Below are 55,677 nucleotides of genomic sequence, written 5' to 3' on the forward strand. Positions count from 1 at the left end.
CCCATGTCGCTCGGCCCCGCCCTCCCCTCCCCCCTCACGGAGATCCAGGACAACCGTTTCTCCCGGCACGGCGTACGCCTTCTGCTCAAGCGCGACGACCTGATCCACCCGGAGCTGATCGGCAACAAGTGGCGCAAGCTGATGCCGAACGTGGCGGCGGCGCGCGGCCGGGAGCTGGTCACCTTCGGCGGGGCCTACTCCAACCATCTGCGGGCCACCGCGGCGGCGGGCCGGCTGCTCGGCTTCGCCACGACCGGGGTGGTGCGCGGCCAGGAGCTGGCGGACCGCCCGCTCAATCCCTCGCTGGCGCGCTGCGCGGCCGACGGGATGCGGCTGCACTTCGTGGAGAGGTCGGCGTACCGGCGCAAGGACGAACCGGAGACCCTGGCGGCGATCCTGCGCGCGGCGGGCGCCGAGGGGGCGTACGTCGTGCCGGAGGGCGGCAGCAACGCCGAGGCGGTACGCGGCTGCGAGGCGCTCGGCGCGGAGCTGCGCGGCCGGGCCGAGGTCGTCGCGGTCGCCTGCGGTACGGGCGGCACGCTGGCCGGTCTCGCGGCGGGGCTCGCTCCCGGTCAGCGCGCGCTCGGCGTTCCGGTGCTCAAGGGCGGCTTCCTGGAGGAGGGGATACGTGCCCTCCAGGAGCGCGCGTTCGGCGGCCGTACGGGCTCCTGGTCGCTGGACGACCGCTTCCACTGCGGGGGGTACGCGCGGACCACGCCGGAGCTGGAGGCGTTCGCCGAGGAGTTCGAGAAGCTCCACGGACTGCCCGTGGAGCGGCTGTATGTCGCCAAGTTGCTGTTCGCCCTCACCACGCTCGCGGAGGAGGGCGCCTTCCCGCGCGGGACGCGCGTCGCGGCGGTGGTCACCGGGCGCCCCTTCGAGAGCTAGCGGGCGTCTTCCCCGGGCACAGGTTCTACTCCGCCTCGCGGTAGACCGCCGCCTCCTCCAGGTCCAGCCTGCGCAGCAGCGCGCGCAGCATCTCGTCGTCGATGTAGCGGTGGTCGCGCAGCCGGACGAAGACCTCGCGTTCGGCGCTGATCATCTCGCGGGAGAGCCTGCGGTAGGTGTCGTCCACGGATTCACCGGTGACCGGGTTGACCTGGCCGAGCCGTTCCCAGACGGCGTTGCGGCGGCGCTCCAGGACGACGCGGAGCCGTTCGGCGAGCGGGGCGGGCAGGGCGTTGCGCTCGTCGGACAGGAGGGCGTCGAGCCGGTTCTCGGCGGCCAGCGACGCCTGCGCCTGGGCGTTGGCCTCGGCCAGGGTCGCGGCCTGCTGGTCGCGCCCGGGGAACTTCAGGAGGCGGATCAGCGGGGGCAGCGACAGCCCCTGGACGACGAGGGTGCCGATGACGGTCGTGAAGGTGAGGAAGAGGATCAGGTTGCGCTGCGGGAAGGGCTCGCCGCCGTGCACGGTGGCCGGGATGGAGAAGGCGATGGCGAGCGAGACCACGCCGCGCATCCCGGCCCAGCCGGTGACCAGGGCGCCCCGCCAGGTGGGGTTCTCCTCGCGGGTCCGTACCCGCTCCGAGAGGATGCGGGGCAGGAAGGCCGCCGGATAGACCCAGACGAACCGGGACAGGACGACGACCACGAAGAGGGCGACGGCGTACCAGGCGGCGGCCGTGGCCTCGTACGCGCCGAGCCCCTTGAGGACGCCGTGCAGCTGGAGTCCGATCAGGGCGAAGACGGCGGACTCCAGGATGAAGGCGACCATCTTCCACACCGCCTCCTCCTGGAGGCGGGTGGCGAAGTCGACCTCCCACGCGCGATGGCCGAGGTAGAGCGCGACGACCACGACCGCGAGCACCCCGGAGGCGTGCAGCTGCTCGGCGATGCCGTAGGCGACGAAGGGGATGAGCAGGGAGAGGGTGTTCTGGAGGAGGGGTTCCTTCAGATGGGTGCGCAGCCAGTGCAGCGGGGCCATGAGCACGAGACCGACGCCCACCCCGCCGACGGCGGCGAGCAGGAACTCCTCCACCCCGCCGGCCCAGGTGGCCCCCTCCCCGATGGCGGCGGCGAGGGCGACCTTGTAGGCGGTGATGGCGGTGGCGTCGTTCAGCAGGGACTCGCCCTGGAGGATCGTCGTGATCCGGGAGGGCAGCCCGACCCGGCGCGCCACGGCGGTGGCCGCGACCGCGTCGGGGGGTGCCACGACCGCGCCGAGCACCAGGGCGGCGGTCAGCGGGAGCCCGGGGACGAGCAGATGCGCGGCCCATCCGACGGCCACGGTCGCGAAGAGCACGTAGCCGACCGAGAGCAGGGCCACGGGGCGCGCCTGGGCGCGCAGGTCGAGGTAGGAGCTGTCGGTCGCGGAGGTGTACAGCAGCGGAGGCAGCAGCAGCGGCAGGACGACGTCGGGTTCGAGGGTGTAGTCCGGCACTCCGGGGATGTACGAGGCGGCGAGGCCCACGGCGACCAGCAGCAGGGGTGCCGGCACGGGGGTGCGCCGGGCCGCTCCGGCGACGGCGGCGCTGCCCGCCACCAGCAAAAGCAGTGGCATCACGTCCATGGTCCTCGCCCGCCCTCGTTTTTCCGCGCGGCCACCCGCGCACCCGACGTAATCTGGCAATCATGAAACAGTGCACGCACGTCGGCGCGCTGCCGCTCCCGGAACCCGGACCGCTCAGCGAGACGTGCCTGGAGTGCCTGGCGGACGGGACGGAACCGGTGCAGTTGAGGATCTGTCTGACCTGTGGCCACATCGGCTGCTGCGACTCCTCGCCGAACCGGCACGCGACCAAGCACCACGCGGACTCGGGTCACCCTGTGATGCGGACCTACGAACCCGGCGAGGACTGGCGGTGGTGCTTCGTCGACCATGTACTCGTATGACGACGCGCGCGGACGGCCTCGCACTCGTAGGATCGTGTGCCCGCACGGGCAAGTGCTCGCGGCGATGCCCGTGTGACCATGCGTTTCGCGATGCGGACGAGCGTGTGACAGGCGCCCCCGCCGCGGACGGTTCGACCGCCTGACGCCTGGGTACGTCAACCCGGCGCGCGCTCTTCCCATTTGGACCCGCAAACCCCCTAGACACGGAGCGTATTCAGAGCTTTACTGTGAGTGACGCCAGGGGGTCGGGGTCATGGGGACAGGAACGTTCCGGGCGCGATAGCGTCACCGCGGAACCACCGAACGCGTTACGCCGGGGGGCGACCCTCGGCCCCGTAAAGCTTGTACCACCATGGAGGTGAGGGTGTCCCAGATCGCAGGCGAGCCCACGGCGAACCAGGACTTCGTGGAAGTCCGTCTGCCGGCCGCGGGTGCCTACCTGTCGGTGCTGCGGACGGCCACGGCCGGTCTGGCGGCCCGTTTGGACTTCACCCTGGACGAGATCGAGGACCTGCGCATCGCGGTCGACGAGGCCTGCGCGATCCTCCTCCAGCAGGCCGTGCCGGGGTCCGTGCTGAGCTGTGTCTTCCGGCTCGTCGACGATTCGCTGGAGGTCACGGTGTCCGCACCGACGACCGACGGCCATGCCCCGTCGCGGGACACGTTCGCCTGGACCGTTCTCTCGGCCCTCGCGGGCAAGGTCTCGTCCGCCGTGGACGAGGACCGGACCGTGTCGATCAGCCTGTACAAACAACGCGGCGCGGGCCCCGGCCCGGCGTGAGGAACGGGGACGGTCCGGTGCGGGACGAAGAGCGCGGCACAAGGCGGCTGCCGACCGGGGAGACGGGTGCTCCCCGCTCGGGCGAGGCCGAGAACCCGAGGCAGAGCCCGGCGGACGTACCCCGGCACATGGCCGACGGCATCGACGGCATTCCCGAGCAGGCCAGACCCCATCCGGAGGACGACTCCGCGCGGGTCGGCGGCGAGGGGACCGTGCGGAGCACGCCCCTGGGGCAGCGCGGCGGCGGTGCCGCCCGCGCCGGGGCGGGGGCTCGGGGAAGGGCGACGGGCGGGACGATGAGCGAGCACGAGCGATACGCCGGGGACGCGGCGCCGGGCACGACGGAGGCCGTACGCGCGGCACCGCACGACCCGCACGACCGCAGCGGCGCCCGTGCGCTGTTCATCGAGCTGCGCGGTCTTCAGGACGGCACCCCGGAGTACGCGGAGCTGCGCAACCGGCTGGTCCGGATGCATCTGCCGCTCGTCGAGCACCTGGCGCGCCGCTTCCGCAACCGCGGCGAGCCGCTGGACGACCTCACCCAGGTCGCCACCATCGGTCTGATCAAGTCCGTGGACCGGTTCGACCCGGAGCGCGGCGTCGAGTTCTCGACGTACGCCACCCCGACGGTCGTCGGCGAGATCAAGCGGCACTTCCGGGACAAGGGCTGGGCGGTGCGGGTACCGCGCCGCCTCCAGGAGCTGCGGCTGGCGCTGACCACCGCGACGGCGGAGCTGTCCCAGCTGCACGGCCGTTCCCCCACGGTGCACGAGCTGGCCGAGAAGCTGGCCATCTCCGAGGAGGAGGTCCTGGAGGGCCTGGAGTCGGCCAACGCCTACTCCACGCTGTCCCTGGACGTCCCCGACACCGACGACGAGTCCCCGGCGGTCGCCGACACCCTCGGCGCCGAGGACGAGGCACTGGAGGGCGTGGAGTACCGGGAGTCGCTCAAGCCGCTCCTGGAGGACCTGCCGCCCCGGGAGAAGCGCATCCTGCTGCTCCGCTTCTTCGGGAACATGACCCAGTCGCAGATCGCGCAGGAGGTCGGCATCTCGCAGATGCACGTCTCGCGGCTGCTGGCCCGCACGCTGGCGCAGCTGCGGGAGAAGCTGCTGGTGGAGGAGTAGCCCTCGGGAGACGCCCCCGGGAAACACGAAGCCCCCGCCGAGGCGGGGGCTTCGCGCGTCCGGCGGCCGGGGCGGGTCTCAGCCCGCCCGGCCCGGTCCCTTGATGCCGAGGGCCTGGGCCGTGGCCGGGTTGACCAGCAGGACCAGGGAGGCCACGGCCACCGCCGCGAGGGCGATGCCGGCCGGGATGGCCACGCTGTCGGCCTTGAGCAGGTTGTAGGCGACCGGCAGCGCCAGGATCTGGGTGATGACGGCGGGACCCCGGCTCCAGCGGCGCATGAGGAAGAGTCCGCGCGCGGCCAGCAGCGGCAGCAGCGCGAGCACCGCCAGCGTGATCCCGCCGGTGACGGCCTGCCGGCGGTCGTCCGGGGCGCCGGTGAGGCCGAGCACCAGGATCCAGACGGCGGCGATCACCAGTCCGGCACCCTCCACGGCGGCCAGGGCGGCCGCCCAGGTCAGCCGGCGCGGGCGGGACAAGGGGGCCGCCGGATTCGCGGCGGTGTCCGGGGCGGAAGTCTGCTCACTGCTCACCCGAGAAGGGTAGCCCCGTGCCGGACGGGCGCCGGGCGGTGCGTGGCGAGGCTCACGCCCCCATCTCTTACCCGATCCTCAACTCGCCCTGGGCCGGATACCCCCCAGTAGGTACGCTGCCAGTCATGCGTGCACTTCTCGTGGTCAATCCGGCGGCAACCACCACCAGCGCACGCAGACGCGATGTGCTGATCCACGCGCTGGCGAGCGAGATGAAGCTGGAGGCGGTCACCACCGAGTACCGCGGCCACGCGCGCGATCTGGCCCGGTCGGCTGCGGAGAGTGACGACGTCGACATGGTCGTGGCCCTCGGCGGCGACGGCACGGTGAACGAGGTGGTCAACGGCCTGCTGCATGCCGGTCCCGACCTGGAGCGGCTGCCCGGTCTCGCCGTGGTGCCCGGCGGTTCCACCAATGTCTTCGCCCGCGCGCTCGGGCTGCCCAACGATCCGGTCGAGGCGACCGGCGCCCTCCTCGACGCGCTGCGCGAGGGCCGGGAGCGGGTGGTCGGGCTGGGCCTGACCTCCGGGACGCCGGGCACGGCGGACGAGGCGGTGCCGGACCGCTGGTTCACCTTCAACGCGGGGCTCGGCTTCGACGCCGGCGTGGTCGGCCGGGTCGAGCGGGAGCGGGAGCGCGGCAGGAAGTCGACGCACGCCCTGTACGTGCGCCAGGTGGTACGGCAGTTCCTCGGTGAGCCCAACCGGCGGCACGGCACGATCGAACTGGAGCGGCCGGGCGCGGACCCGGTGACGGACCTGGTTGTCGCCATAGTCTCGAACACGTCCCCCTGGACCTATCTCGGCAATCGCCCGATGTACACGTCGCCTAAGGCGTCGTTCGATAAAGGTCTCGACGTACTCGGTCTAAGTCGCCTGTCCACGGCCGCCGTTGCCCGGTATGCGACCCAGTTGCTCACTTCGTCCCCCGAGCGGGGACCCCACGGAAGACATGCGTTCCCGCTGCACGATCTGGACCGCTTCACCTTGCATTCGAAGGTCCCGCTGCCCCTCCAGATGGACGGCGACCACCTAGGGCTGCGGACGAGCGTGACGTTCACAGGCGTTCGCCGTGCACTGCGTGTGATTGTGTGAGCGGAACGGGCAAAAGTCCTTTCACTCGAACGTTTAGGCCAGGGTCCACCCCATGGAAGTACGGCTGTGACCTAGTCGACACCGAGGAATCAAAAAAAATCTTCGGGAAGGGGTTGTATCCGCCGCCGAGGTTTGCGAGTCTCTACGTGGCGGTCGGGACAGCCCGCAACATCGGCGTCCACTGATCACCGATCTCCCTTCAATCACAGGACCACACCGGGATAACTCGGCAGTCGGCCCTTCACTTGTTGGGGGACTCGTGAAAGCGTTCACATTCACAAGCAACTTGCACGTAATACCTGCACGTACCAAGGAGAGGTAGCAGCCATGGACTGGCGTCACAACGCCGTTTGCCGCGAGGAAGACCCCGAGCTCTTCTTCCCCATCGGCAACACCGGTCCTGCGCTGCTGCAGATCGAGGAAGCCAAGGCCGTCTGCCGTCGCTGCCCGGTTATCGAGCAGTGTCTGCAGTGGGCGCTCGAGTCCGGTCAGGACTCCGGCGTCTGGGGTGGTCTCAGCGAGGACGAGCGCCGCGCCATGAAGCGCCGCGCCGCCCGCAACCGGGCTCGTCAGGCCTCCGCCTGACACTCCCACCCCTGCTGACAGCCTGAGCTTGGCGGCGCGCACACCACGTGCGCTTCTCCCGCCCCCGAGCCGCAGCGCGCAGTTCCCCGATGCTCCTCCAGGTCCCGGCTCCGGCCGGGCGGGGGGTGCCCCCACGAGGGGCCGCAGCAACGAGCACCAGCCTCGGACCACCCAGTGGTCCGGGGCTTTTCGCTGTCCCGCGCCACGTCGAGCCGGGTCGAAGCAGGTCGGCCCGGGCGGGCGGTGCCGGAGCGCCCGGCACCGACTCCCCTACCGCTGCGGCCGCACCGGGATGTCCAGGATCACCCGCGTCCCGCGCTCGGAACCCGGCACCATGTCGAAGGTGCCGCACAACTCGCCCTCCACCAGCGTCCGTACGATCTGGAGGCCGAGGTTGCCCGCGGTGTGCGGGTCGAAGTCCTCGGGCAGGCCCACGCCGTCGTCCTGGACGGTGACGAGCAGGCGGCCCTCCTTGGTGGTGCCGCCACGCACCGCCGAGACCTCGACGGTTCCGGTGTCGCCCTCACGGAAGCCGTGTTCCAGGGCGTTCTGCAGGACTTCGGTGAGGACCATCGACAGCGGGGTGGCCACCTCGGCGTCGAGCACACCGAAGCGTCCGCTGCGCCGGCCGGTCACCTTGCCCGGCGAGATCTCCGCGACCATCGCGAGGACGCGGTCGGCGATGTCGTCGAACTCCACGCGCTCGTCCAGGTTCTGGGAGAGCGTCTCGTGCACGATGGCGATCGAGCCGACCCGGCGCACGGCCTCTTCGAGGGCCTCACGGCCGCTCTCGGACTCGATGCGCCGGGCCTGGAGGCGCAGGAGAGCCGCCACGGTCTGGAGGTTGTTCTTCACCCGGTGGTGGATCTCCCGGATGGTCGCGTCCTTGGTGATCAATTCCCGTTCGCGGCGCCGCAGTTCGGTCACGTCGCGGCAGAGCACGAGTGAACCGATGCGCGTGCCCTTGGGCTTGAGGGGAATCGTCCGGAACTGGATGACCCCGTCGTTGGCCTCGATCTCGAACTCGCGGGGCGCCCAGCCGCTGGCCACCTTGGCCAGTGCCTCGTCCACCGGGCCCCGGGTGGGGGCGAGTTCGGCGGTGGTGGTGCCGAGGTGCTGGCCGACCAGGTCGGCGGCGAGCCCGAGGCGGTGGTAGGCGGAGAGTGCGTTCGGGGAGGCGTACTGCACGATGCCGTCCCCGTCGACCCGGATCAGCCCGTCACCGGCGCGCGGCGAGGCGTCCATGTCGACGTGCTGGTCGGGGAAGGGGAAGGTACCGGCCGCGATCATCTGCGCGAGGTCGGAGGCGCTCTGGAGGTAGGTCAGCTCCAGACGGCTCGGGGTGCGCACGGTCAGCAGGTTGGTGTTGCGGGCGATCACACCGAGGACGCGGCCGTTGCGGCGCACCGGGATGGACTCGACCCGTACCGGGACCTCCTCGCGCCACTCCGGGTCGCCCTCGCGCACGATGCGGCCCTCGTCCAGGGCCGCGTCCAGCATGGGGCGGCGGCCGCGCGGCACGAGATGCCCGACCATGTCGTCCTGGTAGGAGGTGGGGCCGGTGTTGGGGCGCATCTGCGCCACCGAGACGTACCGGGTGCCGTCCCCGGTGGGCACCCACAGGACCAGGTCGGCGAAGGACAGGTCGGAGAGCAGTTGCCACTCCGACACCAGCAGGTGGAGCCACTCGAGGTCGGAGTCGTCGAGGGCGGTGTGCTGGCGGACCAGTTCGTTCATGGAGGGCACGAGTGCGAGCGTACCGGGGCACTCGAAGCGGCCGGAAAACACCCGCGGGCCGCGGCGCCTGGGAAGGACCCTCAACCCTCCCGGCACCGCAGCCCGGAGCATCATCGGCCGTGGGGTGTGCGGTCCCGGTCGGCCGAAGGCCGAGGAGCCGGGGCAGTCAGGGCAGAGAGCACCGGTTCCTCGAATCCGCCTTCCTGTGCGGGGAAGACGGAGGCTTTTCAGCTATGCGCCCAGCGGTGTTCGTAGCCTGCATTGTGGACTAGACCACGCTGGCATGTCCATGCATGGAGCAGCGCGGATCGCAATGCGATGGCGCGAAACGACGGCATGGACGACGGACGACGGGGCCAGGTGGCACCCGATGCCACGCAGCCTAGCCCGGGGGCGCCCCTCAGGGGAGCGGTCGGCCGGGGCGATTTACGCCACGCGGGTGCACGGGGGCGCGCGAAGAGGGCACCCAGTGCCGCCACGCCTCCCCCGCCGAGCCGGTCCGGGAGCCGGTCCGGGAAGCCGGTCCGCGAAGGGCCCGCTCTGCTAGATTGGTCTAAACCACATGCGGCGCGCGGCGCGCTCCCCCATCTCCAGCCCTCTTCAGAACGGCAGGCCCAGCGTGGAAGTTGTCATCGTTCCGGACGCCGCGGCGGGCGGCGAGCTGATAGCCGAGGCCATGGCCCAGTTGCTGCGACGCAAGCCCGACGCCCTGCTCGGCGTCGCCACCGGCTCCACCCCGCTGCCCGTCTACCAGGCGGTGACCGCCAAGGCGGACTCCGGCGCCGTCGACACCTCACGCGCCCGGATCGCCCAGCTCGACGAGTACGTGGGACTGCCCGCCAACCACCCCGAGTCCTACCGCTCGGTGCTGCGCCGCGAGGTCCTGGAGCCGCTCGGCATCCCGATGGACGCGTTCCTGGGTCCCGACGGCACGGCCGAGGACCTCCAGGCAGCGTGCGAGGCGTACGACCGCTCGCTCGCCGAGGCGGGCGGCGTGGACCTCCAGTTGCTCGGGATCGGCACGGACGGGCACATCGGGTTCAACGAGCCGTGCTCCTCGCTCGCCTCGCGCACCCGCATCAAGACGCTGACCGAGCAGACCCGGGTCGACAACGCGCGCTTCTTCGACGGCGACATCGAGCAGGTGCCGCACCACGTCATCACCCAGGGCATCGGCACCATCCTGGAGGCGCGGCACCTGGTGCTGCTCGCGACCGGCGAGGGCAAGGCGGACGCGGTGGCCGCGACCGTCGAGGGCCCGGTGGCGGCGGTGTGCCCCGCCTCCGCGCTCCAGTTGCACCCGCACGCCACGGTGGTCGCCGACGAGGCGGCCGCGTCCAAGCTCAAGCTGGCCGACTACTTCCGGCACACCTACGCGCACAAGCCGGCCTGGCAGGGCATCTGACCTGATCCGCCGGGGGCCGCGCGGCCCCCGGCGCAGGCGCGGGCCCCACACCGGCACCGGGCATCGGCTTCTCTCAGACCGCGCCGGCGACGACCTCCGCCGCCGCCTGCCCGCAGACCCGGGCCGCGCCGTGGGTGGCGAGGTGCAGGGCGCCCCGGGCGGGCGCCTGGGGCACGCCCATCTCCACCACGACCGTGTCGGGGCGGGCCGCGAGCAGGGTGTCCAGGGCGGCCGCCATCCAGGGGTGCCGGTGCTCGTCGCGGACCACGGCGACGATCCGGCTCTCCCCCGCTTCCGCCAGCGCCTCCTCGCCCGCCTTCTCCCCGGTGAAGCCGCCGGTGCGGGTGCCCGGCAGCAGCCGGGCCAGGTCGGCTGCCACGCCCCAGGGCGTCTCGTCCCCGACCGCGATGTTGGCGACAGGCGTGAACGCGGCGACGTACGGCGCCCCGGCGAGCGGGGTGAAGCTCTCGCCGCCGGTCACCCTGAGCGCCCGGCGGGCCGCGCGCAGCCCCACCTCGGTGTCGGGCGCGGTGGCGGTCCCGGCCGACGCGGTGGCCCAGGCGGCCAGTTCGCGCACTCGATGGGCGGCGTCCGCGAGCCGCTCCTCGGCCAGTTCGCCGGAGCGCACCGCCCCGACCAGCGCGTCCCGCAGCCGTCGTACCGTCTCGTCGTCCGCGAGTCCGCCGCCCACGCAGATCGCGTCGGCGCCGGCGGCGATGGCGAGGACGCTGCCGCGCTCGATGCCGTAGGTCGCGGAGATGGCGCGCATCTCCATGCCGTCGGTGACGATCAGGCCCTCGTAGCCGAGTGCGCCGCGCAGCAGGCCGGTGAGGATCGGGCGGGACAGGGTCGCCGGGCGGTCCGGGTCCAGGGCGGGGACGAGGATGTGGGCGCTCATCACCGCGCGCGTGCCCGCCTCGATCGCCGCCCGGAAGGGGGCGAGGTCGCGGCGGTCCAGGGTGTCGGCGTCCACGTCGATGCGGGGCAGCGCGTGGTGGGAGTCGACGGCGGTGTCGCCGTGCCCGGGGAAGTGCTTGGTGCACGCGGCGACCCCGGCCGACTGGAGCCCGGTCACATAGGCGGCGGTGTGCCGGGCGACCAGGTCGGTGTCGGCGCCGAAGGAGCGGACGCCGATGACCGGGTTGGCGGGGTTGGAGTTGACGTCGGCGGAGGGCGCCCAGTTGAGGTGGACCCCGCAGTCGGCCAGGCGGCGGCCCAGTTCCCGGGCGACCGCGCGGGTCAGCTCCACGTCGTCCACCGCGCCGAGGGCGTGGTTGCCGGGGAAGGAGGAGCCGGAGCGGGCCTCCAGGCGGGTGACGTCGCCGCCCTCCTCGTCGATGGCGACCAGGACGTCGGGACGCTCGGTACGCAACTGCGCGGTGAGGGCGGCCAGTTGTTCGGGCGAGGTGATGTTGCGGCCGAACAGGCCGACGGAGGCCAGGCCCTCGCCGAGGCGGCGCAGCAGCCAGTCGGGGGCGGTGGTGCCGGTGAAGCCGGGCTGGAGGACGGTCAGCGCGTCACGGGTGAGGGTGTCGCTGCCGCGGGCGAGTGTCGTCATCGGTGGCGTTATCCCTTCACGGCGCCCGCGGTCAGACCCGCGGCCATCTTGCGCTGGATGATGAGGAACAGGACGACGATCGGCACGGCCATCATGGTGGCGCCGGCCATCATCGGGGCGTACTCGGTGCCGTTCTTGGTGGTGAAGTTGCCGAGCCACACGGTGGCCGTCTGGTGCTCCTGGCTGAGCAGCATCAGGGCGTAGAGGTACTCGTTCCACGCCTGGATGAAGCCGTAGACCGAGGTGGCGACCATGCCGGGGGCCAGCAGCGGGAAGACCACGCGCAGGAAGGCGCCGGTGCGCGAGCAGCCGTCCACCATGGCGGCCTCCTCCAGTTCGCGCGGGATGTTGACGATGAAGCCGCGCAGCGTCCACACCGTGAACGGGAGGATGAAGGTCAGGTACGTGATGATCAGACCGGGGAGCTTGTCGTACTGGCCCAGGTCGTTGAGCAGCAGGAACACCGGGATGATCATGGCGACCAGCGGGACCATCTGCACCGCGAGGATGCCGACGATGACGACCTTGCGGCCGCGGAAGGCGAACCGGGAGATGGCGAGCGCGGCGAGCGTGCCGACGACGAGACCGATCAGCACGACGGACACGGACACCACGAGGCTGCGCCCGACCGGTCCCCAGAAGTCCGCGATGGCCAGCGCACGGCGGAAGTTGGCGAGGGTGAACCCCGTGGGCAGCAGGCTGGGGTCGGGGTCGATGGCGTCCTTGGCCGGCTTGATGGCCGTGTCGAGCATCCAGTAGACGGGGAAGCCCGCGGTCGCGAAGACGAGGAGGCCGAGGACGTTCCAGCCGAACCGGGCCGTGCGGCGGCGGGGGGCGGGGGAAGCCGTTGCGCTCATTCGACCTCTCCGATCTTCAGCATCTGGCGCATGTAGACGGCGACCACGGCGAGCATCAGCAGGATGGTGACGACGGCGATGGCCGAGCCCTGCGCGTAGTCGTTGACCACGAAGGCGCGGTCGAAGGAGTAGGTGGTCAGCAGTTGGAACTCGGGCTCGGGGTGACCGCCGCGCATCACGAAGACCTGCGGGAAGACGCCCATGTCCCAGATGACCGACAGGGTCGTGAGCATCACGAGGACCGGCTTGAGGATCGGCAGGGTGACATGGCGGAAGACGCCCCAGGCGCCCGCGCCGTCGAGCCGGGCCGCCTCCTCCAGTTCCTTGGGGACCTGGGTGAGTCCGGCGCTGAGGGTGATGGTCACGAAGGGCACCGCTCCCCAGACCACCAGGAGCATGATGACCGCGAGTCCCTGCGGGCCGCTCGCGAACCAGTTGTGGCCCACCATCTCGACGCCGGGGAGCTTGCTGAGCAGGGCGTTGAGGATGCCGTAGTCGGAGTCGAAGAGCCACTTGAAGACGGTGGTGGCGACGATGACGGGCATACCCCAGCTCGCCACCAGGGCGATGTTGACCAGGGTGCGGACCCAGCCGGAGACGCGCTGGAGCAGCAGGGCGATCAACATGCCGAGCACCATGGTGAGGATCACCGAGCCGCCCGCGAAGATCAGCGTGCGCAGCACGACCTGCCAGAACTCGCCGTCCCCGAGCACCGACGAGAAGTTGGCGAAACCCACCGACTCGGCGGGCTGGAAGCCCCACAACTGGGACTGCCCGAACTTCTGGAACGACAGGGTGACCAGGCGCACCAGCGGGTAGCCCATGACGAGGGCGAGGATCAGCAGACAGGGTGCGAGCAGCAGCCAGGGCGTGGCCGCGCCGCCCCGCGCGCCGGACCGTGGTGTTCCGCCGGGTGCGGCGGGGGGCGGTGCCTGGCGCGGTGGCGGCACCTTGGCCGGGGTGGTCGTGTCTGCGGCACTCATCGCGCGCTCCTCAGCGGTCCCTGTGCTCGTACGCGGGCGGCGGCCGCGCGGTGGGTCTGGTCGTACGCGGGTGTGCGCGCGGCACCCGGGCGGGCGGCGGCCGGTCCCCGCGCGGGGGTGCGTGCGCGGGCACCGGCCCCGGTGCGGTCCGGGGCCGGTGTGCTCCGCGCTCGGGTCACTTGTTGTTGATGACCTTGTCGATCGCGGCGTCGGCCTGCTTCGCGGCGGCCGCGGGCGTCTGCTTGCCGGTGCCGATGTTCTGCAGCATGTTCTGCAGGATCTGCGCCTTCTCGACCTGGCCCCAGCCGGGCGCCATCGGCACGAACCAGCTCGACTCGGCCGCGGTGGCCGGGACGGCGGTCGCCGGGTCGTTCTTCAGGGTGGCGAGGTCGGCCTTGTTGTTGGGCAGGTTGCCCTTGGCCATCAGGCCCTTCTGCCCCGAGGGCCCGGTGAAGGCGTTGATCCACTCGGCGGCGAGCCCCTGCGCCTTGGACTTGACCGGGACGGCCAGGTCGGAACCGCCGAGGAAGACCGGGATGTTCTTGCCGGACGGACCGGGCATCACGAAGTTCTCGAGCTTGTCCTTGAGCCCCCCGACCTTGTCGTTCTTCGGGTCGGCGGCGGTGGCGCCCTCCCAGGCGGCACCGAAGATCATGGCGGACTTGCCCTGTCCGAAGACGATGGGACGGTCGGACTCGTCCTTGGTCTTGTCGCCGTGCATGTACTTGTCGAGCACGGTCTTGTACTCGGTCAGGCCCTTGAGCGACTCGGGCGAGGACAGGCTCGCCTTCCACTGGCCGCCGCTCTCCTTGGCGATGGCGCCGCCCGCGTCGTAGACGAAGGACATCGCGGCGTACCAGTCACGGGAGGGCTGGTACCAGGCGCTGAACTTGCCGCCCTTCTTCTTCTGGATCTTGTTCAGGTCGGCGGTCAGCTCGTCGTAGGTCTTCGGGACCTCCTTGACGCCGGCCGCGGCGGCGATGTCCTTGCGCCAGCTCGCGACCCGGCCGCCCGCGTAGTACGGAACGCCGTAGGTCTTGCCCTCGTACGTCACCGACGCCTTGAGGCCGTCGAGCCAGTCGGCGGACTTGGCGAACTTGGTCGCGTCCAGCGGGGCGAAGGCGCCCTTGACCATGTAGCCGAGCATCTCGGTGTTGCCCATCTCGACCACGTCGGGGGCCTTGTCGGTGGCGAGGACGGCGTCGAGCTTGGTGTTCTTGTCCGGCCAGCCGTAGTACTCGTGCTTGATCTTCAGGCCGGGGTGCTTCTTGACGACCGCCGCGTCGGCGGACTTCACCAGCTCGGGCCAGTTGTTCTGCGCGTCGACGGTGAGCCAGACGGTCAGCTCCTTGGCGTCCGCCGCCCCCTTGCCGTCGTTGTCGCTCCCGCACGCCGCGACCGAGACGATCATGCCCGCGATGCCGATCGCGGCTGTCAGTCTGCGCTTCACGCCACCCTCCTCAAGGGACGCCACCCACCCCCCTGCCACCCCCTCGATGCACGGCTGCGCGCCGAACCATCCGTGGGACCGGGAACTGGACCAATGGTGTAGACCAGCACCGGGAGCCTGACCCACGCCAATGAGCATGTCAAGGGTGTTCCTGCGGGCCACGGGCGTCCGTGATGCGACCGAGATATGCAGGGACCTTTCATTGCTCAAGCGACAGATCGGACGGACCAGTTCCGGTGGACCACTGGCAGGAAATGCGGTGTGGACTAGACCAGCAGAAGTAGCGGCGGTATACAGGGAGGTCACGGAGCGTGCGGGCCGCAGCCGGTCGCGCGCCGCCGTGCCACGATGTGGGCCGTGGCCGATGGACGTCGGTCGCTTTCGGCGTCCGGAGCCGGGAAGGCAGAGCATGAGCACCGATGTCAGCAGGGCGGAGAACGAGGCCGGCGCGACCGTCCGTACCGCGCGCGTGCCCAAGTACTACCGCCTGAAGAAGCATCTGCTGGACATGACGGAGACGCTTCCCCCCGGCACGCCCGTCCCGCCCGAGCGCACGCTGGCCGCCGAGTTCGACACCTCCCGCACCACCGTCCGCCAGGCCCTCCAGGAACTGGTCGTCGAGGGACGGCTGGAGCGCATCCAGGGCAAGGGCACGTTCGTCGCCAAGCCCAAGGTCTCCCAGGCGCTCCAACTGACCTCCTACACCGAGGACATGCGCGCCCAGGGCCTGGAGCCGACCTCGCAGCTCCTCGACATCGGGTACGTCACGGCCGACGACCGGCTCGCCGGGCTGCTGGACATCACCGCGGGCGGACGCGTGCTGCGCATCGAGCGGCTGCGCATGGCCAACGCCGAGCCGATGGCCATAGAGACCACCCATCTGTCCGCCAAGCGCTTTCCCGCGCTGCGCCGTTCGCTGGTGAAGTACACCTCGCTGTACACCGCGCTCGCCGAGGTCTACGACGTCCATCTCGCCGAGGCCGAGGAGACCATCGAGACCTCGCTGGCCACCCCGCGCGAGGCCGGCCTGCTCGGCACCGACGTGGGCCTGCCCATGCTGATGCTGTCCCGCCACTCCCTGGACCGCGAGGGCAACCCGGTGGAGTGGGTGCGCTCGGTCTACCGGGGCGACCGCTACAAGTTCGTGGCCCGGCTGAAGCGGCCCGTGGACTGAGAATCCCGCCGCGGGCCCGCCCGGCTGGGGGTCCGGGGGTCATCCCCCGGGACGACACGGCGTGGCCCGGCTGAAGCGGCCCGTGGACTGACCTGCGGCGCTCTCCCCCATCTCCGCACCTCACAGCGGCATATCAATACACGGACGAGGGGTTCCGCTCCCGCCTGCCGTCACCTACATTGCCAGCGCATTACGCAGTGATCAACGCTGATCAACGAGGGGACGGAGCGGTGGCATGTCCGAATCACCCGAAGTGAGGCCCCCGGTGGTGACACCGGTCCGTGTCGTCATCGGCCTGTGTCTTCTCGCGCCGTTCGTCGCGATGCTGTGGGTCGGCTCGTTCGCGAAGACGGACCCGACGTTCATCGGCATCCCGTTCTTCTACTGGTACCAGATGCTGTGGGTGCTGGTCTCCACCTCGCTCACCATGCTGGCGTACCAGCTCTGGCAGCGCGATCAGCGCGCCCGCAAGGCTCAGGTTCAGGACGGGGGTGCGTCCCGGTGAAGGACGGCGTCAACGGCGTGGCGCTCGGCGTCTTCGTCTTCTTCTTCCTGGCCGTCACGGTCATGGGCTTCCTGGCCGCGCGCTGGCGCAAGGCCGAGAACGAGCACTCGCTGGACGAATGGGGGCTGGGCGGCCGGTCGTTCGGCACCTGGGTCACCTGGTTCCTGCTCGGCGGCGACCTCTACACGGCGTACACCTTCGTCGCCGTGCCCGCCGCGATCTACGCGGCCGGTGCCGCCGGGTTCTTCGCGGTGCCGTACACGATCCTGGTGTACCCGCTGATCTTCACGTTCCTGCCCCGGCTGTGGTCGGTCTCGCACCGCCACGGGTACGTCACCACCTCGGACTTCGTGCGTGGGCGGTTCGGCTCGAAGGGCCTGTCGCTGGCGGTGGCGGTCACCGGCATCCTGGCGACCATGCCGTACATCGCGCTCCAACTGGTCGGCATCCAGGCCGTCCTGGACGTGATGGGCGTGGGCGGCGGCGAGAACACCAACTGGTTCGTGAAGGACCTGCCGCTGCTGATCGCCTTCGGTGTGCTCGCGGCCTACACCTACTCCTCGGGCCTGCGCGCCCCGGCGCTGATCGCGTTCGTGAAGGACGCGCTGATCTACATCGTCATCGCGGTGGCGATCATCTACATCCCGATCAAGCTGGGCGGGTTCGACCACATCTTCGCGGCCGCCGACAAGAAGTTCACCGCGGCGGGCGCGGGCGGTCTGGTCCCGGCACCGGCGGGCCAGTGGACGTACGCCACCCTGGCGCTCGGTTCGGCGCTCGCGCTGTTCATGTACCCGCACTCGATCACCGCGACCCTGTCGTCCAGGAGCCGTGAGGTGATCCGGCGCAACACCACGATCCTGCCGCTGTACTCCCTGATGCTGGGCCTGCTCGCGCTGCTCGGCTTCATGGCGATCGCGGCCGGAGTGAAGGTGGCCAACGGGCAGTTGGCGATCCCGCAGCTCTTCGAGGACATGTTCCCGAGCTGGTTCGCGGGCGTGGCCTTCGCGGCGATCGGCATCGGCGCGCTGGTCCCGGCGGCCATCATGTCGATCGCGGCCGCGAACCTGTTCACCCGGAACATCTACAAGGACTTCATCAAGCCCGACGCCACGCCCAGGCAGGAGGCGCAGGTCTCCAAGCTGGTGTCGCTCCTGGTGAAGGTCGGCGCGCTGGTCTTCGTCCTCACGATGGACAAGACGGTGGCGATCAACTTCCAGCTCCTGGGCGGCATCTGGATCCTCCAGACCTTCCCGGCGCTGGTGGGCGGTCTGTTCACCCGCTGGTTCCACCGCTGGGCACTGCTCGCGGGCTGGGCGGTCGGCATGGTCTACGGCACGCTGGCCGCGTACGGGGTCGCCTCGCCGACGCAGGCGCACTTCGGCGGCTCGGCCAAGGAGATCCCGGGCATCGGTGAGATCGGCTACATCGGTCTGACGGCCTTCGTGCTGAACGCCCTGGTCACCGTGGTCGGCACGGTCGTCCTGAAGGCCGTGAAGGCTCCCGAGGGCGTGGACGAGACCCGGCCCGGGGACTACACGGCGGACGCGGGCGACGCGGGCGTCGAGGTGGAGCTGCCGCCCGCCACGGCGGGGAGCGCGCACTAGTCCCCGTCACTCAACTACCTTGCGGGCCGCCGGAAACGCGAGAGCGCCGGCGGCCCGCCGTCGTCCACACTCACGGTATGGACTTCCTCATCCGGCAGGCCCGCCCCGACGAGTACGCGGAGCTGGGCGAGATCACCGCCCAGGCCTACCTCCAGGACGGGCTCCTCGACTTCGGGGAGGGCGACGCGTATCTGACCGAGCTGCGGGACGTGGCGAAACGGGCGGCCGCCGCCGAGGTGCTGGTGGCCGTGCGGGACGGGGTGCTGCTGGGCGGTGTGACGTTCGTCCCGTCCGGCGGTCCGATGAGCGACATCGCCGGGGCGGGCGAGGCCGAGATCAGGATGCTGGCGGTCGCGCACGCCGGCCGGGGGCAGGGAGCCAGGGAGGCGCTCGTACGGGCCTGTGTGGAGCGCGCGCGGGCCGTGGAGGGCTGTGTACGGGTCGTGCTGTCGACCCAGCCGACGATGCGCGCGGCCCACCGGATCTACGCGCGCCTCGGCTTCGTTCGCACACCCGAGCGGGACTGGAACCCCCTGCCCGGCCTGCCGGAGATCGCCCTGCTTACCTACGAGTTCACGCTCTGAGATCACCGCGACACACGACAGACACAACATCTGGGGGTGCCACGACAGCACGGCACTAGATGTATGCTCATGCTCGCTGTCGCCGCAGGGGAATCCGGTGCGAATCCGGAACTGTCCCGCAACGGTGTACTCGCGTGCTTTGCGCACGCCCGCTTCAGTCCGAGGACCTGCCGACAGCGCGCCCGGCCGTCCGGTCCGGGTGCCCTGAAGACGTCCGGGCCTCGTGGAGTGGGCCGGTGGACGCGACGCGTGCGCGCTCGTGCCCTCCCCTGCCCTCCGCCAGGCCCCCGTGCCCAGCGAGGGAGAGCCCCACGTGACCATCGCGCCGTCCGACCCGGCTTCAGCCACCCCGGCGACCCGGGTGGAGAACGACGGTCCCGGAGCCGCGCTGCTGCGGACCCTGACCGAGCTGACCGCAGACCTCCCCGACGCCGACCCCGGCCGGGTCGCCGCCGCCGCGCTGCGCGGCCGTTCGGCGAAGGCCGACGAGGCCGAGCTGCGTGAGCTGGCGACCGAGGCCGCCGCCGGTCTGATCTCCGAGGACCCCGCCTACTCGCGGCTGGCCGCCCGGCTGCTCACGCTCTCCATCCGCGCCGAGGCCGCCTCGCAGGGCGTGGCGACCTTCACCGAGTCCGTGGCCGTGGGCCACCGCGAGGGCCTGGTCGCCGACCGCACCGCCGACTTCGTCGCGCTGCACGCCGCCCGCCTTGACGCCCTGATCGACACCGGCGCCGACGACCGGTTCGGCTACTTCGGTCTGCGCACCCTGCACAGCCGCTATCTGCTGCGCCACCCGATCACCCGCAAGGTGATCGAGACCCCGCAGCACTTCATGCTGCGCGTGGCGAGCGGTCTGGCCGAGAACGACAGCGCCGCCGCCGTGGACGAAGTGGCCGCGCTCTACGGCCTGATGAGCCGCCTGGACTATCTGCCGTCCTCCCCCACGCTGTTCAACTCCGGTACGCGGCACCCCCAGATGTCGTCCTGCTACCTGCTGGACTCCCCGCTGGACGAGCTGGACTCCATCTACGACCGCTACCACCAGGTGGCCCGCCTCTCGAAGCACGCCGGTGGCATCGGTCTGTCCTACTCCCGCATCCGCAGCCGGGGTTCGCTGATCCGGGGCACCAACGGGCACTCCAACGGCATCGTGCCGTTCCTCAAGACGCTGGACGCCTCGGTGGCCGCGGTCAACCAGGGCGGGCGGCGCAAGGGCGCGGCCGCGGTGTACCTGGAGACCTGGCACTCCGACATCGAGGAGTTCCTGGAGCTGCGCGACAACACCGGTGAGGACGCGCGCCGTACGCACAATCTGAACCTCGCGCACTGGATCCCGGACGAGTTCATGCGCCGGGTCAACGCCGACGAGCAGTGGTCGCTGTTCTCCCCGGCGGACGTGCCCGAGCTGGTCGACCTGTGGGGCGAGGAGTTCGACGCCGCCTACCGCAAGGCCGAGGCGTCGGGTCTGGCGAAGAAGACCATGCCGGCCCGCGAGCTGTACGGCCGCATGATGCGCACCCTCGCGCAGACCGGCAACGGCTGGATGACCTTCAAGGACGCCGCCAACCGCACCGCCAACCAGACGGCGCTGCCGGGCAACGTGGTCCACTCCTCCAACCTCTGCACGGAGATCCTGGAGGTCACCGACGACGGCGAGACCGCGGTCTGCAACCTCGGCTCGGTGAACCTGGGCGCCTTCGTGGTCGACGGTGACATCGACTGGGCGCGCCTGGACGAGACCGTCCGCACGGCCGTGACCTTCCTCGACCGGGTCGTGGACATCAACTTCTACCCGACCGAGCAGGCGGGCCGCTCCAACGCCAAGTGGCGCCCGGTGGGCCTCGGCGCGATGGGCCTCCAGGACGTCTTCTTCAAGCTGCGCATCCCCTTCGACTCCCCCGAGGCGAAGGCGCTGTCCACGAAGATCGCCGAGCGCATCATGCTGGCCGCCTACGAGGCGTCCGCCGACCTCGCCGAGCGCCCCCAAGCACCTACGACAGGCTCCGGTGCAGGGGGGACCCCCATCGGCCCGCTCCCCGCCTGGGAGCAGACCCGTACCGCCCAGGGCGTGCTGCACCCCGACCACTACGACGTCGAGCTGACCTGGCCGGAGCGCTGGGCCGCGCTGCGGGAGCGGATCGCCACCACCGGCATGCGCAACTCCCTGCTGCTGGCCATCGCCCCGACCGCCACCATCGCCTCCATCGCGGGCGTCTACGAGTGCATCGAGCCGCAGGTGTCCAACCTGTTCAAGCGCGAGACGCTCTCGGGCGAGTTCCTCCAGGTCAACTCCTACCTGGTGCAGGAGCTGAAGGACCTCGGCGTGTGGGACGCCCGCACCCGCGAGGCGCTGCGCGAGGCCAACGGCTCGGTGCAGGACTTCGTCTGGATCCCCGAGGACGTGCGGGCGCTGTACCGCACCGCGTGGGAGATCCCCCAGCGCGGCCTGATCGACATGGCCGCCGCGCGGACCCCGTTCCTGGACCAGGCGCAGTCGCTGAACCTGTTCCTGGAGACGCCGACCATCGGCAAGCTCTCCTCGATGTACTCCTACGCCTGGAAGTCGGGTCTGAAGACCACGTACTACCTGCGCTCGCGCCCGGCGACCCGCATCGCCCGCGCCGCCCAGGGCCAGACGCAGCCGGCCAAGACCATCCCCGTCCAGCAGGCCGCCGACCCCGACGCCGTCGCCTGCTCCCTGGAAAACCCCGAGTCCTGCGAGGCCTGCCAGTAATGACCGAGAAGAACCTGCTCGACCCCGGCTTCGAGCTGACTCTCCGCCCCATGCGCTACCCGGACTTCTACGAGCGCTACCGGGACGCCATCAAGAACACCTGGACCGTCGAGGAGGTCGACCTCCACTCGGACGTCGCCGACCTGGCGAAGCTCTCCCCCGAGGAGCAGCACCTGATCGGCCGCCTGGTGGCGTTCTTCGCCACGGGTGACTCGATCGTGGCGAACAACCTGGTGCTGACGCTGTACAAGCACATCAACTCCCCCGAGGCGCGGCTCTACCTGAGCCGTCAGCTCTTCGAGGAGGCCGTGCACGTCCAGTTCTATCTGACGCTGCTCGACACCTATCTGCCCGACCCGGAGGACCGCGCGGCCGCCTTCGCGGCGGTGGAGAACATCCCCTCCATCCGCGAGAAGGCCGAGTTCTGCTTCAAGTGGATCGACTCGGTCGACAAGCTGGACCGGCTGGAGACCAAGGCGGACCGCCGCAAGTTCCTGCTGAACCTGATCTGCTTCGCCGCGTGCATCGAGGGCCTGTTCTTCTACGGCGCCTTCGCGTACGTCTACTGGTTCCGCAGCCGGGGTCTGCTGCACGGCCTCGCCACCGGCACCAACTGGGTGTTCCGCGACGAGACGATGCACATGTCCTTCGCCTTCGACGTGGTCGACACCGTCCGCAAGGAGGAGCCGGAGCTGTTCGACGACCAGCTGGAGCAGCAGGTCACCGACATGCTGCGGGAGGCCGTCGAGGCCGAGCTGCAGTTCGCGCGCGACCTGTGCGGTGACGGCCTGCCCGGCATGAACACCGAGTCGATGCGGCAGTACCTGGAGTGCGTCGCCGACCAGCGCCTCACGCGCCTCGGCTTCGCCCCGGTGTACGGCTCGGAGAACCCGTTCTCCTTCATGGAGCTCCAGGGCGTTCAGGAGCTGACGAACTTCTTCGAGCGCCGCCCGTCGGCGTACCAGGTCGCGGTGGAGGGCACCGTGGACCTGGACGAGGACTTCTGAGCCTCGCGCCTTCCGGACGCCTCCCGGTGTCCCCGGTCCTCCTGGGCCTTCCCGAGCTGCCGGTCGATGCGCCCGTCGCGCACGATGCCGAGCACCGAGGGCAGGGCCAGGAGGACCAGGATCCCGAGGGTGGCGACCATTCCGATGAGACCTTCGATCTGGTTTCCGTTCATGGACACCACTGTCCTGCGTTTCACTCCTGACCGGCACTGGCAGGACTGCCGCGCACCCTCGATTTACTGCCAGCCGCGCGTCACACTGACACCATGCTGAAGAACGTGGCGGCGGTACTGCTCGACGGAGTCCATCCCTTCGAGCTGGGCGTGGTGTGCGAGGTGTTCGGCATCGACCGCAGCGAGGAGGGTCTGCCGGTCTACGACTTCGCCGTGGTCTCGGCGGAGGGCCCGACTCTCTCCACCCACTGCGGCTTCACCGTCTCCACCCCGCACGGTCTGGAGCGGCTGGAGGAGGCGGACCTGATCGCCGTCCCGGCCGGCGAGACCTACGCCGAGCGCGACTACCCGCCCGAGCTGCTCGACGCCCTGCGCCGCGCCGTCGCGCGCGGCACCCGGGTGCTCAGCGTCTGCTCCGGCGTGTTCGTCCTTGCCGCCGCCGGTCTCCTGGACGGCCGCCGCTGCACGGTGCACTGGCACCACGCCGACCAGCTCACCCGGCGCCACCCCCGGGTCACCGTCGAACCCGACGTGCTCTACGTGGACGAGGACCCGGTGATCACCTCGGCGGGCACGGCGGCGGGGATCGACGCCTGCCTCCACATCGTCCGCAAGGAGCAGGGCCCCGAGGTCGCCAACAAGATCGCGCGCCGGATGGTGGTGCCCCCGCACCGCGACGGCGGCCAGGCCCAGTTCATCGAGCGGCCACTGCCCAAGGGGCCCTGCGACACCATGGGCGACGTGCTGGTGTGGATGGAGGAGCACCTCGACGAGGAGGTCACCGTCGAACAGCTCGCCGCCCGCGCCCACATGGCGCCGCGCACCTTCGCCCGGCGCTTCCAGCAGGAGACCGGCACGACGCCGTACCGCTGGATTCTGCGCCAACGGGTGCTGCTGGCGCAGCGGTTGCTGGAGGGCACCGACGAGACCATGGACTCGATCGCCTGGCGCACCGGGTTCGGCACCGCGGCCGCGCTGCGCCACCAGTTCGTCAGGGCGCTGGGCACGACCCCGGCGGCGTACCGGCGCACGTTCCGGGGCCCGAGGGCCGCCTGACCGTACGCCGGTACGCGTCGCTCACCACGTGTCGCTCACCACTCGACGGGTTCGACCAGCAGTTGGTTGGGCCGCAGCGTGATGCCCACGCGGGTGGCGTCGTCGGACCCGCTGACCTGCCGGAAGCGGTACTTCGCCGAGAGGGCCGCCACGATCAGGCTCAACTGCGCCATGGAGAAGTGGTCGCTCGGGCACTTGCGGTTGCCGACGCTGAACGGGCTCATCGCGTACTTCGGCACCTCGGCGGCGCGCTCGGGCAGCCACCGGTCGGGGTCGAAGTCGAGGTGGCGGACGTAGGAGCGGTGGTCGCGCTGAATGGCGTAGGGACTGTAGATGATGTCCGCCCCCGCCGGAATGCGATAGTCGCCGAGCGTGGTGTCGGTCAGCGCACGCCGGGTCAATATCCATACGGCGGGGCGCAGTCGGAGCGCCTCGAGGACGACATTGTTGGTGTGCGTGAGCCGGCGTACGTGCTCGAATCCGACCGGCGCGCCTCCGGTTACGGATTCAACTTCCGCGCGTACCTTCTCGGCGTGTTCCGGATGGTCCGCGAGGATCTGGAGCAGCCACATGATCGTGGACGCCACGGTCTCGCTTCCGGGTGTCAGTATCGCGACGACCTGGTCGTGGATCTCCTGCTCGCTGATGGGTTCGCCATTGTCGTCCTTGGCGTCGAGCAAAGCCGTCAGCAAATCGTCCGGCTTTTGACCGGAAGCGCGCCGCTCCGTGACGATCTCGTCCACCAGGAGATGCAGATCGGCCAGGGCCCGGTTGAATTCGCGGTTGGCCGGGAACGGCAGCCGGTAGAGCGGCCCGAGGGGCAGCACCATGCGGCGGTACATGCCCCGGAAGACGGTGGCGAGGTCGGTGCTGAGGCGTTCCGCGCGCTCGTCCATGTACTGCCCGCGCAGCAGGCAGCGGGCCGCGATGCGCACGGCCACACGGAAGGACTCGGAGGTGGCGTCGACGGGCTCGCCGGGTTGCCAGCGCTCGGTGAGCGCGTGCGCCTCCTCCTCCATGATCGGGCCGTAGGCGGGTATCGCGGCCATGCGGAACGCGGGCTGGATGGTGCGCCGCTGGCGGCGGTGCACGGGGCCGTTGGCGGTGGCCACGCCCTGTTTGCCGAGCAGCCCCTCCAGGGACTCCCAGACCGGTCCGTCGATCTTGTAGTCGGGGCTGAGCGCGAGTGCGCCGGTGAGCGCCGGAGCGGTGACGGCGTACACCGTCTTGGGGCCGAGCCTGAGGCGCACGACCTCTCCGTGGTCGCGCAACTGGGCCATGAACGCGAGCGGGTCGCGGGCCAGTTTCAGGCCGTGCCCGAGGACCGGGACGGCACCTCCGGCGAGGGGCGGCTCGCGCAGTTCCACGGCCTCGCGGGTCTCGGGGTTGACGGACTCGACGGTCATTTCTCACCTGCCGCTTCGTTGTTGACGTAAGGGGGCGTGGACCGGTCGTCCCAGCTGTCGACCATGTAGCGGCCGGACTCGTGGTGGAACCAGTAGACGGTGCTGAACCAGTTGCGCATATTGCCGACGCACATGCGCACGGCGTCGCTCAATTCCTTTCCGTGCACGGTTCCGTCGTCGAGCGTGTCGGCGAACCGCAGCGCCTCGCTCTCGACTTCCAGGAATTTCCGGACGCATTCCTCGACGCGCCGCCGGAGTTCGTCCACGGCTTCTTCGAGTTTCAGTCCCTCGTGCGTGACGAGACTGATTCCGAGGTTGTGGACCTCGTCCCCCGCTATTTCCTTGGGCAGCGAGCAGAGGTCGTTGTACCAGGCGGCGAATTCCTGGCTCAGCAGCGCCGCCCGGCGGTAGGCCGGGTTCTTCCGCACGAAATCCGGGAGTTCGCATCCGGCGCTCGGCTCCAGCAGATCCGTCCATATCCAGTGGGCGAACGTGAGCCGCCTCAGGGCGAGATACTCCTCGACCCCCGGCACCCGGCCCTCGGACCGGTTGCGGAACTCGCGGTCGTACGCCTCGATCACCTCGTGGAAGTGCCGGGCGAACCGTTGGTTCCAGGTGGACGGCAGGAACGAGTAGAGCCGCAGCACACTGTCCGCGAACCCGGCGACCAGGGAGTCACCGTGGTGCAGATGGGACGCGGGGGCGTCGAGCGCGACGTGCAGTTGGTGACGCAGCCGACGCCAGTCGCCGGAGCGGCCGTGGACGATGTCGCGGTCGTGCCGGTCGTCCCAGACGAAGAACCAGGCGCTGTAGTCCGCGATCGCCTGGAGCACCTCGTCGGGGGCGCCGAGGTAGTACCCCGCCATGAGGTCCGTGTAGCACAGACCGTCGGCGTACTCGCGCACCTTGTCCGCTGGCATGAGCCGTTTTTCCAGCAGCCAGCGCCGGGTGTTCTCCTGAAGCTTTGGCCAATACGGATGGAGCTGCCGGGGAAAGGCGTCCTCGATCAACGGAAGGGCGAGAGACGGTGGTACGGCGATCGCGGTCGGTGATGTGGTGTCGCGTGAGAAAGCGTGCACGAGCAGTCCCCTCTCAGCCGCCAGGGCGCATACCCCTCCCTGCTGTACCGGGTGTGCGCCGTTGCGTATCCCCACACTCCCCATTCAGCACCACAACTGACCGTCTGGGGAACGGATTTGCTTCATTCACCACCCTAAGTCGCCGGGATTCTTGCGGCGAACAAATGAACGACGCCCGGTCGGGATCACTCCCGACCGGGCGTCGTGGCTGGTCTCGTACGGTCGCCGGGTGCTCCGGCACCCTGATCAGTCGTTGGCGACCACGGGGTAGCGTGGCTCGTTCTCGGCCATCTGCCGCAGCGCGTCCTTGCGGTCACGCTTGGACAGGCGGTCGATGTACAGGTAGCCGTACAGGTGGTCGGTCTCGTGCTGGAGGCAGCGGGCGAAGTAGCCGGTGCCGCGCACCTTGACCGGGTTGCCCTTCTCGTCCTGGCCGGTGACCTCGGCGTAGTCCGGGCGCGCGAGCGGCGCGTACGCCGTCGGCACCGAGAGGCAGCCCTCGTTGCTGTCGTCCAGCCGGCGCGCGGCGGCGGGCAGCTCGACCAGCTTGGGGTTGCAGATCACGCCGGTGTGGCGCACACCCTCGTCGTCCGGGCAGTCGTAGACGAAGACCTTCAGGTCCACGCCGATCTGGTTGGCGGCCAGGCCCACGCCCTCGGCGGTGCGCTGGCTGGCGAACATGTCCGCGACGAGCTGCTCCAGCTCGGGGCCGAACTCGGTGACGTCGGCGCACTCCTTGTGCAGCACCGGGTTGCCGACGACCGTGATCGGCCGCGAGGTCCCGCGCTCGCGCCAGGCCAGCTCTCGCTCCTCACAGTCCTCCGTGTCGACGACATAGCCCTCGTCATCGACGGGGAGCACGCCCGCGTGCTGCTGATCGGTGTCCTGCTGAGCCATGACCGACGTACGCCTTCCTCAAAAAAGCCAGGTGTGGAGTTGCTGATACAGACTACGTGGGACCAGCTTGCCAGGGGCGCGGGACCGTGTCCGATATGCGGCTCCGCCGCGTGGGCGCGAGCAGCCACGGGAGACCCGCACCCGGCCGCGGCGGTCAACACACCTCTTCGAGATCCCGCCAGTCCCGGGAGTCAGGGCTGTCGGCCACCCACCCGTCGAGCAACCCCCTCACAAGGGAGGCCGGCGCGGCCACCCCGCACTCCCGCTCCGGCACCCACAGCCGCCCGTCGGTGCGATGCCCCAACGGTCCCGGATGCCCCGGCTCGCTGTGATCGTGCGGGTCGAGGTGTATCCCCTCGCCCTCGTCCGACGGCATACGGGACTCCGAGCACATCCGGCACAGCAGCCGCACGGAGGACGACCAGTCCTCCGCCGCGAACCCCGCGTCCGCGGCCAACTGCTCCAGCGCGTCCCGGTCCGCCTCGGTCGCCGCCTCCAGGAGGACCACCCAGGTCGGCACGGGCGAGGGCGCCCACAGCTCGATCTCGTCGAAGACCGGGTACGAGTGTCCGGCGGACGTGGTGCGCTCGCCGTGCGGGACGCCGTCGTGCAGGACGACCTCGCCCCAGCGGCGCCCCGAGGACGGCAGCGGGATGGACAGCACCTCGATCCGCGCGGGGTCGAGCCTGCGGCCCCACACCACCTCGGCCTCGCCCTCGGGAGAGAGCCGTACGGCCGCGCTGCCCAGCTCCATGCCGAGCGGCTCACCGGGCACGGCGGAACCGCCGGGGACCTTGAGGCCGTACGCCTGCCAGGCGCGGCGCGCCAGCGGCCAGTCCTGGAGGGCGGTGGCGGCGATGCCGACGTTCCACCAGTCGGGGGCGCCGGTCTCGCGGTCGAGCAGGGCCACGGCGCGCAGTCCCGCGGCGCGGGCCTGCTCCCAGTCGTGCCGGAACTTGTGCAGCAGAGCGAGGTTGAACCAGGACTCCGCCAGCCAGGGTTCGAGGTCGGCGGCGCGGGTCAGCAGTTCGCCCGCGTCCTCGTACCGTCCGTCGCCGATCAGGGTGAACGCCCGGTCGGTGGCCTGCCGCCAGGAGGCGGAGGGCCGGTTCCTTCCCTTGCCGAAGATCCTCACGATTCCCGCCTGCCAGTTCCAGTTCCGCACAGTGGGCTGGCTTGTGCCCCCGGACACCCTCTCCCTCGCATCCAACCACGTGCGAAGGGACGGCCGCTCATTACCCATCGGTTACCCGGCGACCGGCAGAAGCAGACAGTCGCGGGACAGGACGCGCGCGAGCGCCTCCACCACCTCCGGAGCGTAGTCCCCGCCGGTGGCGAGGCGAAGTTCCTCCAGCGCGCGCAGCGGTCCCTCGGGGCCGGTGTCGCGCGCCTTCTCCTCGTAGGCGTTCACCGCCCGCACGATCCGGGCGGCGAGCGGCTGCTCCCGGTAGGGGTCGGCCTGCCGCTCGACCACCACGGCGACCGCCGGGGACACCCCGGTCTGCCGCACGACGGCGCCCCCGAGCAGGGCGATCCGCCGCTGCTCCCGGCGCGGCAGCACCGCCGTGGCCCCGGCCCGCACCGGGTCGACGAGGCTGAGCTGGCCGATGTCGTGCATCAGCGCCGCGTACTCCAGGACGGTCAGCTCGGGTCCGGTCAGGCCCAGGTCACGGCCGACGGCGAGGCTGAGGGTGGCGACCCGGCGGGCGTGTCCGGCGGGGGTGTACCCGGCGATCTCGGTGGCGCGGGCGAGGGAGGCGATGGTCTGCCGGTAGGTGGCGCGCACGGCCGCGTACCGGCGCACGGAGAGCTGGGTCAGCAGCAGGGGCAGGCAGAACACCGGCAGCGCCCACAGTCCGACCACGGCCACGGCGAGCGCCATCACCGCGCCGGTGGCGCACACGGCCGAGCCGATGCCGAGCAGTCCGCGCAACTCCTCCCGCAGCAGCGGGCCGAAGGGCCAGCGGGCGCGCGCGTGGGCGAGGGCCGCGGCCAGCACGGCGTCGCACAGCGCGGTCAGCGCGACGAGGGCGACGAGCAGCAGGGCGTAGGCGGGGCCGTCCCAGTAGGCGAACGTGCCCCGGGCGTACAGCGGCTGGAAGCAGACGGCGGCGAAGCCGACGGTCAGGACCCGGCGGGCGAGGTGGTCGAGGGTGGGGGTGCGGCCGCGCCAGATGTGCGGGACGCCGCCGAGCAGGGAGGCGGCGAGGACGACGGTGACGATCTGGGCGGCGCCGTGCCGCGCGGGATGTCCGGCGTCGGCGCCGAGGAGGGCGTAGGCGAGCGATCCGGCGGTGCCGAGGGGGGCGGTCCGCCGGGTCTCGGGGCCGTTCCAGCGGGTCAGTTCACCGACGGCTATGAGCACGCCGAAGGCGAGCGCGGTGCCCCGCCCCTCGACGCCGGTCCACAGGGTGGTGGTGAGCGCGGCGGCGGCGGTGAGCGCGGCGGCGCCGTGGATGAGCCGCAGGGCGGTCATCGGCGCCCCCGGCCGGCGCGTGACGTTCTCGTGGCGTCCGTCGTCATCGGTGGGCCCCCGTGCGGTAGTGCGTACGCTGCCTGGGCGGCTGCGGCCGGGCGGGTTCGTCGGCGGTGACCGCGGGGCGCCAGCCGTGGCGGCTGAGGGCGGCGGCGAGCGCGGTCACCATGCGGGGGTCGAACTGCGCGCCCGCGCACCGCCGCAGCTCCGCCACGGCCACGTCGACGGGGCGCGCCCTGCGGTAGGAGCGCGTGGAGGTCATCGCGTCGAAGGCGTCGGCGACGGCGACGACCCGGGCGCACTCGGGGATCTGGCCGCCCGCGAGGCCGTAGGGGTATCCGGTGCCGTCGAGGCGCTCGTGGTGGTGCAGGATCGCGGCGCGGGCCTCGCCGAGGAAGGAGATGCCGCGCACCATCTCGTGGCCGTACTCCGGGTGCAGCTCGATGATCCGGCGCTCCTCGGGGGTGAGCGGGCCGTCCTTGCGCAGCAGCCGGGTGGGGACGCCGAGCTTGCCGACGTCGTGCAGGATGCCGGCGAAGCGCAGGACCTCCACGCGGTCGTCGTCCATGCCGAGTTCACGGGCGATCATCACGGACGCCTGACCGACGCGCTCGCTGTGGCCGCGGGTGTAGCCGTCCTTGATGTCGACGGCCTGCACCAGGGCGCGGATGGTGGCCTGATGGGCGGTGCGTTCGCGGTGGTACTGGGCGAACACCCAGCAGGAGACGCCCATCGGGAGCAGGACGAGGAGTGCGGCGACGGGGCCGTAGGGGCTCTTCCAGAGGACGGCCGTCATCAGTCCGGCCAGTCCGTGCACGGCGACCGGGGCGAGGGAGCGGGTGAACGGCCCCCGCCAGGTGCGGCGCAGGGCGCCCCGGCCCCAGGCGGGTGCTGCCGTGACCGCGGCGAGCAGCGCGCCGTCGAGGACGGTGAGCACCAGGCAGAAGGCGAGGACGGCTGCCCCGGCGGGCAGCAGGACCTGCGGGAAGGCGGGGTGGGTGACGGCGTCGGCGCCGTCGAGCGCGCGGTGGGTGGACGCGGCGGCCCACACGGCGAGCGCGGCACGCGCGGCACGCCACACGCGCCGGGCCGGGGCGGCCGGATGCTCGGCCGGGGAGAGCAGGGCGGCGGGCAGCGGGACCAGCGCCGCGGCCGCCGGGGTGAGCAGGAAGGCCGCGGCGAGCAGTACGGGGTAGAAGGTGCCGCCGAAGCGACGGCGGACCACCTGGTCGCAGAGCGCGTACAGCGCCGCGAGCAGGAGAGGTGCCCGCCAGGAGGTGACCGTCCGGGCGACGGGGGTGTCGGTCAGCGGCAGGACGCAGAGCAGGGCGAGAAGGGCGGCGCAGACCACGCAGGCCCGCGCTCTCGCCGGAACCGCCTCCATGCGCCCTCCCCGACCATGCCTGTCCTGGCTGGGGAGCCTAGGGCGGTGGCCGGGGGCCGGGGGCTTACGAGCCGAGGATTAGCACGTTCGGGTGAAAGCGGGCGAAACTCCGGCGAGCCTTGCGTGCTCGCGGGCATCAGCCGTGCTGAACCCTCAGCGCTCGCGGGCCGCCGCCGTCACGTCGTGCTCGGGGACGGTCTGGCCGGAGCGGATCAGCTCGATCCGCCCCATGACCTTGGCACGCAGGTCGGCGGGGACGTCGTCGTGTCCGCAGCACCGCTTGACCAGCTTCTTCACGGCCTGCTCCAGGCCGTACTTCTCCAGGCAGGGCGAGCACTCCTCGAAGTGGTGCTGGAACTTGTCGCGATCGACGTCCGGCATCTCACTGTCGAGGAACTCGTACAGATGGTCGAGGACCTCACCGCAGTCCGTCTCGTGCGGCTCTCCGCAGCTCATGAGCCCGAGCCTTTCGCTTCGTTCGACTCTCCGGCGCCGGCCGGGACCAGCCCACGGTCGCGGGCGTAGTCCTCCAACATGCCGCGCAGTTGACGGCGGCCCCGGTGCAGCCGGGACATCACCGTACCGATGGGTGTCCCCATGATGTCCGCGATCTCCTTGTACGCAAAGCCCTCGACGTCCGCGAGATAGACGGCGATGCGGAACTCCTCGGGGATCGCCTGAAGCGCTGCCTTCACGTCCGAGTCCGGCAGATGGTCGAGCGCCTGCGACTCGGCCGAGCGCAGCCCGGTCGACATGTGCGACTCGGCGCGCGCGAGCTGCCAGTCCTCGATCTCCTCGGCCGCGCTGCGCTGGGGTTCGCGCTGCTTCTTGCGGTACGAGTTGATGAAGGTGTTGGTGAGAATCCGGTAGAGCCACGCCTTGAGGTTGGTGCCCTCGCGGAACTGGTGGAAGGACGCGTACGCCTTCGCGTACGTCTCCTGCACCAGGTCCTCGGCGTCGGCCGGGTTGCGCGTCATGCGCAGCGCGGCCGAATACATCTGGTCGAGGTATTCGAGCGCGTCCCGCTCGAAGCGCGCGCTGCGCTCCGCGCCGGTCTCGGAGCGTGCCTCGGCCGCTCCCGCGCTCACGCCCTGGCCCTCGGGCAGCTCCGCCTGGCCGTTGTCGGCACCCGCGTCCGTCCCAGTGACCGGACCCACCTCCTCAAGTTCCCGGGCAGGACCGAAACCGGTCCCACTCGATTCGGAGGATAGAACACGACCCGTGCCCGCCGCCGCTCGAACGGGAGCGGCCTTCGCCGCGTGCAGCACCGTCCAGTCCAGGTCAGCACGGTTGCTGCTACGGCTGGGACATGTGGTCGAACCCATGCGGTTTCCTCTCCTGCGACGGTCTCGGTCCCGGCGCTCCAGCGCTTCTGTCCGCCACAACAGCGGTGCGCCGCCGGGCATTCCCGGGCGTCACCCGAGTGACGCGGCCCACCGCACGACACCGTCGGTGACGACCTTCAGTGCCTCCTCCTGGGTGAGCGGGGAGCGCTTGGGCACCGCGAGCCCGTGGTCGGCGCCGGGCACCTCGACCAGCTGGTACCCGCCCTCGGGAAACTCCTCGGGCCGCCCGAAGGGGTCGTTCCCGCCCTGGACGACGAGGGTGGGCACCCCGGTGCCCAGCAGTTCGTCCGCCCGGGACTTCTCCGGCTTGCCCGGCGGGTGCAGCGGAAAGCTCAGCGCGAGCACCGCCCGGGCGCCCAGTTCCGCGGCGGTACGGCAGGCGACGCGGGCCCCGGCGCTCCGCCCGCCCGCGATCACCGGCAACTCCATCCCGGCCACCGCGGGCCAGACCTCGCGCCACCCCGCGTCCAGGGTCTTCGGCGCCGGCGCGACCTTCTTCCCGGCGACCCGCCACGGCTGCTCGACCAGCGCCACGGTCACCCCGTGCTCCGGCAGCACCCGCGCCAGCGCCTGAAGATCCCGCGCCTCGACGCCTCCACCCGCCCCGTGACTCACGGCCAGTACGAACCGCGCGTCCTCCGCACGGTGCCAGGTGAGCCGGGCGGTCCCGATGTCGGTCTCGACGATCTCGATCACATCAGAAAAGTGTGCCCTCTTCCGGCCCCTCCAGCTCCTTCAGCAGCTCCGGGCCGTTGTTGCGGACGTTGCTGACGGCGGTGGGGACCGGGTAGGCGCGCATCAGGCCCTCGGGGGGCGGGGCGAGCAGGGCGCGCAGTTCGTCGGGGTCGGTGCGGGCGGGGTCGAGCCAGGCGTCCCAGCGGTCGGGGGTGAGCATCAGAGGCATCCGGGGGTGGATGTCGGCGAGCGCGTGGGGGCCCTCGGCGGGGGCGACGGCCAGCGGGGACCGCTCGGCCTCGGTGGTGATGACCGAGCAGGTGGACCACCAGGCGCGGGGGTCGTCGGCGGGCAGGGTGGCGTCGCGCCAGAACTCGTAGAGCCCGGCCATGGCGAACACCGAGCCGTCGGCGGGAAGCACGAAGTACGGCTGCTTGCGGGGTCGCTTCTTCTTGCCCTCGACCTCCAGCTCGCGTTCCTTGTCGCCGGTGACCCACTCGAAGTAACCGTCGGCGGGCAGGATGCAGCGGCGGGCGGCGAAGGCGCGGCGGTAGGCGGGCTTCTCGTGCACGGTTTCCGCGCGGGCGTTGATCATCCGGGCGGCGCCCTCGGGGGTCTTGGCCCAGGACGGCACCAGTCCCCACTTGAGCCTGCGCAGCTGGCGAACCGGACGGCGGTCGTCCGCGTCTTTGAGGGGGCGGTCCAGGACGGCGTAGACCTCCTTGGTCGGGGCCACGTTGTAGTCCGGTTCGAGGGTTTCCTCGGCATCCCACTTCTGGATCTCGAAGATTCCCGCGAGATCCTCGGGCCTACGACTCGACGCATACCGTCCGCACATACGTGCCACAGTGCCAGATCCGGCCCGGGCGATCACGCCATACGACGACAGGGAGCCATCAACCGCCATGGACAGCAGTACCGCCGCCGGTCTCTGGGACCGGCTCATCGGCACCCAGCCGGGACCGAACCTCTGGGTGGTCGTGGCCACGCTGGCCGCCGCGCTCGTCGCGGTGGTGCCGCACCGGCTGTGGCGCCTCTCCCGCAACGCGATCACCATCGCGCACGAGGGCGGCCACGGGCTGCTCGCGCTGGTCACCGGCCGGCAGCTCACCGGGATACGACTGCACTCCGACACCAGCGGCCTGACCCTGAGCCGGGGCAAGCCACACGGCCTCGGCATGATCCTCACGGCCGCCGCCGGGTACACCGCGCCCTCCCTGCTGGGCCTCGGCGGCGCCGCCCTGCTCGCGGACGGCCGCATCACGCTGCTCCTGTGGGTGGCGACGGCACTGCTGCTCGCGATGCTGGTGATGATCCGCAACGCCTATGGCGTCCTCACCGTGGTCCTGACCGGCGGCACCTTCCTGCTGATCTCCTGGCTCGCGGACTCCCAGGTCCAGGCCGCCTTCGCGTACGCCGTCGTCTGGTTCCTCCTCCTCGGCGGCGTCCGCCCCCCGTTCGAGCTGCAGGCCAAGCGCCGCCACGGCGAGGCCGGCGACTCCGACGCCGACCAGCTCTCCCGCCTCACCCACGTCCCGCCGGCCCTGTGGCTGTTCCTCTTCCACGCGGTGTCGCTGTGCTCGCTGATCGGGGGCGGGGGGTGGCTGCTGGGGCAGCGGTGAGAGCGGTGCCCGTCCGCGCGGCGCGCGGGACGCGCCGTACCCCGTCCACCCCGTGGACGGTGCCCCGTACGGCGGGCGCTCGGGCAGGGACCGCCTTATAGAGTGGGCCCATGCCCGAAATCCCCGCCCTCTGGCCCGCCCCGCACGCGACCGGACCCGTCGACGCGACGGTTCATGTGCCCGGGTCCAAGTCGGTCACCAACCGTGCTCTCGTGCTCGCCGCCCTCGCCTCGGAGCCGGGGTGGCTGCGCAGGCCGCTGCGCTCGCGCGACACGCTGCTGATGGCGGGGGCGCTGCGGGCGATGGGTGTGGAGATCGAGGAGGGGGTCGGCCCGGACGGTTCCGGGGAGGCCTGGCGGGTGCTGCCGACGGGGCTGCGCGGCGGTGCGACGGTCGACGTGGGCAACGCGGGCACCGTGATGCGCTTCCTGCCGCCGGTGGCCGCGCTGGCCGACGGTCCCGTCCGCTTCGACGGCGACCCGCGCTCCTACGAGCGTCCGCTGCACGGCGTGATCGACGCGCTGCGCGCGCTCGGCGCCCGGATCGACGACGACGGCCGGGGGGCGCTGCCGCTGACCGTGCACGGCGTGGGGGCGCTGGACGGCGGCCCGGTGTCGGTCGACGCGTCCTCGTCCTCGCAGTTCGTCTCGGCGCTGCTGCTGTCGGCGCCCCGCTTCAACCAGGGCGTGGAGGTCCGCCACACCGGTGCGACCCTGCCCTCGATGCCCCACATCCGGATGACCGTGGACATGCTGCGCGCGGTCGGCGCCCAGGTGGACACCCCGGAGTCGGGCGGCGAGCCGAACGTGTGGCGGGTGACCCCTGGCGCGCTGCTCGGCCGGGACCTGACGATCGAGCCGGATCTGTCCAACGCCCAGCCGTTCCTGGCGGCCGCCCTGGTCACCGGCGGCAAGGTGCTGATCCCGGACTGGCCGGAGCGCACCACTCAGCCGGGTGACCGGCTGCGGGAGATCTTCACCGAGATGGGTGGTTCCTGCGAACTCACCGAGTACGGGCTGGTGTTCACCGGTTCCGGTGCGATCCACGGCATCGACGTGGACCTGGGTGACGTGGGCGAGCTGACCCCCGGCATCGCCGCGGTCGCCGCGCTGGCCGACTCCCCCTCGACCCTGCGGGGCGTGGCCCACCTCCGGCTGCACGAGACGGACCGGCTGGCCGCGCTCACCAAGGAGATCAACGAGCTGGGCGGTGACGTCACGGAGACGGCGGACGGTCTGCACATCCGCCCCCGCCCGCTGCACGGCGGCGTCTTCCACACCTACGAGGACCACCGCATGGCCACGGCCGGCGCCGTCATCGGCCTGGCGGTGAAGGACGTGACGATCGAGAACGTGGCGACGACCGCGAAGACGCTGCCCGACTTCCCCGAGCTGTGGGCCGGGATGCTCGGGAACTGACGGGCGGACTGGAACCATGCGCCGCTACGGCAAGCACACCGACGAGGACGACATCCGGACCCGTCCCAACCGCAAGGGCAACCGCCCGCGGACCCACATCCGCCCCAAGCACGAGGACGCGGCCGAGGGCATGGTCCTCACCGTGGACCGGGGCCGGCTGACCTGTCTGGTCGACGGTCGCACGGTGACCGCGATGAAGGCCCGTGAACTGGGCCGCAAGGCGGCGGTGGTGGGCGACCGGGTGGCGCTCGTCGGTGATCTGTCCGGCACGAAGGACACCCTCGCGCGGATCGTCCGCATCGAGGAGCGCGCCTCGGTGCTGCGCCGCACCGCCGACGACGACGATCCGTACGAGCGCGTGGTGGTCGCCAACGCCGACCAGCTCGCCATCGTCACCGCCCTCGCGGACCCCGAGCCCCGCCCCCGGATGATCGACCGCTGTCTGGTCGCCGCGTTCGACGGCGGCCTGGAGCCGCTCCTGGTGATGACCAAGTCGGACCTGGCCTCGCCGGAGAAGTTCCTCGAGCTGTACGGCGATCTGGACATCCCGTACGTGATCACCAGCCGCGAGGAGCTGGCGAGCGGCGCGGCGGCGGAGCTGGTGCGCGAGCATCTGGACGGCCGCATCACCGCGTTCGTCGGCCACTCCGGCGTCGGCAAGACGACCCTGGTCAACGCGCTGGTCCCGGAGGACCGGCAGCGTACGACGGGGCACGTCAACGCGGTGACCGGGCGCGGCCGGCACACCACGACCTCCGCGCTCGCGCTGCCGCTGGCGGACGGCCGGGGCTGGGTCGTGGACACCCCGGGCGTACGGTCCTTCGGGCTCGCGCACATCGACCCCTCGCGCGTGATCCACGCCTTCCCGGACCTGGAGCCGGGCACCGAGGGCTGCCCTCGCGCGTGCAGCCACGACGAGCCGGACTGCGCGCTGGACGCGTGGGTGGCCGAGGGTCACGCGGACCCGGCGCGGCTGTACTCGCTGCGCAGGCTGCTGTCGACACGGGAGCGCCGGGAAGGCGACTGAGCCTCGTGTGGTTTGCCGGGGTCCGGCACCGGCAAGTGCATAATCGCACCGAGCCGGGGATCCGGACCTACGGGAGGACAGCACATGGCGTGGCTGCTGGTCATCGTCGCCGGGCTTCTGGAGACCGGCTTCGCCGTGTGCCTGAAGCTCTCGCACGGCTTCACCCGGCTGTGGCCGACGATCGCCTTCGCCGCGTTCGCGCTGGGCAGCTTCGGGCTGCTGACGCTCTCCCTGAAGAAGCTGGACGTGGGTCCCGCGTACGCCGTGTGGACCGGCATCGGCGCGGCGGGCACCGCGATCTACGGCATGATCTTCCTCGGTGACCTGGTCTCCACCCTGAAGATCGTCTCGATCTGTCTGGTCATCGCCGGGGTGATCGGCCTCCAGCTCTCGGGCTCGGCGCACTAGGGACCTTCGCGAGGTCTAGGGGGAGACGCCCCCTGGTTCCCCAGCACTTCGCGCACACGCGGGAAGTGGCAGGCGGCGCCGTCGCCCTCGAACTCCGGCACCTCGTGCGCGCACCGCTTGCGCTCGTCCTCGCCCAGTTCGGCCTGGAGCGGGCAGCGGGCCCGGAAGCGGCAGCCGTCGTAGCGGCGGGTGGGGCTCGGCGGGTCTCCGATCAGCAGGATGCGCCGCCGGGCCCGCTCGCGCACCGGGTCGGGCAGCGGTACGGCGGACAGGAGCGCCTGGGTGTAGGGGTGCCGGGGGCGGGCGAAGACCTCGTCGACGGGTCCGGCCTCGACCGTGCGGCCGAGGTAGACGACGCTGACCCGGTCCGCGATGTTCCGTACGACCGACAGATCGTGGGAGACGAGCAGATAGGCGAGCCCCAGTTCCTCCTTCAGGCGTTGGAGCAGGTCGAGCACCTCGGCCTGGACGGAGACGTCGAGCGCGGAGACGGGTTCGTCCAGGAGCAGGAGTTCGGGTTCGACGGACAGTGCGCGGGCGATGCCGATGCGCTGGCGCTGGCCGCCGGAGAACTCGTGCGGGTAGCGGTCGGCGTGGTCGGGGTCGAGTCCGACGCGGGCGAGGAGCCCCGGCACCGCGCGGGCGGCGGTCGCCCGGTCTGCGCCCTGGGCGCGCAGGGGCTCGGCGACGATGTCCCCGACCGGCATCCGGGGGTCGAGCGAGGCCATGGGGTCCTGGAAGACGACCTGGACGCGCCGCCTCAGCTCGCGCTGCTCGGCCCGGGTGAGGGTGCCGTACCGCCGTCCGAACAGCTCGACGGTGCCGCCCTCGGGGGCGGCGAGTTCGAGGAGTTCGAAGAGGGTGGTGGACTTCCCGGAGCCCGACTCCCCCACGACGGCGAGGGTTTCGCCGCGTCGCAGGTCGAGGTCGACCCCGTCGACGGCGTGGACGGTGCCGGTGCGGCGGCGCAGGACACCTGCGGAGCGCACGGGGAAGGTGCGGGTGAGCCCGCGCACGGTCAGCACCGGTTCGCCGGTGGCGGGCGCGGGGACGCGGGGGGTGTCCAACCGGGGCACGGCGGCAAGGAGTTCGCGGGTGTAGGGCTCGCGCGGGGTGCCGTAGACCTGCTCGGCGGTGCCCTGTTCGACCACCCGGCCCTCCCGCATGACGGCGACCCGGTCGGCCATGCCCGCGATGACCCCGAGGTCGTGGCTGACGAGCAGCATCGCCGCGCCGGTGGTGCGTTGGGCGGTACGCAGGACGTCGAGGATCTGCGCCTGGATGGTGACGTCGAGAGCGGTGGTGGGTTCGTCGGCGAGGAGGACGTCGGGTTCGTTGGCGATCGCCATGGCGATCATGGCGCGCTGGCGCATCCCGCCGGAGAACTCGTGCGGGAACGCCCGTGCGCGCAGCGGCGGTTCGGGGATGCCGACGAGGTCGAGCAGTTCGACGGCGCGGGCGGCGGCCCGGGCGCGGGAGACGTCCTGGTGGGCGCGGACGGCCTCGGCGATCTGGTCCCCGATGCGGTACACGGGGGTGAACGCGGACAGCGGGTCCTGGAAGACCATCGCGATCCGGCGGCCCCGGATGGCGTTCAGCTCGCGTTCGGGCGCGCCGAGGAGTTCGGTGCCGTCGAGGCGTACGGAGCCGCGCGCCACGGCGTTGCCGGGGAGCAGGCCGAGGACGGCGAGGGCGGTGGCGGATTTTCCGGAGCCGGACTCCCCGACCAGGCCGAGGACTTCGCCCCGGTCGAGGGTGAGGTGCACATCGCGGACGGCGGGTCTTCCGTCGAAGTCGACGTCAAGACCGGCGAGTTGGAGCAGCGGGGTCACCGGGTCACCGCCCGGGAGGTGGGGTCGAGGGCGTCGCGCAGTCCGTCGCCGACGAGGTTGACGGCGAGGACGAGTACGACGAGCAGTCCGGCGGCGAAGAAGAACATCCACGGGTAGGTCACCGCCGCGCCCGTGCCGGAGGCGATCAGGGTGCCGAGGGACACGTCGGGCGGCTGGACGCCGAAGCCGAAGTAGGACAGCGCGGTCTCGCTCATCACCGCGCCGCCGACCTGGATGGTGGCGTCGATGATCAGGAAGGAGGCGACGTTGGGCAGGACGTGCCGCCAGATGATCCGGAACGGCCCCACACCCATGTACCGCGCGGCGCGCACGAATTCGCGCTCCTTCAGGCTCAGCGTCATGGACCGTACGACCCGTGCGGTGATCATCCAGCCGAAGACGGCGAGCAGTCCGACGAAGGCGAACCAGCCGCCGGAGCGCAGTCGGGGCGAGACGATCGCGATGATCAGGAAGGAGGGGAAGACGAGCAGCAGGTCGACGGCGAAGGTGAGCAGCCGGTCGGTCCAGCCGCCGAAGTAGCCCGCGCAGGCGCCGACGAGTGAGGCGAGCCCGGTGGACAGGACGGCCACCAGCAACCCGATGACCAGGGATTTCTGGAGTCCGCGCACGGTCTGCGCGAACACGTCCTGCCCGATCCGGTTGGTGCCCCACCAGTGCTCGGCGTCGGGCGCGGCACGCAGCGCGCCGTAGTCGACGTGGCTGTAGGACCACGGGGTGAGGTACGGCCCGGCGAAGCCGAGCAGGAAGAGCAGCGCGAGGACGACGGCTCCGGCGAGCGCGGCCCGGTGCCGTACGAAGCGGCGCAGCACGAGGGCCGCGCGGCCTGCCGGGACCTTCGAGGCGGGGGCGGGGACGGGGGTGAGGGCGGTGGTCATCGGGCCTGCCGGACGCGGGGATCGAGGGCGGCGTGCAGCAGGTCGGCGAGGAAGCCGGACAGGAGCACGGTGACGGCGGCGAACACGTTGACGGCGACGACGGAGTTGACGTCGTTCTTGCCGATGGACGCCACGAACCACTCGCCCATGCCGTGCCAGCCGAAGATCGTCTCGGTGAAGGTGGCGCCGGTGAACAGGGCGAGGAAGCCGTAGGAGAAGTACGTCGACATGGGCACGAGTGCGGTGCGCAGCCCGTGCCGGAGCAGGACGGTCCTGCGCCCGAGTCCCTTGGCGCGCGCGGTGCGCAGGAAGTCGGAGCCGAGCACGTCGAGCATGGTGCTGCGCTGGTAGCGGCTGTAGCTCGCGACGGCGAACAGCGCGACGGAGAGGGTGGGCAGCAGCAGATGCCCGGCGCGGTCGCCGAGGACGGCCCAGAGACCGCCGGTCAGGCCGGGCGTCTTCTCGCCGGTGAACTTCAGATCGGTGCCGGTCGTCTGGTTGACCCAGATCGCGCCGGTCTTCAGCAGGATCGCCAGCAGGAAGACCGGGGTCGAAAGCAGCGCGAAGGAGACGACGGTGAGCGCGCGGTCGCTGAACCGGTACTGCCGCGCGGCCGTCCACGCCCCGGCCAGCACCCCGGCGGCCGTGCCGAGGACGGTGCCCGCGAGCAGCAGCCGCAGGCTGACCCCGACCCGGCGGCCGAACTCGGCGTTCACGGAGGTGCCGTCGATGGTCTCGCCGAGGTCGCCGTGCAGGGCGCGCCCGCCCCAGTGCCGGAAGCGGTCGCGCAGCGGCTCGTGGTCGTTGACGCCCAGCTCCGTGAGGTGGTGGTCGACGGCGCTCGCGGACAGCGGCGGCTGCCTGCCCTCGTAGGCGGCGCGCGGATCGAGCGCCAGCGAGGCCAGGACGTACGACAGGCAGACGGCGGCCAGAAGCAGCACGGCGTGGTAGCCGAGGCGTTTGGCCAGGTAGAAGGGCACGTCAGAAATGGTCCAGGCCTTCTGTTGCGGCAATATGAAGAGAACATGTCAGTAATCCCGGGGCTCTCCCCCGGTGGTCGTGCGCCGTTCTACGTTCTGCCCGTCGGGTCCGGCCCGGCACGGTCGGGCCCCGCCGCCCGGTCCGGGAGATTCCGCCGAGCCCGCAAAGGACACCCCATGCGTCACGCCTCCGCCGCAGCCTGGATCGCCGCCACGGCGGCCGTCGCGTCGCTGGTGACCGGCTGCGGCTCCCCGGACCACGGCACCGCGCACAAGAAGGCGGCTCCCCGGGCGGACGGCCAGAACATCAACGCCCACCCGCTCTCCGACATCAAGCAGGGCGGCCGGCTGAACCTCGCGATCACGCAGTGGATCACGCAGTACAACGTCAACACCGTCGACGGCGCCCAGGGCGACGCCCAGGAGCTGGCCCGCACCGTCCTGCCCGACCTCTTCGACTCCGACGCCAAGGGCGCGGTCCACGCCAACCCCGACTTCCTGCTCGCCGCCAAGGTGACCTCGACCTCGCCGCAGACGGTCGAGTACCGGCTGAACCCGAAGGCGAAGTGGTCCGACGGCACCCCGCTCGGCTGGCGCGACTTCCGCGCCCAGTGGGAGGCCCTGAACGGCCGGAACAAGGCGTACGAGGCCGCCGACACCTCGGGCTACGACCAGATCGCGAAGGTGGCCGGAGGCAAGGACGCGCACACGGTCGAGGTCACCTTCTCCTCGCCGTACGCCGACTGGCAGCGGCTGTTCGACCCGCTCTACCCGGCGAAGTACACGTCCACCCCGAAGCAGTTCAACAAGGGCTGGTCGGAGAAGGCGCCGGTCACCGGCAACGCCTTCCGGATCGCGTCGTACGACAGGACCGCGCAGACCATCACCCTGGTGCCCGATGCGAAGTGGTGGGGGAACCGGCCGAAGCTCGACGGGATCGTCTACCGCGTCCTCGACTTCGGCGCGCGCACCGAGGCGTACCTCAACAAGGAGCTGGACAGCGCGACCGCGCTGCTGCCCGAGGACTACAAGCGGCTGGTGAAGGCGCCGGGCACGGACATCCGGCGGGGCGCGCGCTGGGACGAGGTGCACATCACGCTCAACGGCGGACGCGGACCGCTGAAGGACCTGCGGGTGCGCCAGGCGGTCCAGCACGCCGTCGACCGCAAGGGCATCAACGAGGCGTTCGCGAAGGACCTCTCCTTCCAGCTGGCCCCGCTCGACAACCACTTCTTCATGCCCAACCAGCAGGGCTACCGCGACACCTCCGGCGGCTACGCGGCCTACGACCCGAAGGCGGCCGCGAAGCTCCTCGACGCGGCGGGCTGGAAGGACAACGGCGAAGGCAGGCCGCGCACCAGGGGCGGCAAGCAGCTCGCCCTGGACTACGTTCTCAGCTCCGGCAGCACCTCCGCCCAGTTCGACCAGGCCGAACTGGTCCAGCAGCAGCTCGCCCAGGCCGGGATCAAGGTCAGTCTGAAGAAGGTCCCGGCCAACGACTACTTCAACCGGTTCGTGAACCGCGGCGACTTCGACCTGACCAGCTTCCGCAACGTCGACGCCGTCTTCCTCACCACGATCACGCCGGTCTTCCAGCAGCCGAAGGGGCGCAACCTCTTCCAGAACTTCGGCTCGGTCGGCTCCCCGAAGATCGACGCCCTGCTGAAGAAGGCGGGCCAGAGCACCGACCGCGCCGAGGCGATCAAGCTCTACAACGAGGCCGACACCGAGATCTGGCGGCTCGGCCACTCCATCGAGCTGTACCAGCGGCCCGAGATCCAGGCCGTGCGCAGCGACCTGGCCAACTACGGCTCTCCGGGCCTGGCGGACGTCGACTACACCAAGGTCGGCTGGCTGAGGAAGACGGCCGGGAAGTAGCTCACGGCTGCCGGCCGCGCAGGGCACCGCCGATCAGGCCCGCCATGCCGCCCGCGCCCGGCGGCACCGCCACGCAGGACAGCGCGATCCGGGCCACCAGCTCGCAGCAGAAGGCGAGTTCGGCCACCTCGGCGGGGGCGGCGCCGGGCGCGGACAGCGCGGTGACCGCCCGGTCCCGCACGATCCGCAGCAGATCGCCGGGCGAGGGCAGCGGGCCGTCCGCCCGGCGCTGCGCCGGGACGGCGGAGGAGGACGGCACCCCGGACAGGGTCGGCGCGGGCAGCCGCTCGCTCCAGCAGCCGGTGAGCATCGCCCGCACCAGCGCGTTGTCCCGGGCGGCGGACGCCGTCCACTCGGCGGTGGCGGTGAGCCGCTCCTGCGGCTCGGCGTGCGCGGCGAGTGCCCGCTCCACCCCGGCGAGATAGCCGTCGGCCTCACGCCGGACCAGCGCCCTGGCCAGGCCGTCCTTGCTGCCGAACTCGTTGTACAGCGTCTGCCGGGACACCCCGGCGGCCGCGGCCACGTCGACCATGCGCACCGCGGACCACGGCCTGCGGGTGAGTGCGGTGAACGCGGCGTCCAGCAGCGATTCCCGGGCTGCGGGCATCATCGTCTCCCTGGGGGCGAGCGACTCTGCGCCCAGGTTTGACGCGCGCCGGGGCACTGTCAAGGGGCCGGGAGGCCCCAGGGGGCGCGCTTCGGACAGCGCGCCGTTCCGTGCGCCCTGGGCACCGCGACACCCGCGCGCACCCCCGTGTGGCCCGGTCGCGGCCCTGGCCGATAGCGTTCGTCACATGCCGGACTATCTCGACGACCTGCGCCTCGCCCACGTCCTCGCGGACGCGGCCGACGCCGCGACCATGGCCCGCTTCAAGGCGCTCGACCTGAAGGTGGAGACCAAGCCGGACATGACGCCGGTGAGCGAGGCCGACAAGGCGGCGGAGGAGGTCGTGCGCGGCCAGCTCCAGCGGGCCCGTCCGCGCGACGCGGTCCTCGGCGAGGAGTACGGCGTCGAGGGCACCGGGCCGCGCCGCTGGGTGATCGACCCGATCGACGGCACCAAGAACTACGTGCGCGGTGTCCCGGTGTGGGCGACGCTGATCTCGCTGATGGAGGCGGGCGAGGGCGGCTTCCGGCCGGTCGTGGGCCTGGTCTCCGCCCCGGCTCTCGGCCGCCGCTGGTGGGCCGCGGAGGGCCACGGCGCCTTCACCGGGCGCAGCCTGACCTCCGCCTCCCGCATCCACGTCTCCGGGGTGGAACGGCTCGCGGACGCCTCCTTCGCCTACTCCTCGCTGACCGGCTGGGAGGACCAGGGCCGGCTGGGCGGCTTCCTCGACCTGACCCGCGCGGTGTGGCGCACGCGCGCGTACGGCGACTTCTGGCCGTACATGATGGTGGCCGAGGGCGCCGTCGACATCTGCGCGGAGCCGGAGCTGTCCCTGTGGGACATGGCCGCCAACGCGATCATCGTCACCGAGGCGGGCGGCACCTTCACGGGTCTGGACGGCAGGCCGGGCCCGCACAGCGGCAACGCGGCGGCTTCCAACGGCCCGCTGCACGAGGAGCTGCTGGGGTATCTCAACCAGCGCGACTGACCCCCCGTCGGCGCGACCGGCGCGCCCCGGCAGCCGGTGTGCCCCGCACGCCGGGCGACGGCCACGCACGCCCCCTTGTTGACCACCTCTTTACCTGGCAGTCTGGGAAGCGACCCCACTTGTGAATTCGTGAATCCGCGCTCGCGCCCGGATTCCGAGGAGGTGGCTCCATCCCATGCTCGTCCGCGACGCCATGAGCACGGTGGTCCTCACCGTCGGCCCCACCCACACCCTCCGCCAGGCAGCCGCCCTGATGTCCGCGCGCCGCGTCGGCGCCGCCGTGGTCCTCGACCCCGACGCCGGCGGCACGGGCATCCTCACCGAGCGCGACATCCTGAACTCCGTCGGCCTCGGCCAGAACCCCGACACCGAGACCGTCCACGCGCACGCCACCACCACCGCCGTCGTCTTCGCCGCTCCGACCTGGACGCTGCGGGAGGCGGCCCGCGCCATGACGCACGGCGGCTTCCGGCACCTGGTCGTCCTGGACCGCGGCGAGCCCGTGGGCATCGTCTCGGTCCGCGACATCATCCGCTGCTGGGCCCCGGCACGGGAGCCCGAACCGGCCCTCTGAGCCCCGGCTCCCCGCCTTCGCGTCCACATTGGATCGCGTCCAATACGATTCGCGTTCCAAAATCACACATGTTCAGGATCCGACCTCGTGACTGTTACGCTGGCTGCCATGAGTGACCTTCTGGAACGGCTGCGTGGACGCGGCTGGCGCATGACCGCGCAGCGCCGCGTCGTCGCCGAGGTTCTCGACGGAGAGCACGTCCATCTGACCGCCGACGAGGTCCACGCGCGCGCGGTGGCCAAGCTGCCGGAGATCTCCCGCGCGACCGTCTACAACACGCTGGGTGAGCTGGTCTCCCTCGGCGAGGTGCTCGAGGTCGCCACGGACCGCCGCGCCAAGCGGTACGACCCCAACGCGCACCGCCCGCACCACCACCTGGTCTGCGCCCGCTGCGGCGCGATCCGCGACGTGCACCCGACCGGCAACCCGCTGGCAGACCTCCCCGACACCGAGCGCTTCGGCTTCGCCGTCTCGGACGTCGAGGTGACCTACCGGGGACTGTGCCCGGACTGCGCGGGCGCCTGACCCGGTATCTCCGCCGCTCCCCTCGGGGGGCGGCGCACCCATGTCCGGACCCCTGCGCCCGCAACACGCCCGCACAACGACCGAGGGCCGGAATCCATCTCTGGATTCCGGCCCTCGGGCTTCAGTAGCGGGGACAGGATTTGAACCTGCGACCTCTGGGTTATGAGCCCAGCGAGCTACCGAGCTGCTCCACCCCGCGTCGGTGAATATGACACTACGCGAGACCTGCCTGGTGAGGCAAATCCATTCGGCGCGGCCCGTTCGGCCAGGTCACGCCGACAGCTCCTCCCGCAGCGCGTCCCGCAGCCGTGCCGCCCGCCGGGCCACCTCCTCCGGGCCCAGCTCCACGGCCCGGTCGGCCCAGCGCTGCCCCTCGTCCAGCTCGCCGCGCCGGGCACAGACGAGGGCCAGGCGCAGCGCGGCCCGCCCGTGGCCCGCGTCGGCGGCGCGCTCCCACCACACCGCCGCCTCCGGCTCGCTGCCCTCGCGGGCCAGGAGCAGCCCGAGGTTGAAGGCGCCGTTGCGCGAGCCCGCCTCGGCCGCCTCCCGGTACCAGCGCGCGGCCTCGACCACGTCGCCCCGGGCCGCCGCCAGCATCCCGACCCGCACCTGCGCGCGCCGGTGGCCCAGGCTGGCCGCCCGCTCGTACCACTCCTCGCACTCGGTCTTGTCGTGCGTGCTCTCGCCCAGCTCGTGCGCGGGCTCCGGCGGACGGCGCGCGTCGAGCACGGCGGCGAGGCGGTAGGCGGCCTCGGCGCTGCCGCCCCCCGCGGCGCAGCGCAGATACCGTTCTGCGGCCTGTTCGTCGCCCTCGCGCAGCCGGGCGATGCCGACCTGGAGCGCGGCCTCGGTGTGCCCGGCGGCGGCCGCCCGCTCGTACCAGCGCAGGGCGCTCGCGGCGTCCTCCTCGGTGCTCCGCCCGGAGTGCAGGATGCCGAGGTTGAAGGCGGCGTCCACGCTGCCCGCCTCGGCGGCCTTGGAGAACCAGGGCTCGGCACCCCGCGTGTCCCCGACCTGGAGCAGCAGGATGGCCAGCGCGTTGGCGGCCTCGCGGTGCCCGGCGTAGGCGGCTCGCCGGTACCACTGCTCGGCCTGGGCGGTGCGGCCCTGCTCGGCGCAGAGCAGGCCGAGGTTGTAGGCACCGTTGTCGTCACCGGCGTCCAGGGCGGCCCGGTACCAGCGCTCGGCGGTCTGGGTCTCGCCGCGCTCGGCGTGCAGCGCGCCGAGCGCGTTGGCCGCGTTGCCGTCGCCGCCCTGGGCGGCGCGCAGCCACCACATGGCGGCGCCCTCGGTGTCGCCCGCGTCGCGCAGCAGGAAGGCGAGCGCACAGGCGGCGCGGGACTCGCCCTCCTTGGCGGCGGTCAGATACCAGCGGCCGGCCTCCTTCAGCTCGCCGCGCCGCTCCAGGATGGCGCCGAGGTGGAGCGCGGCGAGGCGGTGGCCGCGCGCGGCGGCCTGCCGGTACCACTGCTCGGCCTCCGCGAGGGCGTCGCGGTCCGCGCCACCGCGCCCCAGGCCCAGGTCGGCCTTGAGGTCCAGGGCGCGCGCGAGACGGTAGGCGGCCTCGCGGTGGCCGCGCTCGGCGGCGGCGCGCATCCAGCGCCGGGCGTCGGCGTCGCCGCGGTGGTCCAGGAGATCGGCGAGCGCGTAGGCGCCCAGCACATGTCCCTGCTCGGCGGACTGGCGCAGCCAGTACTCCGCGGCGGGTTCGTCACCGCGCTCGCGGTGGTGACGGCCGAGCGCGTGCGCGGCGGCGGCCGATCCGGCCACGGCGGCGATCCGCCACCAGCCGGCGGCCTCGTCGGGATAGCCGCGCTGGTGCAGCAGGACGCCGAGGTTGTTGGCGGCGGCCCGGTCACCGGCCGCGCTCGCGGCTCTCAACTGCGGTTCGGCGCCGTCCAGATCGCCCCGGCGCAGCAGGATGGCCCCGAGGAGGCTGGCCGCCTCGGCGTCTCCGGTGCGCGCCGCCATGCGCAGGCGCACTTCCTCGGCGGCTTCCCCCGTCTCGTCGATGGACGGCTCCTCGCCCGAAGGCTGCGCAAATCGCCCCGTTCCGAACAGAGTTGCCTTGTCCCCCATAACGTCCATCGTCGCACCACCTGCAACCTGGGTACACCCGGTGTACCGCAGTCCGTGAGGTCACTTCAGCGTTTTGTCGACATGCCCACAGAGAGACAAGTCAAACACAGTTCCCTCAACTCCCCCTGGCGGCAGGGCCGGTTCCGGACCCAGCACATGAGTTCGCACACCACGAAGGCCCGGATCTCGTGTGAGATCCGGGCCTTCGACTTCAGTAGCGGGGACAGGATTTGAACCTGCGACCTCTGGGTTATGAGCCCAGCGAGCTACCGAGCTGCTCCACCCCGCGTCGTTGTGTTGCAACCGTATCACGACGCGGGGCGGGGTCGGTCAGCTCGCCGGTTTGGCGGGCTTGGCGGGCTTCACCGGCGCGGACTGGGCCTCCTCGGCCTTGCGGAGCGCGTCCTGGAGGTCCTTCTGCGCCTTGGCGTAGGCGTCCCAGTCGGGGCCGTCCTTGAGTGCCTTCTGCCCGGCGTCGAACGCCTTCTGGGCGTCCTCCAGGGCCTGCTTGACCGTCGGGTTCTCCGACTTCGGCGGCTCGGTGGTGCCGCTCTCCGGCGGCTCGGCGCTCCCCTTGACGCCGAACACCTTGTCCAGCGCCTTGTCCAGGGTGTCCTCGAAGGCGGTCCTGCCCTCGTAGGTGACGAGCACCTTGCGCAGCAGCGGGTACTTCAGCTCGCCGCCGCGCACGTAGACGGGCTCCGCGTAGAGCAGGCCGCCGTCGAGCGGGACGGTGAGCAGGTTGCCGTACTCCACCTGGGAGTGGCCCCGGCTGAGCAGGGCGATCTGCTCGGCGATGCTCGGCTCGGAGTTGAACTGGCTCTGCACCTGCTTGGGGCCGTCCACCGTGGTGCTCGTGGGCAGCTTGAGGAGTCTGATCCGGCCGTAGTCGCCGGAGCGCGGATCGGAGTCCACCGCCATGAACGCGCTCAGGTTGTCCCGGCCGTTGGGCGTGAAGGTGGTCGTCAGCGAGAACGCCTGCTGCTTCTGGTCCGGCATCTTCATGCTCAGGTAGTACGGCGGGACCGCGCTGCGGGAGTCGTTGGTCGGGTCGTCCGGGACCTGCCACACCTCGTTGCCGCTGAGGAAGGTCTGCGAGTCCGTCACGTGGTAGCGGGTCAGCAGCTCGCGCTGGACCTTGAACAGGTCCTGCGGGTACCGCAGATGCGCCATCAGGGCGGAGGAGATGTCCGAGCGGGGCTCGACCGTGTGCGGGAACGCCTTCATCCAGGTCTTGAGCACCGGGTCCTTGGTGTCCCACTGGTACAGCTTGACCTCACCCGTGTAGGCGTCCACCGTCGCCTTGACCGAGTTGCGGATGTAGTTGACCTGGTTCTGCTGGGCCACCACCGCGCGGGAGTTGTTGGTGGCGGTCAGCGAGTCGGCGGTGGTGTCGCCGAGCGTGGTGCGCGAGGCGTAGGGGAAGCCGTTGGAGGTCGTGTAGGCGTCCACGATCCACTGGATGCGCCCGTCGACCACGGCCGGGTAGGCGTCGCCGTCGATGGTCAGCCAGGGGGCGACGGCCTCGACGCGGTCCTTGGGCGTGCGGTTGTACAGGACGCGCGAGCCCTTGCCGATCGCCCCGGAGTAGAGGATCTGCGGCTCGTTGAACGCCACCGCGTACGCCGCCCGGTTGAGCGGGTTGTCGAGGGAGACCCCGCTCCCGCCCCGGTAGCTGGTGGTCTTCTCGCCCTTGTCGTTGGAGTAGTCGATCTCCTTCTGCGGACCGCCCACGATGGAGTACGTGGTGGTCTTCTCGCCGTAGTAGATCTCCTGCTGGTAGTCGCCGAGGTTGCCCGTGGAGGGCAGGTTCTTCTCGGTGAAGACCGGGCGGCCCTTGTCGTCGGCCTCGGTGCCCTTGGCGGCGACCGCGCCGTAGCCGTGGGTGTAGCGGAAGTGGTCGTTGATCCAGTTGTGCTTCGGGATGCCGCTCAGGTCCAGCTCGCGCAGCCCGATGACGGTGTCCTGGTCCTTGCCGTCCTTGGTGGGGTACCGGTCGACGTCCAGGTTCTTCGGGAAGCCGTAGTAGTTCCAGATCTGCTGGAGCTGCTGGAAGGTGGGCGAGACCACGTTCGGGTCCATGATGCGGATGCTGGCCGTGTCGTCGACCTGGTCGCGCAGCGTGGTCTTGTCGGAGGTCGCCGCCTTGCCCGGGTACTCGCTGACCTGGGTGTGGTCGATGCCGTACGCCTCGCGGGTCGCCTTGAGGTTCTTCTGGACGTACGGCGCTTCCTTGGCCTGCTCGTTGGGCTGGACCTGGAACTTCTGCACGATGGCCGGGTACAGACCGCCGATCAGGATGGCGGAGAGCACCATGAGGCCGAAGCCGATGACGGGCAGCTGCCAGGTGCGCCGCCACAGGGTGGCGAAGAACAGCAGCGCGCAGATGACGGCGATGCAGAACAGGATCGTCTTGGCCGGGAGGTAGGCGTTGGCGTCCACGTAGCGCAGACCGGTCCAGTTGTCCGTCGCCTTGAAGCCGCTGGACTTCACCGCGAGGCCGTACCGGTCGAGCCAGTAGGCGACCGCCTTCAGGGTCACGAACACGCCCAGCAGCACGGAGAGATGACCGGTCGCGGCGGCCGAGGCGCGCGCGCCGGGGCTGGTGACGCGCAGCCCGCCGTACAGGTAGTGGGTGAGTGCGGCGGCGATCAGGGACAGGACCGTCGCGGCGAAGCCGAAGGCCAGCAGGAAGCGGTACCACGGCAGGTCGAAGGCGTAGAAGGAGACGTCCAGGTGGAACTGGGGGTCGCTCTGGTGGAACGGTACGCCGTTGACCCACATCAGCCAGGTCCGCCACTGGCCGGCCGCCGAGGCGCCGGCGATCAGGCCGACCAGCGCGGTGACGGCGAGCAGCAGCCAGGTCTTGTACGGCGCGATGCCCATCCGGTACCGGTCCAGGCTCTGCTGCTCCATGGACATGGCGCTGAGCGGGGGACGCAGCCGGTGCGCGAGCCAGATGTTGAACCCGACCGCGAGGGCCATCAGCAGGCCGAAGACGAAGAAGAGCCCGATCTTGGTCCACAGCGTGGTGGTGAAGACCGACGCGTAGTGCACCGAGCGGTACCACTGCCAGTCCGTCCAGAACCCCGCGAACATGGTGAAGGCCATGCCGAGGGCCGCCAGGACGCCCAGCGTCACGAGCAGGGTCCTCACCCGCCGGGACGGGCGGTCCGCTCTCGTCCGCGGTCCCGTCGGGCCCCCGCCGCGGTCCGGCATCTGGAAAGCCAAGGTGCGCACCTCGAAGTCGCTGTCGATCCGTCAGACCCTCGTGTTCGCGGGCCCTCGGCGGCCCCCCGTGATCGCGGGCCCCCACCTATGCAACTTACTCACGGTTTGCTCGGTTCCCGATTCCGGCCGGGAACGAGGCAGGATTGTGACCATGTCCAACACTCCCATGGCGGCGAACCCGCTCACCCGGGCCGTACTCGAGATCGACGAGTACGCCTCCGGCCTCGGCTGGGACCAGCCCGCCCGCCTCTTCGCCCTCGTCGACACCGCTCGGCTGCGGACCTCGGAACCCGCGCTCGCGGCCCAGCTCGGCCTGGCCGAGGACACCGGCGAGACGGGGCTCACGCCCATCGAACAGGAAGAGGTGCCCGCCGACCGGCCGCTCGACGAGTTCCTCGCCACCATCGCCTGGCCCGGCGCCGTGGTCGGCTGCGCGCTCACGGTCGAGCGTCAGATGCTGCCGCCCTCCGCCGAGAGCCAGGTCCCGCAGGGCCTCAGCGACGCCAAGCTCGCCAAGTGGGTCGCCTCCCACCCCGAGCGCCAGGAGGTCCGCATGACGGTCGCCGTCCTGCGCGACGGCACCCGCGACTCCGCGATCCGCCTGCGCGAGAAGGACTCCCCGACCGAGGTCCTGACCGGCCCCGACCTGGTACCGGGCCTGGCGGAGGCCCTGACGGCGACGTTCGAGGACTGACCGGCTCGCCTGCGGCGGCTCGGGGGGCGTTGACCCCGGGGCGGGGCGCTCGACCGTGCCCGGCGCGCCACGGCACGGCGCCCCGGGCACGTCGAACCCGAAGCGTCACCCCCGGCCGGCCGCCCCCGGCAGCGGGGGCGCCGGTGCGGGGTTCGGGGTGCGCGGGACGGGCGGAGCCCGTGCACCCGGGGCTGGTGGCGCGGTCCCGCGCGTCCGCCCCGGCGCGACAACCCTGGCCCGTCAGGCCGTGGTCAGCCCTTCGTCGTGCACTTCGGCAGAGCGGCCGTGTCGCCGGTGCGGATGTCCTTCAGGGCGTCGAGGGCGTCGTGGATGGTCTTGACCTTGACGAGGGTGAGGCCACCGGGGGTGTCCTCGGCGGCGGCCGCGCAGTTGTCGGCGGGGGTCAGGAAGTAGCGGGCGCCCTTGTCGCGCGCGCCGACGGTCTTCATGTCGATGCCGCCGATCGGCCCGACCGTGCCGGAGTCGTCGATGGTGCCGGTGCCCGCGACGAACGTGCCGCCGGTGAGGCTGCCCGGGGTCAGCTTGTCGTAGATGCCGAGCGCGAACATGAGTCCCGCGCTGGGGCCGCCGACGTCCGCCAGCTTGATGTCGATGCTGAACGGGAAGGTGTGGTCGGTCCCGGCGGAGATGCCGACGATGGCCCGCTTGGTGCCGGTGTCCTCGGAGCTGGTCGTCGTGATCGTGACGTCCTGCGTCTTCGTCGCGTCCTTGTGCGCCTTCTCGGCGGCGGCCTGCTCCTTGGCCGGGACGACCGTGAAGACGACCTTCTGGCCGGGCTTGTGGCGGGTCACCAGTTTGGCCACGTCGGAGGGCTGCTTGACGGCGGTGCCGTCCACGGCCTTGATCACGTCACCGGCGTGCAGCCGGCCCTGGGCCGGGGAGTCCTTGATGACGGTGGAGACGATCACCCAGGACCTGACCGGGACCTTCAGCTCCTTCAGGGCGGCGACCTTGGCGCTCTCCTGGGACTGGCTGAACTCCTCGGCGTTCTCCTGGGTGGACTGCTCCTCGGTCTTGCCGTCGGGGTAGAGCGTGTCGTGCGGCACGATCTTGCTGTCGTGCGCCAGCCAGCCGTAGACCGCCTGCACCAGGTTCATGCGGAAGTCGGCGCTGGTGACCCGGACGGTGGTCATGTTCAGGTGACCGTCCGTCGGATAGGTCTTGTGCCCCGCGATCTGGAGGACCGGCTCGCCGTCGTGGTCCCCGAGCGTGTTCACGGTCGGCCCCGGCGACATCTCCGCGTACGGCACGGGGATGAGCACCCCCGCGCACAGGAGCGCGATCAGCATCAGGGTGGAGGCGAGCATCGTCGCGGTGCGGCGTGGCATGGCACGACAGTACGGGACCGACCTGTCAGCACACCGTCAGGGCACCCTTGTCACGCGCCGCGGGCTCCCGTGTGGGACTTCTCCATGGCCTCGCGGAAACGGGCGTATCCGTCCAGCTCGGGCCCGTCGCTGCGGGCCCTGCGGGTCCGGTTGGCCCAGCTTCCCCACAGGCTCGCCACGACAGCAGCGACAACCGGAATCAGCAACCAGGCGAGCGCCGCCATGCCGACCTCCCAACCCCATGAGTGTCCGCGAACTGAATGATCAGCAGATTAACCGTTCGCACTCATAACGCTCACGCGAGGGCACCGGTTACGCAAGCGGAGGACCCGGTCGGCCCAACGTGACCCAGGGCCCGGCTCAGCAGGCGCCGACCCACTCCTCGGTGCCGTCGGAGAACCGCTGGTGCTTCCAGATCGGCACCTGGTGCTTGATGTCGTCGACGAGCCTGCGGCAGGCGTCGAACGCCTCGGCGCGGTGCGGGCAGGCCACGGCGGCGACGATGGCGAGGTCCCCGACGCCCAGGTCGCCCACCCGGTGGACGACGGCGAGCGCCCGCACCGGATACTCGGCGGCGACCTTCTCGGCGATGCGCCGCATCTCGTCCTCGGCGCTGGGGTGGCAGGAGTAGCCGAGCGCTTCCACGTCGGCGCCCTGGTCGTGATTGCGCACCGTGCCCACGAACAGCGAGATGCCGCCGGCGGCCGCGTCGCCGACCGCCGCGTACACCTCGTCGACCGAGAGCGGGGTGTCCCGGATGCCGGTCAGCTTGACGGGGTGCTCAGCGGCCTGCTCGCCGGGGTGATCGTTCGTGGGTGCCATGTCTCCATGGTGCCGCACGGCCCGGACATGCGGGAACGCGTGGCTCGGCCGATGGGAGCAGGCGACGCCGAGGAGAGGTTTGCGCCGGAAGTGCCGTCAAAGGAAGGAAGTGCCGTCAGAGGAGGCGGCGCGCCCGGCGCGCCCGGCGGACCACCGCCGCCGCGCCCAGGAGCGCGACCGTCGCGCCCGCCGCGCCCGCCGCCGTCGCGTCCTTGCGGCCAAGGCGCCGGCCCGCGACCGTGTGCCGGCCGGCGGCCTCCTCGAGCAGCTCCGCCAGGACCTCCTCGTTGGTCCAGCGCGGCCGCCACCCGGCGGCGTGCAGCCTGCTGCCGCTGACCACCCAGGGGTACATCGTGTACGCCAGGTCGCCCGCCGGGGACGGGGTCAGGCCGATCCGGTGCAGCCGGGCGGCGGCGCCGAGCGCGACGGCCGAGGGCAGCTCCATGCGCCGGATGCCGCTCAGCTCCTCGACCTCCTCCTGCTCCAGCCAGCCGTCGCAGCCGACGGCGAGTTCCCCGTCCACCTTCTCCAGGACGGCGTACTCCAGGGCCGTGCACAGGTCCTCGACGTGGCAGAACTGCCACGCGGGCCGCGACCCGGCGACGACCAGCAGCCGGGGCGACTCGAAGTAGCGGGTCAGGGCGGTGTCGGTGCCGCCCACCAGGACGGCGGGACGGACCACGGTGACGTTGAGGCCCGGGTGCGCCCGGGGCGCGCGCCGGGCGAGGCGCTCGATCTCCAGCAGGTCGGCGACCCCGGTGGCCTCGGCCGTGGCGCGCAGCTCGGCGTCCTCCGACAGCGGCAGCTCGTTGTCCGGGAGCGCGCCGTAGACCATGGCCGACGTGCACAGCACGACCCGGCGGACCCCGGCCGCGGCGGCGGCGGTCAGCACGGTCTGGGTCCCGCGGACGTTGTACGCGGTGCGGGCGGCCGGGTCGCTGCCGAGGTCCAGGTCGAGCGCGAGGTGGACGACCACGTCGACGCCGCGCAGCTTGTCCGCGATGGCGGGGTCGCGCACGTCGAGGATGTGCCACACCGCGTCCGCGCACTCCCCTCGCCGCTCGTCGATGGCGACGACCTGCCGGACCGCCTCGTCGGCGGCGAGCCGCACCGTGAGCAGCGCGCCGACCCCGCCGGCCGCACCGGTGACCGCGACGACGGGGCCGCGCACGGGGGACGGCGAGGACGGGTTTCGCGCTGCGCGAACCTGCGGATCTGGGGAACTCACCGGGCGTCTCCAGCGGTTGTCTTCAGTACGGGCGCGGACGACGCGCCCGTACCAGGTGCATCCATCCTGCCGCAGCCCTTGCGTGGGCGAAGCACCGAGGCCCAATCCGGTCCGGGTGTCTACGCTGGGTGGTGAAGTCGGGCAGCCGCGCCGCCGGAGAGAACCGGTGGCCTTACCAGCCGAGGAACCCCGTGAGTGACACCCCATTCGGATTCGGCCTTCCGCCGGAGGAGCCGGAAGACGGCGACGAGGGCAAGAAGAAGGACCAGCAGAGCGGTGGTGGGCAGGGACCGGCCAACCCCTTCGGTTTCGGCGGCCTGCCGGGAGCCGGTGGCTTTGGCGGCCCCGGCGCCGACAATCCGCTCGCCGCGATGTTCGGTTCCCTGAACCCCACCGACCTGGGCGCGGCCTTCCAGCAGCTCGGCCAGATGCTCTCGTACGAGGGCGGTCCGGTGAACTGGGACATGGCCAAGCAG

52 protein-coding genes, 2 tRNA genes and 1 riboswitch (1 of these 55 only partly in view) are annotated in these 55,677 nt (G+C 71.4%); of the genes, 24 read left to right on the top strand and 30 right to left on the bottom strand.

Annotated features, from left to right (window positions below; all coding sequences use genetic code 11):
* Nucleotides 1-3: 3 nt before the first annotated feature.
* On the top strand, nt 4-888 hold the full coding sequence (locus tag ACWEEU_RS16740) for a 1-aminocyclopropane-1-carboxylate deaminase/D-cysteine desulfhydrase (protein WP_385750218.1): 885 nt from the start codon (nt 4-6) through the stop codon (nt 886-888).
* 25 nt (nt 889-913) lie between these two features.
* Here ACWEEU_RS16740 and ACWEEU_RS16745 read toward each other — a convergent pair whose 3' ends face one another.
* Nucleotides 914-2,509 (bottom strand): Na+/H+ antiporter, encoded by a 1,596-nt coding sequence (locus tag ACWEEU_RS16745; protein ID WP_385750219.1) that lies wholly within the window; start codon nt 2,507-2,509, stop codon nt 914-916.
* A 62-nt stretch (nt 2,510-2,571) separates the two neighbouring features.
* On the opposite strand from ACWEEU_RS16745, the gene ACWEEU_RS16750 reads away from it, so the two are divergent.
* From ACWEEU_RS16750 to ACWEEU_RS16760, 3 genes are all read left to right on the top strand, one after another.
* Nucleotides 2,572-2,832 (top strand): UBP-type zinc finger domain-containing protein, encoded by a 261-nt coding sequence (locus ACWEEU_RS16750; RefSeq protein ID WP_385750221.1) that lies wholly within the window; start codon nt 2,572-2,574, stop codon nt 2,830-2,832.
* Nucleotides 2,833-3,196: 364 nt separating this feature from the next.
* On the top strand, nt 3,197-3,613 hold the full coding sequence (locus tag ACWEEU_RS16755) for an ATP-binding protein (protein ID WP_018544439.1): 417 nt from the start codon (nt 3,197-3,199) through the stop codon (nt 3,611-3,613).
* The gene (locus ACWEEU_RS16760; RefSeq protein WP_385750224.1) at nt 3,610-4,740 is read left to right on the top strand and encodes an RNA polymerase sigma factor SigF; all 1,131 of its coding nucleotides are present in this window, start codon (nt 3,610-3,612) and stop codon (nt 4,738-4,740) included. The genes ACWEEU_RS16755 and ACWEEU_RS16760 overlap by 4 nt, the downstream gene beginning before the upstream one ends.
* A 78-nt stretch (nt 4,741-4,818) precedes the next feature.
* Here ACWEEU_RS16760 and ACWEEU_RS16765 read toward each other — a convergent pair whose 3' ends face one another.
* Nucleotides 4,819-5,271: a hypothetical protein gene (locus ACWEEU_RS16765; protein ID WP_451733009.1), complete on the bottom strand. Its 453-nt coding sequence runs from the start codon at nt 5,269-5,271 to the stop codon at nt 4,819-4,821.
* Nucleotides 5,272-5,396: 125 nt separating this feature from the next.
* On the opposite strand from ACWEEU_RS16765, the gene ACWEEU_RS16770 reads away from it, so the two are divergent.
* Nucleotides 5,397-6,365 (top strand): diacylglycerol/lipid kinase family protein, encoded by a 969-nt coding sequence (locus tag ACWEEU_RS16770; RefSeq protein WP_451733012.1) that lies wholly within the window; start codon nt 5,397-5,399, stop codon nt 6,363-6,365.
* 327 nt (nt 6,366-6,692) lie between these two features.
* Nucleotides 6,693-6,950: a WhiB family transcriptional regulator gene (locus tag ACWEEU_RS16775; RefSeq protein ID WP_003992873.1), complete on the top strand. Its 258-nt coding sequence runs from the start codon at nt 6,693-6,695 to the stop codon at nt 6,948-6,950.
* 270 nt (nt 6,951-7,220) lie between these two features.
* Here the strand turns inward: ACWEEU_RS16775 and ACWEEU_RS16780 are convergent, their stop codons facing one another.
* Entirely contained in the window at nt 7,221-8,696 is a 1,476-nt protein-coding gene (locus ACWEEU_RS16780) for a sensor histidine kinase (RefSeq protein WP_385745490.1), read from the bottom strand.
* Between the two features lie 610 nt (nt 8,697-9,306).
* On the opposite strand from ACWEEU_RS16780, the gene nagB reads away from it, so the two are divergent.
* Entirely contained in the window at nt 9,307-10,092 is a 786-nt protein-coding gene (gene nagB / locus ACWEEU_RS16785; protein WP_451733015.1) for a glucosamine-6-phosphate deaminase, read from the top strand.
* A 73-nt stretch (nt 10,093-10,165) separates the two neighbouring features.
* Here nagB and ACWEEU_RS16790 read toward each other — a convergent pair whose 3' ends face one another.
* The 4 genes from ACWEEU_RS16790 to ACWEEU_RS16805 form a co-directional block, all read right to left on the bottom strand.
* A complete protein-coding gene (locus ACWEEU_RS16790; RefSeq protein WP_451733018.1) occupies nt 10,166-11,650 on the bottom strand; it encodes a glycoside hydrolase family 3 protein in 1,485 nt (494 codons plus the stop codon).
* An 8-nt stretch (nt 11,651-11,658) separates the two neighbouring features.
* Nucleotides 11,659-12,507, bottom strand: coding sequence for a carbohydrate ABC transporter permease (locus ACWEEU_RS16795; RefSeq protein WP_385745485.1), 849 nt, complete (start codon nt 12,505-12,507; stop codon nt 11,659-11,661).
* Nucleotides 12,504-13,490 carry a carbohydrate ABC transporter permease gene (locus ACWEEU_RS16800; RefSeq protein ID WP_385745483.1) on the bottom strand — a complete coding sequence of 329 codons (987 nt, stop codon included), beginning with the start codon at nt 13,488-13,490 and terminating at the stop codon, nt 12,504-12,506. Before ACWEEU_RS16800 ends, ACWEEU_RS16795 begins: the two co-directional genes overlap by 4 nt.
* Before the next feature lie 175 nt (nt 13,491-13,665).
* Nucleotides 13,666-14,940, bottom strand: coding sequence for an extracellular solute-binding protein (locus ACWEEU_RS16805; protein WP_385745481.1), 1,275 nt, complete (start codon nt 14,938-14,940; stop codon nt 13,666-13,668).
* 409 nt (nt 14,941-15,349) lie between these two features.
* Here ACWEEU_RS16805 and ACWEEU_RS16810 point away from each other — a divergent pair, with 409 nt between their 5' ends.
* The 6 genes from ACWEEU_RS16810 to ACWEEU_RS16835 all read left to right on the top strand — a co-directional run bounded on the left by ACWEEU_RS16810 (nt 15,350) and on the right by ACWEEU_RS16835 (nt 22,551).
* Nucleotides 15,350-16,114 (top strand): GntR family transcriptional regulator, encoded by a 765-nt coding sequence (locus ACWEEU_RS16810; RefSeq protein ID WP_018544429.1) that lies wholly within the window; start codon nt 15,350-15,352, stop codon nt 16,112-16,114.
* Between the two features lie 235 nt (nt 16,115-16,349).
* Nucleotides 16,350-16,619, top strand: a complete 270-nt coding sequence (locus ACWEEU_RS16815; protein ID WP_385745479.1) for a DUF3311 domain-containing protein — start codon at nt 16,350-16,352, stop codon at nt 16,617-16,619.
* Entirely contained in the window at nt 16,616-18,226 is a 1,611-nt protein-coding gene (mctP, locus tag ACWEEU_RS16820) for a monocarboxylate uptake permease MctP (RefSeq protein WP_385745477.1), read from the top strand. The genes ACWEEU_RS16815 and mctP overlap by 4 nt, the downstream gene beginning before the upstream one ends.
* 77 nt (nt 18,227-18,303) lie before the next feature.
* On the top strand, nt 18,304-18,810 hold the full coding sequence (locus tag ACWEEU_RS16825) for a GNAT family N-acetyltransferase (protein WP_451733025.1): 507 nt from the start codon (nt 18,304-18,306) through the stop codon (nt 18,808-18,810).
* Nucleotides 18,811-18,873: 63 nt separating this feature from the next.
* A riboswitch (cobalamin riboswitch) is annotated at nt 18,874-18,999 on the top strand.
* A gap of 124 nt (nt 19,000-19,123) precedes the next feature.
* Nucleotides 19,124-21,544, top strand: coding sequence for a ribonucleoside-diphosphate reductase subunit alpha (locus ACWEEU_RS16830; protein ID WP_385745473.1), 2,421 nt, complete (start codon nt 19,124-19,126; stop codon nt 21,542-21,544).
* Entirely contained in the window at nt 21,544-22,551 is a 1,008-nt protein-coding gene (locus tag ACWEEU_RS16835; RefSeq protein WP_385745471.1) for a ribonucleotide-diphosphate reductase subunit beta, read from the top strand. Before ACWEEU_RS16830 ends, ACWEEU_RS16835 begins: the two co-directional genes overlap by 1 nt.
* On the opposite strand, the gene ACWEEU_RS16840 is transcribed toward ACWEEU_RS16835, so the two are convergent.
* On the bottom strand, nt 22,464-22,724 hold the full coding sequence (locus ACWEEU_RS16840) for a hypothetical protein (protein WP_451733029.1): 261 nt from the start codon (nt 22,722-22,724) through the stop codon (nt 22,464-22,466). The genes ACWEEU_RS16835 and ACWEEU_RS16840 overlap by 88 nt on opposite strands.
* Nucleotides 22,725-22,817: 93 nt before the next feature.
* Between ACWEEU_RS16840 and ACWEEU_RS16845 the strand changes: the two genes are divergently transcribed.
* The gene (locus ACWEEU_RS16845) at nt 22,818-23,780 is read left to right on the top strand and encodes a GlxA family transcriptional regulator (protein ID WP_451733032.1); all 963 of its coding nucleotides are present in this window, start codon (nt 22,818-22,820) and stop codon (nt 23,778-23,780) included.
* Between the two features lie 35 nt (nt 23,781-23,815).
* Here the strand turns inward: ACWEEU_RS16845 and ACWEEU_RS16850 are convergent, their stop codons facing one another.
* From ACWEEU_RS16850 to ACWEEU_RS16895, 10 genes are all read right to left on the bottom strand, one after another.
* The gene (locus ACWEEU_RS16850) at nt 23,816-25,186 is read right to left on the bottom strand and encodes a bifunctional albaflavenone monooxygenase/terpene synthase (protein WP_385745465.1); all 1,371 of its coding nucleotides are present in this window, start codon (nt 25,184-25,186) and stop codon (nt 23,816-23,818) included.
* Nucleotides 25,183-26,265 carry an epi-isozizaene synthase gene (gene cyc1 / locus ACWEEU_RS16855; RefSeq protein WP_451733036.1) on the bottom strand — a complete coding sequence of 361 codons (1,083 nt, stop codon included), beginning with the start codon at nt 26,263-26,265 and terminating at the stop codon, nt 25,183-25,185. Before cyc1 ends, ACWEEU_RS16850 begins: the two co-directional genes overlap by 4 nt.
* Nucleotides 26,266-26,511: 246 nt before the next feature.
* Nucleotides 26,512-27,162, bottom strand: a complete 651-nt coding sequence (gene def / locus ACWEEU_RS16860; protein ID WP_385745461.1) for a peptide deformylase — start codon at nt 27,160-27,162, stop codon at nt 26,512-26,514.
* A 154-nt stretch (nt 27,163-27,316) separates the two neighbouring features.
* The gene (locus ACWEEU_RS16865; RefSeq protein WP_026248318.1) at nt 27,317-28,297 is read right to left on the bottom strand and encodes a hypothetical protein; all 981 of its coding nucleotides are present in this window, start codon (nt 28,295-28,297) and stop codon (nt 27,317-27,319) included.
* A gap of 111 nt (nt 28,298-28,408) precedes the next feature.
* Nucleotides 28,409-29,638 (bottom strand): HD-GYP domain-containing protein, encoded by a 1,230-nt coding sequence (locus ACWEEU_RS16870; RefSeq protein ID WP_451733040.1) that lies wholly within the window; start codon nt 29,636-29,638, stop codon nt 28,409-28,411.
* 43 nt (nt 29,639-29,681) lie between these two features.
* Entirely contained in the window at nt 29,682-31,022 is a 1,341-nt protein-coding gene (locus ACWEEU_RS16875; RefSeq protein WP_451733043.1) for an HD-GYP domain-containing protein, read from the bottom strand.
* 153 nt (nt 31,023-31,175) lie between these two features.
* Nucleotides 31,176-31,478 carry a mycothiol system anti-sigma-R factor gene (gene rsrA / locus ACWEEU_RS16880; RefSeq protein WP_385745454.1) on the bottom strand — a complete coding sequence of 101 codons (303 nt, stop codon included), beginning with the start codon at nt 31,476-31,478 and terminating at the stop codon, nt 31,176-31,178.
* Nucleotides 31,475-32,179, bottom strand: a complete 705-nt coding sequence (locus ACWEEU_RS16885; RefSeq protein ID WP_385745452.1) for a sigma-70 family RNA polymerase sigma factor — start codon at nt 32,177-32,179, stop codon at nt 31,475-31,477. Before ACWEEU_RS16885 ends, rsrA begins: the two co-directional genes overlap by 4 nt.
* Before the next feature lie 258 nt (nt 32,180-32,437).
* Nucleotides 32,438-33,064: an alpha/beta hydrolase family protein gene (locus ACWEEU_RS16890; RefSeq protein ID WP_451733047.1), complete on the bottom strand. Its 627-nt coding sequence runs from the start codon at nt 33,062-33,064 to the stop codon at nt 32,438-32,440.
* A gap of 1 nt (nt 33,065) precedes the next feature.
* Nucleotides 33,066-33,881 (bottom strand): SOS response-associated peptidase, encoded by an 816-nt coding sequence (locus ACWEEU_RS16895; protein WP_451733050.1) that lies wholly within the window; start codon nt 33,879-33,881, stop codon nt 33,066-33,068.
* A 67-nt stretch (nt 33,882-33,948) separates the two neighbouring features.
* Between ACWEEU_RS16895 and ACWEEU_RS16900 the strand changes: the two genes are divergently transcribed.
* The 4 genes from ACWEEU_RS16900 to ACWEEU_RS16915 all read left to right on the top strand — a co-directional run bounded on the left by ACWEEU_RS16900 (nt 33,949) and on the right by ACWEEU_RS16915 (nt 37,518).
* Nucleotides 33,949-34,665, top strand: coding sequence for a M50 family metallopeptidase (locus ACWEEU_RS16900; RefSeq protein ID WP_385745447.1), 717 nt, complete (start codon nt 33,949-33,951; stop codon nt 34,663-34,665).
* A 110-nt stretch (nt 34,666-34,775) separates the two neighbouring features.
* Nucleotides 34,776-36,083, top strand: a complete 1,308-nt coding sequence (gene aroA / locus ACWEEU_RS16905) for a 3-phosphoshikimate 1-carboxyvinyltransferase (protein WP_018544409.1) — start codon at nt 34,776-34,778, stop codon at nt 36,081-36,083.
* 16 nt (nt 36,084-36,099) lie between these two features.
* On the top strand, nt 36,100-37,110 hold the full coding sequence (gene rsgA / locus ACWEEU_RS16910) for a ribosome small subunit-dependent GTPase A (RefSeq protein WP_385745444.1): 1,011 nt from the start codon (nt 36,100-36,102) through the stop codon (nt 37,108-37,110).
* Between the two features lie 84 nt (nt 37,111-37,194).
* On the top strand, nt 37,195-37,518 hold the full coding sequence (locus ACWEEU_RS16915) for a DMT family transporter (RefSeq protein WP_385745442.1): 324 nt from the start codon (nt 37,195-37,197) through the stop codon (nt 37,516-37,518).
* Here ACWEEU_RS16915 and ACWEEU_RS16920 read toward each other — a convergent pair.
* The 3 genes from ACWEEU_RS16920 to ACWEEU_RS16930 are packed head-to-tail and all read right to left on the bottom strand — an operon-like array spanning nt 37,515 to nt 41,226.
* Nucleotides 37,515-39,350 (bottom strand): ABC transporter ATP-binding protein, encoded by a 1,836-nt coding sequence (locus tag ACWEEU_RS16920; RefSeq protein WP_451733055.1) that lies wholly within the window; start codon nt 39,348-39,350, stop codon nt 37,515-37,517. The genes ACWEEU_RS16915 and ACWEEU_RS16920 overlap by 4 nt on opposite strands.
* Nucleotides 39,347-40,246 carry an ABC transporter permease gene (locus ACWEEU_RS16925; protein WP_451733058.1) on the bottom strand — a complete coding sequence of 300 codons (900 nt, stop codon included), beginning with the start codon at nt 40,244-40,246 and terminating at the stop codon, nt 39,347-39,349. The genes ACWEEU_RS16920 and ACWEEU_RS16925 overlap by 4 nt, the downstream gene beginning before the upstream one ends.
* A complete protein-coding gene (locus tag ACWEEU_RS16930) occupies nt 40,243-41,226 on the bottom strand; it encodes an ABC transporter permease (protein WP_385745437.1) in 984 nt (327 codons plus the stop codon). Before ACWEEU_RS16930 ends, ACWEEU_RS16925 begins: the two co-directional genes overlap by 4 nt.
* Nucleotides 41,227-41,403: 177 nt before the next feature.
* Between ACWEEU_RS16930 and ACWEEU_RS16935 the strand changes: the two genes are divergently transcribed.
* Nucleotides 41,404-43,104, top strand: a complete 1,701-nt coding sequence (locus ACWEEU_RS16935; RefSeq protein WP_451733062.1) for an ABC transporter family substrate-binding protein — start codon at nt 41,404-41,406, stop codon at nt 43,102-43,104.
* Nucleotide 43,105: 1 nt separating this feature from the next.
* Here ACWEEU_RS16935 and ACWEEU_RS16940 read toward each other — a convergent pair whose 3' ends face one another.
* A complete protein-coding gene (locus ACWEEU_RS16940) occupies nt 43,106-43,714 on the bottom strand; it encodes a TetR/AcrR family transcriptional regulator (RefSeq protein ID WP_451733065.1) in 609 nt (202 codons plus the stop codon).
* Between the two features lie 184 nt (nt 43,715-43,898).
* On the opposite strand from ACWEEU_RS16940, the gene hisN reads away from it, so the two are divergent.
* From hisN to ACWEEU_RS16955, 3 genes are all read left to right on the top strand, one after another.
* Complete coding sequence (gene hisN / locus ACWEEU_RS16945) at nt 43,899-44,699, top strand: histidinol-phosphatase (protein ID WP_385745431.1); 801 nt, start codon at nt 43,899-43,901, stop codon at nt 44,697-44,699.
* A gap of 175 nt (nt 44,700-44,874) precedes the next feature.
* The gene (locus ACWEEU_RS16950; RefSeq protein WP_385745429.1) at nt 44,875-45,273 is read left to right on the top strand and encodes a CBS domain-containing protein; all 399 of its coding nucleotides are present in this window, start codon (nt 44,875-44,877) and stop codon (nt 45,271-45,273) included.
* Between the two features lie 108 nt (nt 45,274-45,381).
* On the top strand, nt 45,382-45,798 hold the full coding sequence (locus ACWEEU_RS16955; RefSeq protein WP_451733070.1) for a Fur family transcriptional regulator: 417 nt from the start codon (nt 45,382-45,384) through the stop codon (nt 45,796-45,798).
* A gap of 125 nt (nt 45,799-45,923) precedes the next feature.
* On the opposite strand, the gene ACWEEU_RS16960 is transcribed toward ACWEEU_RS16955, so the two are convergent.
* From ACWEEU_RS16960 to ACWEEU_RS16975, 4 genes are all read right to left on the bottom strand, one after another.
* Nucleotides 45,924-45,997: transfer RNA gene (locus ACWEEU_RS16960), tRNA-Met, on the bottom strand.
* 71 nt (nt 45,998-46,068) lie between these two features.
* On the bottom strand, nt 46,069-47,886 hold the full coding sequence (locus ACWEEU_RS16965) for a tetratricopeptide repeat protein (RefSeq protein WP_385745426.1): 1,818 nt from the start codon (nt 47,884-47,886) through the stop codon (nt 46,069-46,071).
* A 206-nt stretch (nt 47,887-48,092) separates the two neighbouring features.
* Nucleotides 48,093-48,166 (bottom strand) — tRNA-Met (locus tag ACWEEU_RS16970).
* Between the two features lie 41 nt (nt 48,167-48,207).
* Nucleotides 48,208-51,096: a UPF0182 family membrane protein gene (locus tag ACWEEU_RS16975; protein ID WP_451733160.1), complete on the bottom strand. Its 2,889-nt coding sequence runs from the start codon at nt 51,094-51,096 to the stop codon at nt 48,208-48,210.
* Between the two features lie 163 nt (nt 51,097-51,259).
* Here ACWEEU_RS16975 and ACWEEU_RS16980 point away from each other — a divergent pair, with 163 nt between their 5' ends.
* Nucleotides 51,260-51,802, top strand: a complete 543-nt coding sequence (locus ACWEEU_RS16980; RefSeq protein WP_385745424.1) for a PPA1309 family protein — start codon at nt 51,260-51,262, stop codon at nt 51,800-51,802.
* Nucleotides 51,803-52,053: 251 nt separating this feature from the next.
* On the opposite strand, the gene ACWEEU_RS16985 is transcribed toward ACWEEU_RS16980, so the two are convergent.
* The 4 genes from ACWEEU_RS16985 to ACWEEU_RS17000 all read right to left on the bottom strand — a co-directional run bounded on the left by ACWEEU_RS16985 (nt 52,054) and on the right by ACWEEU_RS17000 (nt 55,201).
* Nucleotides 52,054-53,151 carry a YlbL family protein gene (locus tag ACWEEU_RS16985; RefSeq protein WP_385743394.1) on the bottom strand — a complete coding sequence of 366 codons (1,098 nt, stop codon included), beginning with the start codon at nt 53,149-53,151 and terminating at the stop codon, nt 52,054-52,056.
* A 50-nt stretch (nt 53,152-53,201) separates the two neighbouring features.
* The gene (locus tag ACWEEU_RS16990) at nt 53,202-53,330 is read right to left on the bottom strand and encodes a hypothetical protein (protein ID WP_385743492.1); all 129 of its coding nucleotides are present in this window, start codon (nt 53,328-53,330) and stop codon (nt 53,202-53,204) included.
* Nucleotides 53,331-53,511: 181 nt separating this feature from the next.
* Complete coding sequence (locus ACWEEU_RS16995; RefSeq protein WP_451733075.1) at nt 53,512-53,973, bottom strand: molybdenum cofactor biosynthesis protein MoaE; 462 nt, start codon at nt 53,971-53,973, stop codon at nt 53,512-53,514.
* Nucleotides 53,974-54,088: 115 nt separating this feature from the next.
* Entirely contained in the window at nt 54,089-55,201 is a 1,113-nt protein-coding gene (locus tag ACWEEU_RS17000; protein WP_451733078.1) for an SDR family oxidoreductase, read from the bottom strand.
* Between the two features lie 191 nt (nt 55,202-55,392).
* On the opposite strand from ACWEEU_RS17000, the gene ACWEEU_RS17005 reads away from it, so the two are divergent.
* Nucleotides 55,393-55,677, top strand: the beginning of a protein-coding gene (locus ACWEEU_RS17005; protein ID WP_385743400.1) for a zinc-dependent metalloprotease. Its footprint extends 1,158 nt past the window's final position; the window shows 285 of its 1,443 coding nt (coding positions 1-285); its start codon is at nt 55,393-55,395; its stop codon lies off the right edge, out of view.

It is taken from the genome of Streptomyces sp. NPDC005004, from assembly GCF_053600675.1.

Coding starts and splice junctions, on each gene's coding strand:
- ACWEEU_RS16935 (WP_451733062.1), top strand. CDS start 41,404: ATGCGTCACGCCTCCGCCGCAGCCTGGATCGCCGCCACGGCGGCCGTC.
- ACWEEU_RS16750 (WP_385750221.1), top strand. CDS start 2,572: ATGAAACAGTGCACGCACGTCGGCGCGCTGCCGCTCCCGGAACCCGGA.
- ACWEEU_RS16815 (WP_385745479.1), top strand. CDS start 16,350: ATGTCCGAATCACCCGAAGTGAGGCCCCCGGTGGTGACACCGGTCCGT.
- ACWEEU_RS16795 (WP_385745485.1), bottom strand. CDS start 12,507: ATGAGCGCAACGGCTTCCCCCGCCCCCCGCCGCCGCACGGCCCGGTTC.
- ACWEEU_RS16980 (WP_385745424.1), top strand. CDS start 51,260: ATGTCCAACACTCCCATGGCGGCGAACCCGCTCACCCGGGCCGTACTC.
- ACWEEU_RS16790 (WP_451733018.1), bottom strand. CDS start 11,650: ATGACGACACTCGCCCGCGGCAGCGACACCCTCACCCGTGACGCGCTG.
- ACWEEU_RS16895 (WP_451733050.1), bottom strand. CDS start 33,881: ATGTGCGGACGGTATGCGTCGAGTCGTAGGCCCGAGGATCTCGCGGGA.
- ACWEEU_RS16740 (WP_385750218.1), top strand. CDS start 4: ATGTCGCTCGGCCCCGCCCTCCCCTCCCCCCTCACGGAGATCCAGGAC.
- ACWEEU_RS16925 (WP_451733058.1), bottom strand. CDS start 40,246: ATGACCACCGCCCTCACCCCCGTCCCCGCCCCCGCCTCGAAGGTCCCG.
- ACWEEU_RS16845 (WP_451733032.1), top strand. CDS start 22,818: ATGCTGAAGAACGTGGCGGCGGTACTGCTCGACGGAGTCCATCCCTTC.
- ACWEEU_RS16950 (WP_385745429.1), top strand. CDS start 44,875: ATGCTCGTCCGCGACGCCATGAGCACGGTGGTCCTCACCGTCGGCCCC.
- ACWEEU_RS16775 (WP_003992873.1), top strand. CDS start 6,693: ATGGACTGGCGTCACAACGCCGTTTGCCGCGAGGAAGACCCCGAGCTC.
- def (WP_385745461.1), bottom strand. CDS start 27,162: ATGGCTCAGCAGGACACCGATCAGCAGCACGCGGGCGTGCTCCCCGTC.
- ACWEEU_RS16875 (WP_451733043.1), bottom strand. CDS start 31,022: ATGGAGGCGGTTCCGGCGAGAGCGCGGGCCTGCGTGGTCTGCGCCGCC.
- ACWEEU_RS16745 (WP_385750219.1), bottom strand. CDS start 2,509: ATGGACGTGATGCCACTGCTTTTGCTGGTGGCGGGCAGCGCCGCCGTC.
- ACWEEU_RS16985 (WP_385743394.1), bottom strand. CDS start 53,151: ATGCCACGCCGCACCGCGACGATGCTCGCCTCCACCCTGATGCTGATC.
- ACWEEU_RS16965 (WP_385745426.1), bottom strand. CDS start 47,886: ATGGACGTTATGGGGGACAAGGCAACTCTGTTCGGAACGGGGCGATTT.
- ACWEEU_RS16995 (WP_451733075.1), bottom strand. CDS start 53,973: ATGGCACCCACGAACGATCACCCCGGCGAGCAGGCCGCTGAGCACCCC.
- ACWEEU_RS16835 (WP_385745471.1), top strand. CDS start 21,544: ATGACCGAGAAGAACCTGCTCGACCCCGGCTTCGAGCTGACTCTCCGC.
- ACWEEU_RS16955 (WP_451733070.1), top strand. CDS start 45,382: ATGAGTGACCTTCTGGAACGGCTGCGTGGACGCGGCTGGCGCATGACC.
- ACWEEU_RS16840 (WP_451733029.1), bottom strand. CDS start 22,724: ATGAACGGAAACCAGATCGAAGGTCTCATCGGAATGGTCGCCACCCTC.
- ACWEEU_RS16940 (WP_451733065.1), bottom strand. CDS start 43,714: ATGATGCCCGCAGCCCGGGAATCGCTGCTGGACGCCGCGTTCACCGCA.
- ACWEEU_RS16915 (WP_385745442.1), top strand. CDS start 37,195: ATGGCGTGGCTGCTGGTCATCGTCGCCGGGCTTCTGGAGACCGGCTTC.
- ACWEEU_RS16850 (WP_385745465.1), bottom strand. CDS start 25,186: ATGACCGTCGAGTCCGTCAACCCCGAGACCCGCGAGGCCGTGGAACTG.
- aroA (WP_018544409.1), top strand. CDS start 34,776: ATGCCCGAAATCCCCGCCCTCTGGCCCGCCCCGCACGCGACCGGACCC.
- ACWEEU_RS16870 (WP_451733040.1), bottom strand. CDS start 29,638: ATGACCGCCCTGCGGCTCATCCACGGCGCCGCCGCGCTCACCGCCGCC.
- hisN (WP_385745431.1), top strand. CDS start 43,899: ATGCCGGACTATCTCGACGACCTGCGCCTCGCCCACGTCCTCGCGGAC.
- rsgA (WP_385745444.1), top strand. CDS start 36,100: ATGCGCCGCTACGGCAAGCACACCGACGAGGACGACATCCGGACCCGT.
- rsrA (WP_385745454.1), bottom strand. CDS start 31,478: ATGAGCTGCGGAGAGCCGCACGAGACGGACTGCGGTGAGGTCCTCGAC.
- ACWEEU_RS16900 (WP_385745447.1), top strand. CDS start 33,949: ATGGACAGCAGTACCGCCGCCGGTCTCTGGGACCGGCTCATCGGCACC.
- ACWEEU_RS16975 (WP_451733160.1), bottom strand. CDS start 51,096: ATGCCGGACCGCGGCGGGGGCCCGACGGGACCGCGGACGAGAGCGGAC.
- ACWEEU_RS16810 (WP_018544429.1), top strand. CDS start 15,350: ATGAGCACCGATGTCAGCAGGGCGGAGAACGAGGCCGGCGCGACCGTC.
- ACWEEU_RS16800 (WP_385745483.1), bottom strand. CDS start 13,490: ATGAGTGCCGCAGACACGACCACCCCGGCCAAGGTGCCGCCACCGCGC.
- ACWEEU_RS16770 (WP_451733012.1), top strand. CDS start 5,397: ATGCGTGCACTTCTCGTGGTCAATCCGGCGGCAACCACCACCAGCGCA.
- ACWEEU_RS16825 (WP_451733025.1), top strand. CDS start 18,304: ATGGACTTCCTCATCCGGCAGGCCCGCCCCGACGAGTACGCGGAGCTG.